45 protein-coding genes (1 of these 45 running past the window's edge) are annotated in these 57,671 nt (G+C 33.5%); 27 read left to right on the top strand and 18 right to left on the bottom strand.

The features are described from left to right. From EV145_RS18430 to EV145_RS18400, 7 genes are all read right to left on the bottom strand, one after another. Positions 1-923: the 5' end (the start) of a TonB-dependent receptor gene (locus EV145_RS18430; RefSeq protein WP_133526666.1), read on the bottom strand. 1,624 nt of this gene lie to the left of the window's left edge; the window shows 923 of its 2,547 coding nt (coding positions 1-923); it begins with the start codon at positions 921-923; its stop codon lies beyond the left edge, outside the window. 250 nt (positions 924-1,173) lie between these two features. After that, complete coding sequence (locus EV145_RS18425; protein WP_026730483.1) at positions 1,174-1,587, bottom strand: RrF2 family transcriptional regulator; 414 nt, start codon at positions 1,585-1,587, stop codon at positions 1,174-1,176. Positions 1,588-1,696: 109 nt separating this feature from the next. Continuing rightward, positions 1,697-2,527: a TPM domain-containing protein gene (locus EV145_RS18420; protein ID WP_133526665.1), complete on the bottom strand. Its 831-nt coding sequence runs from the start codon at positions 2,525-2,527 to the stop codon at positions 1,697-1,699. Positions 2,528-2,530: 3 nt separating this feature from the next. Beyond that, a complete protein-coding gene (locus tag EV145_RS18415) occupies positions 2,531-2,968 on the bottom strand; it encodes a TPM domain-containing protein (RefSeq protein ID WP_133526664.1) in 438 nt (145 codons plus the stop codon). Positions 2,969-3,025: 57 nt separating this feature from the next. Next, positions 3,026-3,610, bottom strand: a complete 585-nt coding sequence (locus tag EV145_RS18410; RefSeq protein ID WP_133526663.1) for a LemA family protein — start codon at positions 3,608-3,610, stop codon at positions 3,026-3,028. 34 nt (positions 3,611-3,644) lie between these two features. Beyond that, positions 3,645-3,977, bottom strand: a complete 333-nt coding sequence (locus EV145_RS18405; RefSeq protein WP_053470537.1) for a MerR family transcriptional regulator — start codon at positions 3,975-3,977, stop codon at positions 3,645-3,647. 46 nt (positions 3,978-4,023) lie between these two features. Beyond that, entirely contained in the window at positions 4,024-5,001 is a 978-nt protein-coding gene (locus tag EV145_RS18400; protein WP_133526662.1) for a peptidoglycan DD-metalloendopeptidase family protein, read from the bottom strand. A 258-nt stretch (positions 5,002-5,259) separates the two neighbouring features. Between EV145_RS18400 and alaS the strand changes: the two genes are divergently transcribed. Together alaS and EV145_RS18390 are read left to right on the top strand one after the other, a co-directional pair. Beyond that, entirely contained in the window at positions 5,260-7,890 is a 2,631-nt protein-coding gene (gene alaS, locus EV145_RS18395; protein WP_133526661.1) for an alanine--tRNA ligase, read from the top strand. A gap of 191 nt (positions 7,891-8,081) precedes the next feature. Next, positions 8,082-8,459 carry a GxxExxY protein gene (locus EV145_RS18390; protein WP_133526660.1) on the top strand — a complete coding sequence of 126 codons (378 nt, stop codon included), beginning with the start codon at positions 8,082-8,084 and terminating at the stop codon, positions 8,457-8,459. An 85-nt stretch (positions 8,460-8,544) separates the two neighbouring features. On the opposite strand, the gene EV145_RS18385 is transcribed toward EV145_RS18390, so the two are convergent. Further along, a complete protein-coding gene (locus EV145_RS18385) occupies positions 8,545-10,290 on the bottom strand; it encodes an ABC transporter ATP-binding protein (protein ID WP_133526659.1) in 1,746 nt (581 codons plus the stop codon). A gap of 352 nt (positions 10,291-10,642) precedes the next feature. Between EV145_RS18385 and EV145_RS18380 the strand changes: the two genes are divergently transcribed. From EV145_RS18380 to EV145_RS18365, 4 genes are all read left to right on the top strand, one after another. Further along, positions 10,643-11,593, top strand: a complete 951-nt coding sequence (locus EV145_RS18380; protein ID WP_133526658.1) for a GSCFA domain-containing protein — start codon at positions 10,643-10,645, stop codon at positions 11,591-11,593. 276 nt (positions 11,594-11,869) lie between these two features. Further along, complete coding sequence (locus tag EV145_RS18375; RefSeq protein WP_133526657.1) at positions 11,870-16,963, top strand: translocation/assembly module TamB; 5,094 nt, start codon at positions 11,870-11,872, stop codon at positions 16,961-16,963. Beyond that, entirely contained in the window at positions 16,947-19,265 is a 2,319-nt protein-coding gene (locus tag EV145_RS18370; RefSeq protein ID WP_133526656.1) for a BamA/TamA family outer membrane protein, read from the top strand. The genes EV145_RS18375 and EV145_RS18370 overlap by 17 nt, the downstream gene beginning before the upstream one ends. Before the next feature lie 182 nt (positions 19,266-19,447). Next, the gene (locus tag EV145_RS18365; RefSeq protein ID WP_133526655.1) at positions 19,448-20,083 is read left to right on the top strand and encodes a DUF4230 domain-containing protein; all 636 of its coding nucleotides are present in this window, start codon (positions 19,448-19,450) and stop codon (positions 20,081-20,083) included. A 140-nt stretch (positions 20,084-20,223) separates the two neighbouring features. On the opposite strand, the gene EV145_RS18360 is transcribed toward EV145_RS18365, so the two are convergent. The 6 genes from EV145_RS18360 to EV145_RS18335 form a co-directional block, all read right to left on the bottom strand. Beyond that, positions 20,224-21,981, bottom strand: coding sequence for an aromatic amino acid hydroxylase (locus tag EV145_RS18360; protein WP_133526654.1), 1,758 nt, complete (start codon positions 21,979-21,981; stop codon positions 20,224-20,226). A 136-nt stretch (positions 21,982-22,117) separates the two neighbouring features. Beyond that, positions 22,118-22,528, bottom strand: coding sequence for a group III truncated hemoglobin (locus tag EV145_RS18355; protein ID WP_133526653.1), 411 nt, complete (start codon positions 22,526-22,528; stop codon positions 22,118-22,120). Between the two features lie 79 nt (positions 22,529-22,607). Beyond that, positions 22,608-23,852 carry a threonine ammonia-lyase IlvA gene (ilvA, locus tag EV145_RS18350; RefSeq protein ID WP_133526652.1) on the bottom strand — a complete coding sequence of 415 codons (1,245 nt, stop codon included), beginning with the start codon at positions 23,850-23,852 and terminating at the stop codon, positions 22,608-22,610. Between the two features lie 347 nt (positions 23,853-24,199). Next, positions 24,200-24,742 carry a DUF4136 domain-containing protein gene (locus EV145_RS18345; RefSeq protein ID WP_133526651.1) on the bottom strand — a complete coding sequence of 181 codons (543 nt, stop codon included), beginning with the start codon at positions 24,740-24,742 and terminating at the stop codon, positions 24,200-24,202. Between the two features lie 47 nt (positions 24,743-24,789). Next, positions 24,790-26,766 (bottom strand): urocanate hydratase, encoded by a 1,977-nt coding sequence (locus tag EV145_RS18340; RefSeq protein WP_133526650.1) that lies wholly within the window; start codon positions 26,764-26,766, stop codon positions 24,790-24,792. A gap of 496 nt (positions 26,767-27,262) precedes the next feature. Next, positions 27,263-27,445 carry a DUF5522 domain-containing protein gene (locus EV145_RS18335; RefSeq protein ID WP_074659918.1) on the bottom strand — a complete coding sequence of 61 codons (183 nt, stop codon included), beginning with the start codon at positions 27,443-27,445 and terminating at the stop codon, positions 27,263-27,265. A gap of 116 nt (positions 27,446-27,561) precedes the next feature. Here EV145_RS18335 and EV145_RS18330 point away from each other — a divergent pair, with 116 nt between their 5' ends. The 6 genes from EV145_RS18330 (at position 27,562) to EV145_RS18305 (ending at position 33,957) form a co-directional block, all read left to right on the top strand. After that, positions 27,562-27,897: a hypothetical protein gene (locus EV145_RS18330; protein WP_133526649.1), complete on the top strand. Its 336-nt coding sequence runs from the start codon at positions 27,562-27,564 to the stop codon at positions 27,895-27,897. Next, positions 27,894-28,799, top strand: a complete 906-nt coding sequence (locus EV145_RS18325; protein ID WP_133526648.1) for a 1-aminocyclopropane-1-carboxylate deaminase/D-cysteine desulfhydrase — start codon at positions 27,894-27,896, stop codon at positions 28,797-28,799. Before EV145_RS18330 ends, EV145_RS18325 begins: the two co-directional genes overlap by 4 nt. Beyond that, a complete protein-coding gene (locus EV145_RS18320) occupies positions 28,796-29,701 on the top strand; it encodes a glucosaminidase domain-containing protein (protein WP_133526647.1) in 906 nt (301 codons plus the stop codon). The genes EV145_RS18325 and EV145_RS18320 overlap by 4 nt, the downstream gene beginning before the upstream one ends. Positions 29,702-29,732: 31 nt before the next feature. Further along, positions 29,733-29,987 (top strand): hypothetical protein, encoded by a 255-nt coding sequence (locus EV145_RS18315; RefSeq protein WP_133526646.1) that lies wholly within the window; start codon positions 29,733-29,735, stop codon positions 29,985-29,987. A 45-nt stretch (positions 29,988-30,032) separates the two neighbouring features. Further along, positions 30,033-31,319 (top strand): glutamate-1-semialdehyde 2,1-aminomutase, encoded by a 1,287-nt coding sequence (hemL, locus tag EV145_RS18310; RefSeq protein ID WP_133526645.1) that lies wholly within the window; start codon positions 30,033-30,035, stop codon positions 31,317-31,319. Positions 31,320-31,485: 166 nt separating this feature from the next. Beyond that, entirely contained in the window at positions 31,486-33,957 is a 2,472-nt protein-coding gene (locus tag EV145_RS18305; protein WP_133526644.1) for a zinc-dependent metalloprotease, read from the top strand. Positions 33,958-34,012: 55 nt separating this feature from the next. Here the strand turns inward: EV145_RS18305 and EV145_RS18300 are convergent, their stop codons facing one another. Further along, positions 34,013-34,453, bottom strand: coding sequence for a hypothetical protein (locus EV145_RS18300; protein ID WP_133526643.1), 441 nt, complete (start codon positions 34,451-34,453; stop codon positions 34,013-34,015). A 196-nt stretch (positions 34,454-34,649) separates the two neighbouring features. Between EV145_RS18300 and EV145_RS18295 the strand changes: the two genes are divergently transcribed. Further along, positions 34,650-35,672 carry a 2-hydroxyacid dehydrogenase gene (locus EV145_RS18295; RefSeq protein WP_133526642.1) on the top strand — a complete coding sequence of 341 codons (1,023 nt, stop codon included), beginning with the start codon at positions 34,650-34,652 and terminating at the stop codon, positions 35,670-35,672. A 67-nt stretch (positions 35,673-35,739) separates the two neighbouring features. Further along, a complete protein-coding gene (locus EV145_RS18290) occupies positions 35,740-36,336 on the top strand; it encodes a hypothetical protein (RefSeq protein ID WP_133526641.1) in 597 nt (198 codons plus the stop codon). A 90-nt stretch (positions 36,337-36,426) separates the two neighbouring features. Here the strand turns inward: EV145_RS18290 and lysS are convergent, their stop codons facing one another. Then, entirely contained in the window at positions 36,427-38,130 is a 1,704-nt protein-coding gene (gene lysS / locus EV145_RS18285; protein ID WP_133526640.1) for a lysine--tRNA ligase, read from the bottom strand. Positions 38,131-38,501: 371 nt separating this feature from the next. Between lysS and EV145_RS18280 the strand changes: the two genes are divergently transcribed. The 4 genes from EV145_RS18280 to EV145_RS18265 all read left to right on the top strand — a co-directional run bounded on the left by EV145_RS18280 (position 38,502) and on the right by EV145_RS18265 (position 41,980). Next, a complete protein-coding gene (locus EV145_RS18280) occupies positions 38,502-39,230 on the top strand; it encodes a hypothetical protein (RefSeq protein ID WP_133526639.1) in 729 nt (242 codons plus the stop codon). 97 nt (positions 39,231-39,327) lie between these two features. Then, on the top strand, positions 39,328-40,083 hold the full coding sequence (locus EV145_RS18275; protein WP_133526638.1) for a hypothetical protein: 756 nt from the start codon (positions 39,328-39,330) through the stop codon (positions 40,081-40,083). Between the two features lie 5 nt (positions 40,084-40,088). After that, positions 40,089-40,787: a lipoyl(octanoyl) transferase LipB gene (gene lipB, locus EV145_RS18270; protein WP_133526637.1), complete on the top strand. Its 699-nt coding sequence runs from the start codon at positions 40,089-40,091 to the stop codon at positions 40,785-40,787. 341 nt (positions 40,788-41,128) lie between these two features. Beyond that, positions 41,129-41,980 carry a nuclear transport factor 2 family protein gene (locus EV145_RS18265; RefSeq protein WP_133526636.1) on the top strand — a complete coding sequence of 284 codons (852 nt, stop codon included), beginning with the start codon at positions 41,129-41,131 and terminating at the stop codon, positions 41,978-41,980. Between the two features lie 63 nt (positions 41,981-42,043). Here EV145_RS18265 and EV145_RS18260 read toward each other — a convergent pair whose 3' ends face one another. Beyond that, complete coding sequence (locus EV145_RS18260; protein ID WP_133526635.1) at positions 42,044-42,706, bottom strand: ribonuclease HII; 663 nt, start codon at positions 42,704-42,706, stop codon at positions 42,044-42,046. Between the two features lie 556 nt (positions 42,707-43,262). Here EV145_RS18260 and EV145_RS18255 point away from each other — a divergent pair. The 7 genes from EV145_RS18255 to EV145_RS18225 all read left to right on the top strand — a co-directional run bounded on the left by EV145_RS18255 (position 43,263) and on the right by EV145_RS18225 (position 53,761). Further along, on the top strand, positions 43,263-46,385 hold the full coding sequence (locus EV145_RS18255) for a SusC/RagA family TonB-linked outer membrane protein (protein WP_133526634.1): 3,123 nt from the start codon (positions 43,263-43,265) through the stop codon (positions 46,383-46,385). Positions 46,386-46,396: 11 nt separating this feature from the next. Further along, entirely contained in the window at positions 46,397-47,968 is a 1,572-nt protein-coding gene (locus EV145_RS18250) for a RagB/SusD family nutrient uptake outer membrane protein (protein ID WP_133526633.1), read from the top strand. A gap of 180 nt (positions 47,969-48,148) precedes the next feature. Further along, a complete protein-coding gene (locus tag EV145_RS18245) occupies positions 48,149-50,116 on the top strand; it encodes a putative porin (RefSeq protein WP_133526632.1) in 1,968 nt (655 codons plus the stop codon). 47 nt (positions 50,117-50,163) lie between these two features. Continuing rightward, the gene (locus tag EV145_RS18240; protein ID WP_133526631.1) at positions 50,164-51,525 is read left to right on the top strand and encodes a pyridoxal-phosphate dependent enzyme; all 1,362 of its coding nucleotides are present in this window, start codon (positions 50,164-50,166) and stop codon (positions 51,523-51,525) included. 84 nt (positions 51,526-51,609) lie between these two features. Next, positions 51,610-52,092 carry a 3'-5' exonuclease gene (locus tag EV145_RS18235; RefSeq protein ID WP_133526630.1) on the top strand — a complete coding sequence of 161 codons (483 nt, stop codon included), beginning with the start codon at positions 51,610-51,612 and terminating at the stop codon, positions 52,090-52,092. 74 nt (positions 52,093-52,166) lie between these two features. Then, positions 52,167-53,438 (top strand): DUF2851 family protein, encoded by a 1,272-nt coding sequence (locus tag EV145_RS18230; RefSeq protein ID WP_133526629.1) that lies wholly within the window; start codon positions 52,167-52,169, stop codon positions 53,436-53,438. A 95-nt stretch (positions 53,439-53,533) separates the two neighbouring features. Then, positions 53,534-53,761 carry a PspC family transcriptional regulator gene (locus EV145_RS18225; RefSeq protein WP_007810860.1) on the top strand — a complete coding sequence of 76 codons (228 nt, stop codon included), beginning with the start codon at positions 53,534-53,536 and terminating at the stop codon, positions 53,759-53,761. 51 nt (positions 53,762-53,812) lie between these two features. Here EV145_RS18225 and EV145_RS18220 read toward each other — a convergent pair whose 3' ends face one another. Next, the gene (locus tag EV145_RS18220; RefSeq protein ID WP_133526628.1) at positions 53,813-55,282 is read right to left on the bottom strand and encodes an APC family permease; all 1,470 of its coding nucleotides are present in this window, start codon (positions 55,280-55,282) and stop codon (positions 53,813-53,815) included. A gap of 259 nt (positions 55,283-55,541) precedes the next feature. On the opposite strand from EV145_RS18220, the gene EV145_RS18215 reads away from it, so the two are divergent. Both EV145_RS18215 and EV145_RS18210 read left to right on the top strand, forming a co-directional pair. Then, a complete protein-coding gene (locus tag EV145_RS18215; protein WP_133526627.1) occupies positions 55,542-56,432 on the top strand; it encodes a ComEA family DNA-binding protein in 891 nt (296 codons plus the stop codon). Positions 56,433-56,443: 11 nt separating this feature from the next. Next, positions 56,444-57,586, top strand: a complete 1,143-nt coding sequence (locus EV145_RS18210; RefSeq protein ID WP_133526626.1) for an acyl-CoA dehydrogenase family protein — start codon at positions 56,444-56,446, stop codon at positions 57,584-57,586. The last annotated feature ends 85 nt before the right edge of the window (positions 57,587-57,671 follow it).

Raw genomic sequence — 57,671 nt, 5'->3', positions numbered from 1 at the left:
ACAGATGGAGTCCAAAGCAACTGTCCTCTAATACCTTGATTGTTCAAAGTATTTGTAGGTCTTCCAGTAACGATATTGTCAATTAAACCATCTCTTTGTGTTCCTGAGAAAGAGATTCTTCCTGCCACTTTTTTGCCTAAAGCTCCCGTAACCGATGCTTTAGCTTGTAAAAAAGCGTAATTTCCATAACTTACTTCGAAGTCAGCTCCTGTAGTAAAACTTGGTTTTCTGGTAGTAATATTGAAAGCACCAGAAGTAGTGTTTTTTCCAAATAATGAACCTTGTGGTCCGCGCAATACCTCGATTTGTTCTACATCAATGAAATCTAAAGTTGTTGCAGCAGGACGAGCGTAATAAACACCGTCAACATAGAAACCAACACCTGGATCGATTCCGTCATTTGTTAATCCAAAAGGAGAACCTAGACTACGAATGTTGATTCCGGTATTTCTTGGGTTTGAAGAATAAAGCTGTACTGAAGGAACAAGTTCTTTGATACGGTTAACATTAAAAGCTCCTGTTTGTTCTGCCTGCTTTCCTGTAATTACAGAAATTGCAATTGGCACATCCTGAACTTTTTCAATTCTGCGTCGTGAAGAAACAACAACTTCAACAAGCGCATTTTCTTCATTTAGAACAATTTGTAATGGTGTTGCAGGCAAATCGGAAATTTCTAATTCAGTAGTTTTATAACCAACGTATTGAATTAAAAGTGTAACAGGAAGTTTTCCTTTAGTATCAATACTAAATTTTCCTGAAGCGTCTGTAATAGTGTTTGAGGTAGTTCCTTTAACTACAACATTTGCTGCTTCTAATGGGGTATTTTCAGTTGTTTTAACTACACCTTCTATGTTTTGTGCAAATGAGATTGAAAAAGTTAAAACTGATATAATTGTAAGTATATTTTTAATCGAATTTTTCATTTTTATATTAAGTATATATGATTAGTAGAGTTTAAAATAAAATTTTTTTTATCAACACATACACATCATACAGGAAATGCTTTTTGCAGTTCTGAACTGACTATTAAAATTTGCTTGCAAAAGACTTTTGGTTACGCCTAATAAACTGAAATGCTCTTTCATGAGTTAAAAATTTGTAAATGGTTTGTTAATTATTTTTGGCAAATATATACAAATTCTATTAAATCGATAGGGTTTAGGGAATATTTTTTTATTTCTTTACCAATGAGGCGATTGTAATGCCTTCCATAGCCTTTAAAGTTTTGTCTCTAATGAGCATTAAACCGTGACGCAGACTGCATTCAGACTCGGTTTTACAATCAGAGCAAGGCTCGTAAAAATTTAAAGAAGCACATGGCAAAAGAGCAATTGCACCGTCAAATAATCGGTGAATTTCTGCCAAAGTGATGTCATTTTTTGATTTTATCAGATAATATCCGCCAAATTTTCCTTGCTTGCTGCTCACAAAACGGCCTCGTTTTAGATCTAATAAAATTTGTTCTAAAAACTTTTTTGGTATGTTGGCGCCATCAGCTATTTCTATAGTTCTAGAAATGTGATTTTCGTCTTGTTCAGCTAAATAAAGTAAGGCCTTAAGGGCATATTTTGCTTTATGTGATAACATCTATATTGAATTATGAATTGTAAATTGTGAGTTATAAATTTAACTAAAATATTTTAATAAAACTTGAAACTTGAAACCTGAAACAAAAGAAACCTGAAATTTAAAATTTTTACCAGCTTCCGCCAGAACCTCCACCAGAGAAACCTCCTCCGCCAAAGCCTCCACCGAAACCTCCTCCGCCGCCAAAACCGCCTCCTGATGATCCGCCACCGAAGCCTCCAAAACCGCCTCCGCCGCTTCTTCCAAGATTGCTTAAAATAATAACATCAAGTAGGCTAGGGCCTCCACCGCTGTTGCCAGAATTTCCTCCGCCACCTCTTTTATTTCTTGAAATCAGAATTAAAATAATAACAACTATAACTATGAATGGTAATATTGGAAAGCCTTTTCCTTTAGTTTGTTTTCGTTCGCCTTTGTATTTTCCTTTAAAAACATCAAAAAGAGCATCAGCGCCCTTGTCAAGTCCACGATAATAACTTCCGGCTTTAAATTCTGGAATAATAATATTTCTTGTGATTTCTCCGCCAATTCCAGCAGTTAAGCGATCTTCTAATCCGTAACCAGGCGAAATCCAGATTTTTCTTTCGGCTTTAGCCAATAAAATTAAAACACCATTATCTTCTTTTGCCTGTCCAATTCCCCATTCTTGTGCCCATTTTGGCGTTAGAATCCCAATATCTTCACCTTTTAAGCTTTCGATCGTGATAACAACAATTTGGGTTGAGGTTGAATCTGAATAACGAACTAATTTTTCTTCTAATTGGCTTTTTTCAGAAGAACTTAAAACATTCGCATAATCATAAACAGAAGTTTGAAAATCTGGTTTTTTAGGAATATCAAATTGAGCAAAAATAGTATTGCAGATAAAAAACGTGAAAGACAAAAGAGTAAACTGAAAAATTCTACTGGAATTTGAGATTTTATTTTTGGAATTTTTCATTATTTATCCTTTTGATATTTCGTTAGATAATTCGTTTGTATCGTCTTCTTGAGATGGAAAATACTTTTTCAACTGTTCGCCGGCATTCAAAATACCATCAACAATACCTTGTTTGAAATTGCCAGCTTTAAAGTGATTGGTCATAATGTCTTTAGTACAGTCCCAAAAATCATTGGCAACTAAATCATTAATTCCTTTATCACCGCAAATCACGAAGTTTTTATCTTCAACTGCAAAATAAAGCAATACGCCATTCTGTAGTCTGGTTTCATCCATTCGCAATTCATGAAAAACTTCTAAAGCTCGGTCAAAATGAGCTTTAGAAGTTGTTTTTTCTATATGTACTCTAATTTCGCCAGAAGTATTATTTTCGGCCATACGAATAGCTTCAACAATGGCTTGTTCATCTTCTTTGGATAAAAAATCTTCTACTTGTGACATGACTAATTTTAGAGTTTAGATTGTTGATTTTAGATTTTAAACTGTTGTCTAAAATTTTTAGAATTTTACTTCAACAGGTTTATCTGCTCCAGTAGAAGCTTCAAAGTATGGTTTTTCTTTGTATTCGCTCAAGAACCAGTTGTTTGGAATCTTTAAAACATATCCGTTGTACACTTGTACAGCTTCGTTAAAACGAGTTCTAGCAGTTAAAATCTGGTTTTCAGTACTTGCTAATTCGTCTTGTAATTTTAAGAAATTTTCATTCGCCTTTAGTGTTGGATATTGTTCAACAGAAACCAATAATCTTGATAATGATGAAGTTACGCCACTTTGAGCCTGATTAAATTCTTTTAATTGCTCAGGAGTTACATTACTTGGATCAATTGTTACCGAAGTAGCTTTTGCACGAGCTTCGATTACAGCTGTTAGAGTTCCTTTTTCAAAATCAGCTGCACCTTTTACAGTGTTTACTAAATTCCCGATAAGATCATTACGTCTTTGGTAAGCCGTTTGAACATTTCCCCATTCTTTATTTACAGCTTGGCTATGTTGCAAAGCAGTATTTTTAATACCAATCGACCAAAATGCGATAATAGCAATAAGTGCTACAATAATTCCTACAGGGATTAACCACTTTTTCATATTTGTTTTGATTTAAGTTTATTTCTATTTTTAATTACAATTCGTTTTTAATGTCGTTTAATTGTGTTTTGATGGTCTCTAATTTACGTATTATTTCGAATTTATCTAATGTTTTCTTTTGGCCTTCCTTTAAATGCGTTTTTGCACCTTCGAGCGTAAAACCTCTTTCTTTTACTAAATGATAAATCAGTTGTAAATTCGTAACATCTTCTGGCGTAAACATTCTGTTGCCTTTGGCGTTCTTTTTTGGTTTCAGAATATCAAATTCACTATCCCAAAATCGTATCAAGGATGCATTGACATTAAAAGCTTTGGCAACTTCGCCAATACTGTAATATCTTTTATCTTTTGAAAGCTCAATATGCATGTTTTTGTATTTCTAATTTATTTCAAAAATAGTACTTTTTATAGTATTAATCTAATGACTGATTTTCTTGGTTTGCCATTTGCGAAATTGCCACATATTCGACAGCCGAAATATTTCCGTAATAAAAATTTAGGGGATTTACAACTTTTCCGTCTTTATGAACTTCATAATGGCAATGCGGGCCTTCAGATCTTCCTGTACTTCCCACATAACCAATTACGTCGCCTCTTTTTACTTTTTGTCCGGGTCTGCAATTGTATTTGCTTAAATGTGCATATAAACTTTCGTATCCAAAACCATGCCTTATAACCACATGATTTCCAAATCCCGAAGCAGAGTTGTCGGCTCTTGCTACTACGCCATCGCCGGTTGCGTATACGGGAGAACCTGTGTTTGCAGTAAAATCCATTCCGTTGTGCATTTTTCTCACTTTGGTGAAAGGATCAATTCTGTATCCAAAGCCCGAAGCTATTCGTTTTAAATTTTCATTTTGAACAGGCTGAATCGCCGGAATAGCAAGTAATAAATTTCCTTTTGTACTTGCCAATTTTAAAATTTCATCTAACGATTTGGATTGAATTGCCAATTCTTTTGAAAGTTTATCAATACGTTTTGTGGCACTTAGAACCAATTGTGAATTGTTATAACCTTCTAACTTTTTATACTTAGTCGGATCTCTGAATCCTGCTTTTCGAATCGAGTCCGGAATTTCGCTTTTATTAAAATAAACACGATAAATATTATTGTCTCTGTCTTCTAATGCTTCTGCAACATCATCAAGTTCGTCCATTTTTTTATTTAAAATGGCATATTGCAGTTTCAAATTCTCAATTTCGCGTGCCTGCAGACGATCTTTTGGAGTTTCAAAATAAGGAGTGTTGATTAAAAGTACAAATACTAAAAAACCAAATAACGCCGAAGCCAGCAAAAACAGCAATGCATAACCGATTTTGATTCTTTTTCTGGTTTTTATTTTTGTATAAGCCAGATTTTCTGAGTCGTAATAATATTTTACTTTCGCCATATTTTAAAATACGCTATTTTTGCAGCTTGTAAAATAAGTTAGTCGAACAAATTTACTAAATGTTTCAGTTGTGCGGCCCTTTTTTTCAAGAATTAAAGCAATTAGATAATTGAGTCGATTAGATAATTAGATAATGTATTAATTGGGTAATTTATTGTTTTGAACTATAAGTTTTAGGTTTAAAATTATCTAATTGTCACATTATCAAATTGACACATTTATTTATTGACACATTATCACATTATCTCATTATAAAACATGAAATCACAAGACGTACGTAAACAATTTTTAGATTTTTTTGAGAGTAAAGGGCATACAATTGTTCCTTCGGCTCCTATTGTGCTTAAAGACGATCCAACCTTAATGTTCAATAACTCGGGAATGGCCCAGTTTAAAGAATTTTTCTTAGGAAACGGAACGCCAAAAAGCCCAAGAATAGCCGATACGCAAAAATGTCTTCGTGTTTCAGGAAAACATAACGATCTTGAAGAAGTGGGTATTGATACGTATCACCACACGATGTTTGAGATGTTAGGAAACTGGTCTTTTGGAGATTATTTCAAAAAAGAAGCAATCAACTGGGCTTGGGAATTATTGACAGAAGTTTATAAAATTCCAAAAGAGAATCTTTATGTTTCTGTTTTTGAAGGAAGCAAAGAAGACAACGTTCCTTTTGATCAGGAAGCTTGGGATATCTGGAAAACTTTAATCGACGAAGACAGAATTATTCTTGGGAACAAAAAAGATAATTTCTGGGAAATGGGAGATCAAGGACCATGTGGACCATGTTCTGAAATTCACGTTGATTTGCGTACTCCAGAAGAAAAAGCTGCAGTTTCAGGAAAAAGTTTGGTAAATAACGATCACCCGCAAGTAGTTGAAATCTGGAATAATGTATTCATGGAATTCAATCGTAAAGCGGATGGTTCTCTTGAAAAACTTCCTGCGCAACACGTTGACACCGGAATGGGATTTGAGCGTTTGTGTATGGCATTACAAGGAAAAACATCAAACTATGATACTGATGTTTTTATGCCTTTAATTAGAGAAATCGAAACAATTACAGGAGCAAAATATACTGTTAAAGCTTCAAACGAAGCAGAAGATAAAGTAAATATCGCAATCCGCGTTGTGGCAGATCACGTTCGTGCCGTAGCTTTTGCTATCGCTGATGGACAATTACCATCTAACACAGGAGCTGGTTATGTAATTCGTAGAATTTTGCGTCGTGCTATCCGTTACGGATTTACTTTCTTAAATACTAAAGAGCCGTTTATTTATAAATTGGTTGAAACTTTGAGCGAGCAAATGGGTGATTCTTTCCCGGAAATCAGAACTCAAAAAGCACTTTGTTCGAACGTGATTCGCGAAGAAGAAAACTCGTTCTTACGTACACTTGATCAGGGATTAATTCTTTTGGATGCTGTAATTTTAAATAATCAAGGAGATACAATCGATGGTAAAAAAGCATTTGAATTGTATGATACTTACGGTTTTCCAATCGATTTAACCGCTTTGATTCTTTCGGAAAAAGGATTAAAATTAGACGAAGAAGGATTCCAAGAGCAATTACAATTACAAAAAGAAAGATCTCGAGCTGCATCAAAAGTTACGGCAGGAGATTGGAATGTGATTGTTGAAGATGATATTCAGGAATTTGTTGGATATGACAGGTTATCACAACAAGTAAAAATTACTAAATACCGTAGAGTTGATAGTGTAAAAGATGGTGAGATTTATCAATTGGTTTTCAATGCAACTCCATTTTACGGAGAAAGCGGCGGACAAACAGGTGATAAAGGATATTTAGAATCTCAAAACGGAGATATTATTTATATCATCGATACTAAAAAAGAGAATAACCAAACGATACATTTAACACAATCGTTACCAGAAAATATTACGGCAACTTTTAATGCAGTTGTTGATGCAAATCAAAGAGCTAAAACTTCATCAAACCACTCGGCTACGCATTTATTGCACCAAGGTTTGCGCAAGATTTTAGGAACTCACATTGAGCAAAAAGGTTCGATGGTTCGTAATGCTTCATTGCGTTTTGACTTCTCTCACTTTTCTAAAGTTTCTGATGAAGAATTGGCAGAAGTAGAAAACTTCGTAAATGCAAGAATCCGTGAAAGTTTACCATTAATCGAAAAAAGAGCAATTCCGAAAGAGCAGGCACTTGAAGATGGAGCAATTGCTTTGTTTGGAGAGAAGTATGGTGATTTAGTTCGTACAATTAAATTTGGAGATTCTGTTGAGTTATGCGGAGGAACACACGTTGCAAATACATCAGATATCTGGCATTTCAAAATTGTTTCTGAAGGCGCTGTTGCAGCTGGAATCAGAAGAATTGAAGCGATTACAAGTGAAGCTGCAAAAGAATATTTTGAGTCACAAGCTGTTTCTTTAAACGAAATTAAGGAAGCGCTTAAAAATGCTCAAGATCCTGTAAAGTCAATCTTGGCGTTACAAGATGAAAATGCGCAGTTGAAAAAACAATTGGAAGTTTTATTGAAAGATAAAGCGAAAAACATGAAAGCTGATTTAGCTAAAGAATTACAAGAAATCAACGGAGTTCAATTCTTAGCAAAGCAAGTAGATTTAAACCCAGAAGGTGCAAAAGATTTAGCTTACGAATTGGGCAATTCTTATAATAACCTATTTGTAGTTTTCGCTACAGCTAATGAAGGCAAACCAATGTTGACTTGTTACATTTCTAAAGAAATTGTAGCTGAGAAAAACTTAAACGCTGGACAGGTTGTTCGCGAATTAGGAAAATATATCCAAGGTGGTGGAGGAGGTCAACCTTTCTTCGCAACTGCAGGAGGTAAAAATGTTGACGGAATTGCTGAGGCTTTGGCTAAGGCTGTTGAGTTTGTGAAGTAAGTTTTTTTTTAATCTCGCAAAGACGCAGAGTCGCAAAGTATTTTATGCTTTGCGACTTTTTTTTTTGCGTTAATTTAATTACTAAGGATTATGTTTTGGAGGCAGAATACTTTTTTAATCTTGCAAAGACGCAGAGTCGAAAAGTTTTTTTAAATTTTATTTTTGTAAGTTTATACTTTAAATTTTTAAAAATGACTGAGAATGAAATTTCAGCTGTTGTGGTTGATGTTTGTTACAAAATACATGTAAAATTAGGACCGGGTTTGTTAGAATCTGTTTATGAAGCAATTCTACATCATGAATTAACTAAAAGAGGATTAAGTGTGGAAAGACAGAAAACTTTACCCGTGATTTGGGATCAAATAAATCTAGATATTGGATTTAGAGCGGATTTGATAGTTGAAAATAAAGTAATTCTAGAGATTAAATCAATTGAACAACTGACTGATATTCACGCGAAACAAGTATTAACGTATCTTAAAATCACAAAAATGAAGTTAGGCTTACTAATTAACTTTAACGTACCAATTATCAAATTCGGTATAAAAAGAGTAGTTTCAAATCTTTAATAAAAAACTTAAATAAAAAAGAAGAGTCGTAAAGCTTATAAAAAAACTATGCGACTCTGCGTCTTTGCGAGATTAAAAAAGGCTCCTATTTACGTTCACCAATCTGTTGGCGCCACATAGCATAATACAATCCTTTCTCGACAATTAAATCTTCGTGTTTTCCTTGCTCAATGATTTTACCTTGTTCCAAGACAAAAATTCTATCAGCGTGCATTACAGTTGATAAACGGTGTGCAATTAAAACCGTAATTCTGTTTTTATCTGAAATATTTCGGATTGTAGCATTAATTTCTTCTTCCGTAATAGAATCTAAAGCAGAAGTTGCTTCATCAAAAATCAATAAATTTGGGTTTCTAAGAATCGCTCTGGCAATAGATAAACGTTGTTTTTCTCCGCCCGAAACTTTGATTCCGCCTTCGCCAATTGTAGTGTTTAAACCATCTTCGGCGCGTCTTAATAATTTTTCACAGCTTGCTCTTTTCAGGGCATTGTATAAATCTTCATCGGTTGCATTTGGTTTTACAAACAAAAGATTTTCGCGGATAGTTCCAGAGAATAATTGTGCATCTTGTGTTACAAAACCTAATTGTTTTCTTAAATCTAATAAATCAATTTCTGTCGAATCAATATCGTTATATAGAACTTGACCTTCAGCTGGCGTATATAATCCAACTAATAATTTGACCAAAGTCGTTTTTCCGGAACCCGACGGGCCAACAAAGGCAACAGTTTGGCCTTGTTTAATTTCAAAATTAATATTTTCAACCGCTTTAAATTTTGCGGTCTTATGTTTGAAGCTTACGTTAGAAAATAGCAAAGACTGAATCGCTCCAACATGTTTTGGATCTTTCGGACGGTATTCTTTCGGAGCGCTTAATAAGGTTTTGAAATTTTCCATCGAAACTTTGGTTTCATTAACTGCAATAATAAAATTTCCAAGTTCCTGCAGTGGACCAAAAATGAAAAAAGTAAAGAAAACCATCGTCAATAAGTCGCCTACAATAATTTTTCCTCCAAAAAGGAAATAATATAAAGTGAAAACGACACAAGTTCTTAAAAAGTGAACTGTTGTTCCTTGAATAAAACTTAAACTTCTGATATAACGGACTTTCTCTAATTCAAGATGTAAAATTTTGAAAGTATTTAAGTTCAGACGCTTTTCTTCTTGATACGTTAAACCAAGACTTTTTACCAATTCAATATTTCGCAAACTCTCTGTTGTTGAACCGGCCAAAGCATTCGTCTGATTTACAATTTTTTTCGATACCACTTTGATTTTTTTGCCCAGATAAGAACTTACTAAAGCAATAATTGGTGCTGTTACCAAAAAGATAAGTGAAATCCGAAAATCAATTCGGGCAACGTACACAATTACGAATATGAAACCAATGATCGTTTGAAAAATTAAAGAAATCGAAAGCGTAATTAATTTCTCAGAGTCGGAACGTACTTTAGTCAATTTGCTCAAAGTTTCACCGCTTCGCTGATCTTCAAATTCGGCATAAGGCAAGTCTAGTGATTTTTTAATTCCGTCGGTATACATTTGAGCACCAGTTCGCTGAATCACCACATTAGTGAAATAATCCTGAAAGTTTTTGGTGATTCTGGAAATCATCGCGGCACCAAGCGAAAGGCCAAGCCAGAATGATAAAGATTTGATAAAACCAGCTGCGTTTCCTTCATATTTGTGCAAACCAACACCGCAATCCTGCATTAATTTACCGGTAATAATAGAATCTGATAAACTGAAACAAATGTTTATTGAGGCCATAATCAAAGCAAAAAAGAGAAGCATTTTGTGTTTGATTATATAAGAATATAATAATTTCATATGATTTTTTAGAAAAGTGGAAGATGCAAAAGTAAGGAATTGTTTGGGTTTGTGAAGTTGATTTTTGTTATTAAAAACCTAATTTTTTTTTAAGGAGTTTGTTTATGGTGAAAGTTTTTTTAAGCTTTTATTGCTTTAATCAATTTCACGCAAAGTCGCAGAGTCGCAAAGTTTTTAACTGTGTGGTTTTTATTATACAAGCAAATTAAAATAAGCCATTGTTTCAAATTTAAATTTAAATTTAACACAATACACAATACACTTTGCGACTCTGCGACTTTGCGCGATTTTTTCTTCGCAATTTTAAAAGAGAGTCGTGAGTAATCTTTAACTTTGTTTAAAATTCATAAATATGCAATTCAGAACCCAAATTCCGCTATCAAAATCCAATAATCCAATCGATTATAATTCGAAAGTGCTTTCGTTTGGTTCTTGTTTTGCAGAAAATATGGCGGAGAAATTCGATTACTTTAAATTTCAGAATGAAACAAATCCGTTTGGAATTATTTTTAATCCGGTTTCAATTGAGAAAGTAATGGAGAGAACAGTTAATGAAAACTGGTTTACAGAAAAAGATGTTTTCTTTCACAACGAACGCTGGCATTCTTTTGAAGTACATTCAGATCTAAGCAATTCTGACAGGCAAGAATTACTAGAAACTTTAAATAAAGCAATTTCAGAAACTAACAAGCAATTAAAAGAAGCAACACACATTATTATCACGTACGGAACGTCTTGGGTTTACAGAAATCTGGAAAGTGATGAGATTGTTGCCAATTGCCATAAAGTCCCTCAAAAACAATTCGAAAAAGAATTATTGCCAGTTAATACAATTCAGAAAAGCATCCAAAATACTATCGGTTTAATTCAGACTTTAAATCCAAATATAAACTTCATTTTTACTGTTTCGCCAGTGCGTCACATAAAAGACGGATTTATTGAAAACCAATTAAGTAAATCACATTTATTTACGGCGCTTCATCAGACTTTTGGCTTTCGACTTTCGACTTTCAACTATTTCCCTTCCTACGAAATCATGATGGATGAACTTCGCGATTATCGTTTTTATACTGAAGATATGCTACATCCCAACCAAATAGCGATTGATTATATCTGGAAACTTTTCAGCGAAAATTATGTTACTGAGGAAAGCATTTCGATAATGCAGGAAGTTGATGAAATTCAAAAAAGTCTGCGTCACAGAAGCTTCAATCCAGAATCTGAACAGTATCAAAAATTCTTAGCGAAACTTCAACAAAAAATAAACCTTTTAGGAGATAAACTTCCACAAATCAAATTCTAAGTTAAAGTGATTTTTCTTTGCGCCTTTGCGTCTTTGCGAGATTATTTTAAGCTATTAAAACAGACCTTTTTTAATCTCGCAAAGACGCAAAGGCGCAAAGTTTTATTTATGCTTTGGCTAAAGTAAGAACCAAAAAAATAGCCATTTCACAGTAAAATTTTAGAATAATTGCAGATAATTGTGTAAATTGTTATAATTTAAAATCTACAATTTTGTAAACTGTAGAAATACAGCCTTATAATAACGCAATTTTAATCTAACGTGTTTTATTGACGTATGAATATCAAAACAATTCATTTTCTTAAAAAAACACTACGTATACTGCTTTGGTGCGTGGGCTCGATAATTGCATTATTACTTCTTCTTATTATTTTAATTCAGGTTCCGTCCGTTCAGAATTTCGTTAAGGACAAAGCGGTTTCTTATCTTCATAAAAAGATTAAAACCAAAGTTGCTTTAGATCATATTTCGATTAAATTTCCAAAAGATGTAGTCTTGGAAGGTTTCTATTTTGAAGATCAAAAGAAAGATACTTTATTGGCTGGTAAACGCTTAGTGGTTGATGTCGATTTGTTTAAATTGGTAAGTAGTGAATTGGAGATCAATTCGGTTTCTTTAGAAAATACTACGGCTAATATTTCCAGAAATAAAGATGGCGTTTTCAATTTCGATTATATCATAAAAGCTTTCGAATCAAAAGAACCTGAAAAACCAAAAGATCCGGATAGTAAACCATTTACAATTTCTGTCGTAAAAGTAAATCTCGACAATATCAAATTCAATTTTAAAGATGATTATTCTAAAAATGATGTTCGCGTAAAACTGACACATTTTGATACCAAATTCAAAGAATTTGATTTGGATAAAATGAATTTCGATATTCCGAATATTGCTTTAAACGGATTAAGGGTTGTTTTGAATCAGGATGTTGTAGAGAAAATTGCTGAAGTTTCAGTAAAAACGGTTGATACGATTTCGAAACGAAAAGATTTCAGTTTGAAATTGGGGAAAATCAGTTTATCTCAAATTGATCTTTTATATGATAATAAAGATTCCAAATTAGATTCCGGAATCAAGCTAGGCAATTTAGATTTGTCAGTCAATAAAATTGATATGAACAATCAGTTTTTAGATTTTAATACTTTCGAAGTGAAAAATCTAAAAGGTAATTTGCGTTTAGGGGCAAAAGACAAACAAATTCAGGCGCCAAGTTTGGATACAACTTCAATCAAACAATCGGGCTGGAAAGTAAAACTGGCTGATGTTAATTTAGAAAATATCGCTTTCAAATTTGATGATATGCAATCGAAACCGCTTTCAAAAGGAATCGATTACAGCCATATGGATTTGGATAAATTCAATTTTAAAGCCGAGAAATTGTATTATGGAAACGATACGATTTTGGGAAATATAAAAGCACTTGCCGTAAATGATAAAAGCGGTTTGCAAATTCAGGCTTTAAAAACCGTTTTTTTCTATGGGCCTAAAAATGCTTCTTTAGAGAATTTGTATTTAAGAACACCACAAACCCTTCTTCAGAATAAAATTAAAGTGGCGTATCCTTCGCTTGACGCTTTAAAAAAGGATATTGCTAATCTGAGTCTGGATGCCAATTTAAATCAATCGAAAATCGGATTTAAAGACATTTTATTATTTGTTCCGGATTTACAGAAAACAAATCCGTTTAAAAGTAATCCAAACGCAATTTTATATTTGAATACACGCTTGAGCGGAAAAGTAAAAGATTTGACTATTCCGCAATTCGAAATGAGCGGAATCGGGACGACAAAAGTTTCCCTTTCGGGGAAAATAAAAGGTTTGCCTAATGCTCAAAAAGCGTATTACGATTTAGATATTAAGAAACTTTCAAGTACTTTTAAAGATATTTATGGATTTGTGCCAGCGGGAACAATTCCGAAAAATATTCAATTACCTTCTCAATTGAGTTTGCAGGGAAAATTCAAAGGTTCAGTGCAGAATTTCAAAACGAATCTGGCTTTAAACAGTAGTTTTGGAAATGCAAAAATTGATGCTTTATTTGACCAACGCGTTAAGAAAAGAGAGAAATACGATGCAACCGTTTATTTATTGAATTTCGATTTAGGTAGATTAATCAAAAACGATTCGATTGGAAAAATTACGCTTAAAGCGAAAGTAAAAGGCAAAGGTTTAGATCCGAAAACAGCTCAGGCCAATTTTGACGGTTTGGTTCAGAAAGCAGTTTTCAATAAATATACCTACAGAGATTTAGCTTTAAAAGGAAATATCGAAAACGGTTCATTCGCAGTTAAATCAGGAATGAAAGATCCGAATTTGAATTTTGATTTAGTTGCTAGTGGAAATACAAAAGATAAATATCCGGCCATTCAATTAAAATTAAACCTGGATATAGCCGATTTAGAAAAACTGCATCTGCATGCGGGGCCAATTAAACTGCGTGGAAATATCGATGCGGATATCGCCAATAGTAATCCTGATTTTTTAAACGGAAAAGTATTCCTTTCTAACATTCAGGTTTTACAGGATCAGGAACCAATTGTTTTAGATTCAATTCGGGTTATTGCTTTTTCAGATGAAAATCGAAATAACATTAAAATTTCATCTCAATTTTTGAAAGCTGAAGTTGACGGAAAATACAAATTAACCACTTTGGTTTCGGCTGTAAAAAAATCACTTTCAAAATACATCGATTTAAAAAATCCAAAAGTTAATGGAGAATCTGATGAACAACGTTTGGCTTTTACTTTGACGGTTGATAACGATCCGGTTCTTTTTAAATTGGTTCCAAAATTAACCGGTTTAGAACCTCTTAAAATTGAGGGAAAATACAATAATGTAACTGATTCTTTAGAAATTAAAGGAACGATTCCGAGAATTGTTTATGCTGATAATACTATTGCTGATGGAAAAATAAATATTGAAGCCAAAGAAAATGCGTTAGAATATCAAATTTCTGTAGCGACGATTGAAAGCGGATCTTTGAAAATTCCGTTCACAAGTTTATCCGGAAAAGTCGAAAATAATATTTTGAATTATGCACTTGAAGTGAAAGATGCAAAAGACAAACAACAGTATTTTATTGCAGGAAATTTCAAAGCGGAAGATTCTAAAAACATCTTCAAAATTGATGCAGAAAATTTTGTACTGAATTATGATAAATGGAGTATTGATCCTGAAAATGTTGTTGAATTTGGAGGAAAAAGACTTTACGTTAATAAATTCTTTTTAGCGAATTCCGGAAACGAACTTAAAATTCAATCTCAGGGAACTCAGGATAATGCAACACTGCAACTCGATTTTGTAAACTTCAAAATTGAGACGATTATGAACATCGTCAAAAAAGATAAATTATTGATGCAAGGTTTGATCAATGGAAATGCTGTTGCCGAAAATGTAATGACAAAACCAACTTTTACATCAGACATAAAAATTGATGATTTTGCTTTTAAAGGCGAACCAGTTGGCGATATTGCTGTTAAAGTAGACAATAAAACCAATAATGTATTGAATGCTAATGTTGCATTGACTGGAGAAGATAATGACGTAAATCTAACAGGAACGTATAGCATTGCCGATGGAAATCTTGATTTTAATTTAGATTTGAATAAACTGAATATTAAAAGTATTCAGGGTTTTAGCATGGACAATATTAAAGACGGAACAGGTTATTTGTCAGGCAATTTCAAAATTACAGGAAACGCCAGCGCACCAAAAGTGAATGGAGAGTTGAATTTTAATGATACTGGTTTCAGAGTAACGAAATTCGATTCGTTTTTTAAGACAAAACAAGAGAAAATCACGCTTCAAAATGATGTAATTACGTTTGATAGTTTCACCTTCCATGATGAAAATGATAATGAATTAACGATAAACGGAACCATTAAATCGGCAGATTATACCAATTTTGATTTCGGCCTGACCGTTGTTGCAGACGATTTTAGAGCCATTCATTCTAAAGAAAAAGACAACGATTTATTTTACGGCGATTTAATTTTAGATACCAAACTGAACATTAAAGGAACACTTGAAAATCCTGTTGTTGGCGGTAGTATCAAAATCAAGGATGAAACTAAATTTTCAGTTGTTTTGCCACAGTCAGATCCATCAATAGCGGATCGAGAAGGGATTGTCGAGTTTGTAGACGAAGATAATGTGTACCTCAGACAAACAGCTGAAATGAAAGCAAAACTGGACCAGTCTCAATTGCTTGGTATGGATGTGAATGTAGCGATTTCAATAGATAAAGAAGCCGATCTTACCTTGGTAATTGACAAAGGAAACGGAGACTATCTGAATCTGAAAGGCGAAGCGGAATTGACAGGTGGAATTGATCCGTCAGGAAAAACAACTTTAACGGGAAAATATGAATTTTCAGATGGTGCGTATGAAATGAATTTCAATATGATCCGCAGAAAATTCAATATTCAGAAAGGAAGTTATATTATCTGGAACGGCGAGCCGACTGCGGCAAATGTCAATATTACAGCGATTTATAAAGTGGATGCGGCTCCAATTGATTTACTTGGAAATCAGTTAGGAAGCGAATCTCAAACTACTAAAAACACGTATAAACAAAAAATACCATTTCAAACTTTATTGAAAATGAATGGTGAATTAATGAAGCCTGAAATCACTTTTGATATTGTTTTGCCGGATGGAAATTATGATGTGTCGTCAACGATCGTAGAAACCACACAACAAAAATTGGAACAATTGCGACAAGAGCCAGCCGAATTAAACAAACAGGTTTTTGCCCTTTTATTATTGAACAGATTTATTGGCGAAAATCCGTTTGCAAGTGAAGCTGGAGGAACAAGCGCAGAATCATTGGCAAGACAAAGTGTGAGTAAAATTCTGTCTCAGCAATTAAATGATTTAGCCGGAGAATTAATAACGGGAGTTCAGTTGGAATTTGATCTGGAATCTACAGATGATTATACTTCAGGAACCAGAGAAGACAGAACGGATTTAAATGTCGGAATTTCTAAAAAATTGTTGGATGACAGATTAAAAGTTACAGTTGGAAGCAGTTTTGCAGTTGAAGGTCAGGAACGCGCGAATGAAGAAAGTACTAATATTGCAGGTGACGTTGCATTGGATTATCAATTGACTAAAGACGGTCGTTATATGCTTCGCGCTTATCGTAAAAATGAATATCAGGTTGCTGTTGAAGGGCAGGTTATTGAAACCGGAGTTGCTTTTATTATTACGATGAGTTACAATAAATTCAGAGAATTGTTTCATCGCACTTTAGCAGAAAAAGAAATGATTCGAGAAGAGAAATTGCGTAAAGAAAAGAAAAAGCAAAAAGAGAAAGAGGATAAAGAAAAAGACGAAAATCAATTGGAAGGAAATGAGCAAAAAACATAGCAATAGGAGAACCGAATATATCAGATATTTTATTGCGCTGTCCTTATTTTTTGTTTTTGGATGCAGTAATACAAAATATCTTCCGGAAGGCGAATTATTGTACACAGGCGGTTCTGTGACGGTAAAAGATTCTGTTATTAAAAAGAAAGAAAGAAAAGAACTGGAGAAAGAGCTGGAAGGTTTATTACGTCCAAAACCTAACAAAGGTTTTTTAGGATTACGTCCTAAATTGTGGTTTTATAATATTGCCGGCGAACCTAAAAAGCAAAAAGGATTTCGCTATTGGTTGCGAACAAAAGTGGGAGAACCTCCTGTGCTTTTTAGTAAAGTTGATTTAGATTATAATGCATCCGTTTTGCGAAATTTTACCGAAAATAGAGGGTACTTTAAAACACGTGTCAGCGCCGATTCAACAGCTAAAAATAAAAGAGCTACAGCAGAATATACGGTAATACCTAAAGAACAATATATCATTAAAAGTGTCACTTTTCCTGATGACTCTTTAGCCATGTCGAGAATAATTGGAAGATCAAGCCGAAGAAGTTTATTAAAAGTAGGTAAACCGTATGATTTGGATGTTATTAAAGCGGAAAGAGAAAGAATAGATGCCAGACTTAAGGAAAAGGGATATTATTACTTTAATCCGGATTATATTTTAGCTCAGGTGGACAGTACAAAAGGCGATCATGAAGTAAAAGTCAGACTGGTTATAAAACCTGATACACCGCCGAAAGCGCTTACGGCATATAAGATTAATAAAATTATTGTGTATCCGAATTTTTCGATTTCGAAAGACAGTTTAAAATATGCAAAAGAAGATGTAGTTCAGTACAAAGATTTTACGATTATTGATACGGCCGATACTTTTAAACCCAGAGTTTTTGATCGCGCGATTTATTTCAAAAAGGGGGATTTATATAACAGAAAAGACCACAATTTGACGTTGAATCGTTTTGTGAATTTGGGAACTTTTAGTTTTGTAAAAAATGAATTCAAACCTTCTGACAGTTTGCCGAAGACTTTAGATTCGTATTATTATTTAACGCTATTACCGAAGAAATTTATTCGTGTTGAGGTTTTGGGAAAAACCAATTCAGCCAGTTATACAGGAACAGAAGTTAATGTCAATTGGAACAACAGAAACTTATTTCGCGGTGCCGAATTGCTGACCGTTTCTGTTTTTGGCGGAGCAGATTTTCAGCTTTCAGGAGCCAATAATGGTAAAAATATTTACAAAATAGGAACAGAAACCAGTTTAACCTGGCCGAGATTTATTGTTCCGTTTTTTCATGTAGAAGGTTCGAGCGAATATGTGCCGAGAACCAAAGCAACAGTGAGATACGAATATCAGAATAGAACGCAATTGTATGCTTTAAATTCCTTTAAAGCATCATACGGTTATTTATGGAAAGAGAATGTTCGAAAAGAACATCAATTGAATTTGATGGATATTACCTATGTAAGTCCGAATCATGTTACGGCAGAATATTTAGCCGATGCTGAAAAGGATGAATCATTGAAAAAAGTGATCGAAAAACAATTGATTTTTGGACCAACGTATACCTACACCTATACGAATACAATGCAAAAGCGTAAAAAGAATACGTTTTATTTTAGTGGAGAGGCCGATTTGGCAGGAAATGTTACGGGGCTAATTACCGGAGCAAATGTCAAAAAGAATGATACAATTAAAATATTTGATGTTCCTTTTAGCCAATATGCAAAATTCCGAGGCGACTTCAGGCATTATTTAAAACTGGGAAAAGAAAGCCAATTAGCTAGCAGAGTTATTCTTGGTGTGGGAATTCCGTACGGAAACTCAGGAGCATTGCCTACATCGAAGCAATTTGTAGTTGGAGGAACCAATAGTATTCGAGCCTTTAGAGCAAGATCAATTGGGCCTGGAAGTTATCTTAATACAGAGACAGAAAACAATTATTTGCCAGATCAATCAGGAGATTTGAAGTTGGAATTCAGTACCGAATATAGAGCGAAGCTTTTTAGTATTGTAAAAGGCGCTGCATTTATTGATGCCGGAAATATTTGGTTGATGAATAAAGATCCGGATAAACCAGGAGCCGAAATATCTAAAGATTTTATGAAAGAAATCGCAGTAGGGGCAGGTGTAGGTTTACGATTTGATGTATCTTTCTTTATTCTAAGAACCGATTTGGCTTTTCCGCTCCGAAAACCTTATTTGCCTGATGGTCAAAGATGGGTAATTAAAGACATCGATTTTGGAAGCGGACTGTGGAGAAAAGAAAACCTGATTTTGAATATTGCTATTGGATATCCGTTTTAAAGGTTTTTTGCCACGAATTACACGAATTGCACGAATTTTTTGGAGCGCGTAAATTTTAATTTTTCGAATTTTTAATTTGAAATTGATTCATTATACACAAAGCTGAGATTAGTGGAAATTCGTGTAATTCGTGGTGAAAAAAACTAAAAAAAGAAGTAAATTCGTCCAAACATTTTATTAGAATGCAAAACTTAGTCAAAAGAATTATCGGTATCAGTGTTATAGTTTTAGTCATTATTTTGGCCTTTAAATATTGTCAATTCAAAAAAGACGATGATAAGGATATTGAATACAATACCAATTTAATTCAACAGCAAATTCTAAATGTCGGTAAATTGGTTGTTACCGAAGGGCATTTCTCTGAAGTGGTTACTTATAAAAATCAGCAGAAATATTTTCTGGATATGGTTTCTTTTGAGAAGAAAGCATTAGTGGTCGTAAATGCAAATGTTACCGTTGCCTACGATTTGCACAAAATGAAATACGACATCGACGAAAAAAACAAAACCATCACGATTTTAAATATCCCAAAAGAAGAAATTACCATCAATCCGGATATTAAGTTTTATGACATTGAACAGAGTCAAATGAATCAGTTCACCGGAGATGATTACAATAAAATCAATAAATCGGTAAAAGCGAATCTGGCAAAGAAAATCGAGAGTTCTTCCCTAAAAACAAACGCTCAAAACCGATTAATAAGTGAATTGTCTAAGATTTTGATTTTGACAAATTCCATGGGTTGGAAATTGCAATATGATGGCAAAACGATTGAATCTGATAAAGATTTTAATCAGGATTTGAATTCAAAGTTGTAAAGAAAAAAGAATCTCGCAAAGTCGCGAAGTCGCAAAGTTTTTTACTTAAAATAATTTACTTTGCGACTTCCCGACTTTGCGAGATTAAATCACAAGCCAGCTAAAAAAACTTTGTGCCTTAATGCCTTCGTGGCAAAATTCTAAACCGCTTCTTTATCGAAAATCAAATCCAGTCCGCCAGAAATTAAATGCGCCACTTCAGGGCGTTTTTCTTTCAATTGATCCAAATAAACCAATACTTCTTGTAAAAGTTGTTTTTCAGCAGAATCTTTCAAAAGTTCTGCAATTTCAACAGAAAGCAACCAGTCATTAGAATGATCATTTTTCAGCTTTTCAAAAACAGATTTTAGTTCTGACTTCGAATCTTTATTTTCTCTTATAGAACGAACCGTTTGATAAAGAACCTCTAAATCATCGCGTTCGTCTGTATGTTTTGCTTTAATAGTTTGAGAAGTAGGAACAATATTAATCAAGTCAAAACTATTCACATCCGCTGGACCGGAAAAAGCAGAAACTACTTTTTTACCAATCGCCATATCGTAATTTCCCCAGTCTGGCTGAAACAAAATCGTTTCGCAATGTGTTACGGTACAATTTCTAAAACTAATTAAAATGATTTCTCCATGTAAGTTTCGGGATCCTGTAATAATTTCTCCTTCCACAATAATATTGCCTTCAAATTCTAATTTTACGGTTTCATTTTCAACAATACTATAAGCCTGTAAATCCTTCGGACTCATATCTTCAATCGCTAAATTGAAACCTTTTAGTTTTCCAATCGGACTACCAAATCCGTGTGGATGTGTCAAAGTTCCGTGACCAACCAATTCTTTTTCACGATATGATAAAGCTGTTTTTCCAGTAGTCTGAATGTAAACTGGTTTTCCTTCTTCTTCCAAAACATTTGTAAAAACGCCAGAAATCTGTAAACCTGTACTTAATTCAATTGTTCCTAAAGCATTGGAATGAATTAGTTTTTGAATTCCGGAAAGTCCTCCGGTTCTCAATGCCATTTTATTAGCAAATTCTTCTAAAATCAAACTTAAATAAGAAAAATTAGGTGTTACATAAAGTTGAGGTTGCAACTGCGTAATATCAAAATTTTGATTTGCCGCTGAGATATCATAAGGGATTTTTTTTACATTATCGGTCATGCACCAAGCACTTTCTCCGATAGAAGAAAGTAATCCGGCACCGTAAATTTTTGGGTCTTCAACAGTTCCAATTAAACCGTATTCCACTGTCCACCAATGCAGGTTACGAATTTGAGCCATTTCAGACAATTCGCCCATATTGTTTTGCAAATCGGCAACGGCTTTTTCAGCTTCGTCAATTTTTTCCTGAGGTGTATCTTCCGCTTCTTTCAAAATCGAAAGCAAACGAATCGCTTCGTACATCTGATAATCTTTGTGAGATGAAATCGCTTTACAGCCAATTTCTCCAAAACGTCTCAAATATTCTGCATATTCAGGATTGGCAATAATAGGAGCGTGGCCAGCACCTTCGTGAATAATGTCTGGGGCTGGGGTATATTCAATATGCTCAAGCTGACGAATATCTGAAGCAATAACTAAAACATTGTAAGCTTGAAATTCCATAAAAGCATTTGGCGGAATAAAGCCGTCAACGGCAACGGCAGCCCAGCCAATTTCAGTCAGGATACGGTTCATTCCATACATACTCGGAATAGAATCAATCTCGATTCCGGTTTTTTTCAAGCCATCTAAATACGAATGATGTGCAACTTTAGAAAGATAATCTACATTTTTACGCATTACATATCGCCAAACCGCTTGATTGATAGGGGTATAATCGCTATAATCTTGAGGTTTAATAAATTGCTTTAAATGTTTAGGCAATCGCTCTAATAATGGATTTGTTTCTATAGATGCATTCATTTCGAAAACGTTGTAGATTTGAATGTAAAATTACGAATTTAGACGGCTAATTTTTGCTATTTATCACAAAATTTTTATTCGAAAGTATGTTTTATTGCGTTTTTATAGGTTTTTAAGTTTTGAGTAATTTGCTTTTTTACGGCGTATTGATTGAATTTCTTAATTCATTTTCGGCATTTCTAAAATATTCAATTTTATGATTGAACATATAAGCCATATTAGTAGCACGCATTTTAGCCTCTTCGGTCAAAGGACCTGCAAATTGTTTGTCAATAGTAGTGTTGAAAATTTCAATCCAACGGTCAAAGTGAGTTTTGTCAACCGGTAATTGTTTATGCGGAGGGAAAGGAGTTCCTGAATAAGCACGAACATCGAACAAAATGGTTTGCCAGAAACCGTACATTTTTTGTAAATGTGGCTCCCATCGATCTTGCAGTTTGTCATTAAATATGGGGCCAATCAGGTCATCTTTTCTAACATTATCATAAAAACTGTTTACCATTTGTTTGATGTCTTCTACAGTCGAAATATCTTTAAGAGTTGTCATGTTTTTTAGATCTAAAATAAAATACAAAATTACACTATAAGTTTTTCTATTCCCTGATATTTGTCATCGAATCAGGATTTTATCCAATTAATTGTGTAAACAAATCTTGATTATCATTTAAATATTGAAATTCAAAGCCATTTTTAGTCATATTTAGCTTGATATTCATAATATCTTTTTTGTTTTTTAATTCCAGTCCAACTACAACCGAACCTACTTCGCGGTTGTTTTTTTTGTGAAACTGAAAATAAGTGATGTCGTCATCAGGCCCTAAAATGTTATTTACAAATTCTTTTAAAGCTCCTGGTCGTTGGGGAAACTGAATCATAAAATAATGCATCAAACCTTCATACAGCAATGAACGCTCTTTTATTTCGGCCGTTCTTTCAATGTCATTATTGCTTCCGCTTACAATGCAAACGACATTTTTGCCTTTTATTTTATCCTTATAAAAATCCAAAGCAGCAATAGTTAAAGCACCTGCAGGTTCGACAACCATGGCTTCTTCATTATATAGTCGTAAAATAGTCGTGCAGACTTTTCCTTCGGGAACCAAAATAATATCTTCCAAATTATAGCGACAGATTTCAAAAGTCATGTCGCCAACTTGTTTTACCGCTGCTCCATCAACAAATTTGTCAATCGTCTTTAAGGCTGTATTTTTATTTTCTTCAATTGAAGTTTTCATTGAAGGAGCGCCTTTTGGTTCAACACCAATGATCTTAGTATTCGGACTTAAATGCTTAAAAACTTCAGATAAACCGGAAGCCAATCCGCCACCGCCAATTGGAACAAAAACATAATCTATTGGTTCTTTAAAACTTTCCAGAATTTCTAATCCAACAGTTCCTTGTCCTGCAATTACTTTTTGATCATCAAAAGGATGAATAAAAGTTTTGTGATTTTTGATAGCATCTGCAGTTGCTGAAGCGTATGCATCATCAAAAGTATCACCGGTCAAAACAATTTCAACAAACGATTTTCCAAACAATTGTACTTGTTTTACTTTTTGTTTCGGAGTTGTTTTTGGCATATATATTTTGCCATTTATTTTTAGAAGATTACAAGAATAAGCAACACCTTGCGCATGATTTCCTGCACTTGCACAAACAATTCCGTTTGCCTTTTCTTTTTCGCTCAACGACGAAATCTTATTGTAAGCACCTCTAATTTTATAGGAACGAACAATTTGTAAATCTTCTCTTTTTAGTAAAATAGTCGATTTAAATTCGTCTGAAAGATTTAAATTTTGGGTAAGAGGCGTTGCAGCAACTACATTTTCAAGTTGCTTTTTTGCATTAAGTACTTCGTTGAATAAACTCATGATCTGTATTTTTTTGCCACAAATTACACGAATTAGCATTAATTTTTATTTTTAAAGCTTAAAAAGTAATTCGTGTTAATTCGTGTAATTTTTGGCGACTTTTAATTGTTTTTTAAAATAAAAAACCTCCCGTTTTGGGAGGTTTTTATAAATTATATTTTACTTATTTATATAACACCTCGCCATTACTGCTGAATTGCAATAATGCTGATAATAGCGATAATAATGTTATTAAAATTTGTCATTTTTTAACTGATTGAATAGCAAATGTATTAATTATTTCTGGAAATAGTTCACAACTATTTTAAGTTTTATAAAAAAGCTGAACTGACAACCCAGACTGATAATTATTTTTTAACCGGCGGATACTGTGCTAAAATTTTGGTTACAAATTCAGTAATTCGGGCATCTTTTTTATCGATGCTTTTATATATGGTACCAATACCTTGACCTTGCCAGATCAATTCTTTCTTTTTAGCATCAATTAAATCAATGAACAAAGTTCCTTCAGTATATCTTGAAACTGATGTTCCACCCATATAAGGACTGTAGCCCCATCCCCAACCGTAGCCCCATCCATAACCGTACCCAGCGTAAAATTGATTCACATCAACTTGTTCTTTGGCTTTGGTAAAAATGTTTATTAATACATCAGGATTTTCGCTTTTAGTAAAACCTTTAGCCAGCATTTGATCGTCTATCGCTTTCAGAATTCGTTTTTTATCCAAATCAGAAATCTCGACCTTGTCAATTCCCGGCTTAAAATAGGCATAAGTTTTATAAGGCGCAAAATCTACGGTTTTATCGTAGTCAGAGTAAGCACTAACCGTGTCGCACGACGCAGCAAGTATCAAAAGCAGAAAAATCGGAACTAATTTGAATGTTTTCATAATTATTTAGAAATTTAATGTTCTCTATTTTATGAGTAACTTTTGGTTTAAAGCAGACTTTCGTCAACTATATTAGGCAAAGTTACTTTTAGTAAAGGCTCAACTTGCATGGCTCTTTTTATCGCAAAAATGGCCTCGTCATTTCGAGCCCAGCTTCGTCTTGAAATTCCGTTATTAACATCCCAAAAAAGCATTGATGCTAAACGTTTTGAAGCTTCTTTAGAACCATCAAGAACCATACCAAATCCGCCGTTTATAACCTCTCCCCAGCCAACGCCACCACCGTTATGAATCGATACCCAGGTTGCTCCTCTAAAGCTGTCGCCAATGACGTTTTGAATTGCCATATCGGCTGTAAAACGAGATCCGTCGTAGATGTTTGAAGTTTCTCTGTAAGGCGAGTCAGTTCCAGAAACGTCATGATGATCGCGTCCTAAAACAACCGCGCCAATTTCGCCTCTTGCAATCGCTTGGTTAAAAGCTTCAGCAATTTTAATTCTGCCCTCTGCATCGGCATATAATATACGAGCTTGAGAACCTACAACCAGTTTATTTTCTTGTGCGCCTTTAATCCATTTGATATTATCCTGCATTTGCTGCTGAATTTCACTTGGAGAAGTTTTTGCTAACTCTTCTAAAACCTGACTTGCGATAGTATCAGTTTTTTGTAAATCTTCTGGTTTTCCCGAAGTGCAAACCCAACGGAAAGGACCAAATCCGTAATCAAAACACATTGGCCCCATAATATCCTGAACATAACTTGGATATTTAAAATCGATATTATTTTCGGCCATAACATCGGCTCCAGCACGCGAAGCTTCAAGTAAAAAGGCATTTCCATAATCAAAAAAATACGTTCCTTTTGCAGTATGTTTGTTAATCGCTGCTGCATGACGACGTAGTGTTTCCTGAACTTTTTCTTTGAATAATTCGGGATAATTAGCCATCAAATCATTTGCTTCTTCAAAAGATATTCCAACTGGATAATAACCTCCAGCCCACGGATTATGAAGCGAAGTTTGATCTGAACCTAAATCAATTTTGATGTTTTCCTGATCAAATCGTTCCCAAACATCCACCACATTTCCTAAATAAGCAATTGAAACGGTTTCTTTATTGGCTTTTGCCAAAGCTACTCTCGTTACCAATTCATCTGTAGAAGTTACAACTTCATTAATCCATCCTTGCTCATGACGAATTTTAGTGATTTTCGGATTTACTTCGGCACAAACGGTAATACATCCGGCAATATTTCCGGCTTTTGGCTGTGCACCAGACATACCGCCAAGACCAGAGGTTACGAATAGACTTCCTTCTGGATTTTGTTTTATTTTTCTGAAACCATTCAAAACCGTAATTGTAGTTCCGTGTACAATTCCTTGTGGGCCAATATACATATAACTTCCCGCGGTCATTTGTCCGTATTGCGAAACGCCTAAAGCATTCATTTTTTCCCAATCGTCCGGTTTAGAGTAATTTGGAATTACCATTCCGTTTGTTACTACAACTCTTGGTGCCTCTGAATGTGAAGGAAATAATCCCATCGGATGACCTGAATACATCGTTAAAGTTTGCTCATCTGTCATTTCAGACAAATATTGCATAGTCAATAAGTATTGTGCCCAGTTTTGGAACACAGCTCCATTTCCACCATAGGTAATCAATTCGTGCGGATGTTGCGCCACGGCATAATCCAGATTGTTCTGAATCATGTGCATGATTGCTTTTGCCTGCAATGATTTCCCAGGATATTCATCAATTGGTCGCGCGTACATTCTGTAATCCGGACGAAGACGGTACATGTAAATACGCCCGTATTTTTGTAATTCTTCTGAAAATTCAGGAATTAATTCGGCATGATGTTTTGGTTCAAAGTAGCGTAAAGCATTTTTTAAAGCCAGTTTTTTTTCTTCAGCCGAAAGAATTTCTTTTCGTTTTGGCGCATGATTAATCGCCAAATCGTATTCTTTTTTTGGAGGTAATATATTTGGAATTCCTTGTTGTATTTCTTCTTTGAAAGTCATTTTTTTAGATTTTTAGATATTAGATTTTTAGACTTCTTAGATTTTTTTGAAGTCAGATAATCAATTGTCTATTTTAAATTATTGTGTTGGAATTATATCGTTCCGCTGGAGCTATATATCCAGGCGTTAATTTTTTCTATAAATATTGCACTCCTACGGAGTTATTTCTAGCCTTGGAAAGGCGTCATGTTTATAGAAAAATAAAATCGATCCATTACAAAAGCTCCATAGGAGCGAAATGTATTATCAATGAAAATTCGACCTGAAATAATTGCCTCATTTTCTACTTGACAAATTATCTAATTAAAAGCTAGGGATAACGAATATCCGACCTGTGATAGGATTTGTGGATTTTAATCCTAAATTTTCGAGAGCGAATATCCATTTATAATTTTAGATTTTAGACTTAAGATTTTAGATTTTTGAATTATCTAATTGGCATATTTTCAAATTGACATATTAAAAGAATTATCTAATTTTCTAATTGGCACATTATCTAATTAGATTTCCTAATTCGACCGGTATTTTTATCAAACCCATACGGGCAGTGACGACAGCCGCTTTTGCAACAATAACCCCTTTTTAAATGATGTTTTTCAGTGAAGCACTTATAACCTTCGGGCGTATAGTAAAAATCTTCGCCTTCGATTAATTTATTTTCATTACTTTGCTCTTTCATAAATCTGCTTCGCGTTCGTGTTTTGATAATTTTGAAATCAAAAATAAAAATATTTGATTATGATTTTAATGATATCGAATAATTTTATAGCTACAAATTTATAAATTTTACAGCCAATGTTTCTGATTGTTGCCAAATATTTAATTCCGAAAGGATATCGCGGTATGGCTGTATTTCCGTTTGTGATTGTAAAATATGGTTTTGATAAAACAAATGAGGTTTTTGTAAATCATGAAAAAATTCATTTAAAACAGCAATTGGAACTTTTAGTAATTCCGTTTTTTATCTGGTATTTTTTAGAATATCTAATTCGTCTCATTCAATATAAAAATGGGGCTTTGGCTTATCGAAATATCAGTTTTGAAAGAGAAGCTTACACCAAAGAAACCGATATGAATTATTTGAAAAACCGATCATTTTTTCAGTTTTTAAATTACATCAAATTAAAATGAATCCAGTTTTCAATCAACATATAAATATTAATTTCCCTAATGATATTTCTCTGACAATAAAACGGGAAGATCTAATTCATCCCTTTGTTTCGGGGAATAAGTTCAGAAAATTAAAATACAATTTGCTTCAGGCGAAAGCCGAAAATAAAAAGACTTTATTGACTTTTGGCGGTGCTTTTTCCAATCATATTGCAGCGGTTGCATTTGCAGGAAAAGAACAAGGTTTTAAAACAATCGGAATTATTCGTGGTGATGAACTTTTTGATAAAATTGAAGCAAATCCGACTTTAAAATTTGCTCAAGAAAACGGAATGGAATTTGAGTTTGTTTCGAGAGAAGATTACCGTTTAAAAAGCAAAACTTCATTTTTAGAAAAATTAAAAAGTAAGTTTGGTGATTTTTATTTGGTTCCCGAAGGCGGTACAAATGAACTTGCTGTAAAAGGTTGCGAAGAGATTTTGACTGACGAAGATGCAAGTTTTAATTACGTTTGCTGTGCTGTTGGAACTGGCGGAACAATTTCCGGATTAATAAATAGTGCGTTGCCAAATCAGAAAATTTTAGGGTTTCCGGCATTAAAAGGTGACTTTTTAAACGATGAAATTCGTATTTTTGCAGAAAAAGATAACTGGAATTTAATTTCTGACTATCATTTTGGAGGTTATGGGAAGATAAATTTAGAGTTAATCGAATTTATAAATGCTTTTTTTGAAGAAACAAAAGTGCCCTTAGATCCAATTTATACAGGAAAGATGGTTTTTGGCGTTATAGATTTAATCAGCAAAAATTATTTTCCTGCCAATTCAAAAATTTTACTCATTCACACCGGCGGATTACAGGGAATTGATGGAATGAATATTAAACTGAAGCAGAAAAAATTACCAATACTCAAAAAACAATGATTAAAAAAATAGTATTGCTCTTTACAGTTATAGTTTTGGCAAGCTGTTCGTCAAGCAAGCCTGCTATTGCAACTACAAAAAAGCAGGCAGCGGCAGTGTCGAGGCCTAGGGCAGTGGCAACTAAAAAACAAACTCCAGTTAAACCAATTGGTAAAAATTACCCTTCTACAAATAATACAACTGAGGTTATTCAATCTACTTCAAAAACAGTTGTTACCAGCGATTTAGTTAATATGTATATCTTGCAATTTAAAGATATTGCAATAGGGAACATGCAGAAATACGGAATTCCTGCGAGTATTATTTTGGCTCAGGGAATTTTAGAATCGGGTGCAGGAAAAGGTGATTTGGCAGTTGAAGCTAATAATCACTTCGGAATAAAATGCCATAAAGATTGGCTTGGAGAAAGTGTTCGTCATGACGATGATGCAGAGCAAGAATGTTTTAGAAAATATACAGAAGCTGCAGAATCATATAGAGATCATGCTTTATTCTTGGTCGGAAAAAATAGATATGCGACTTTATTTACTTACGAAAAAGATGATTATAAAGCTTGGGCAAAAGGTTTGAGAGCGGCTGGTTATGCAACAGATCCAAATTATCCAGATAAATTAATCAGTTATATTGAGCGTTATAATCTGCATCAATATGATTGTCAGGTTACAGGAAAAACGTATGTTGCAATTAATAAATCGGCTCCAACAAGAAAATCATCGTATGATGCGGCTTCGGATCCAAAGATAAATATGAACTCCAATGATCCGAATTTATATGAAGTTCAAAAAGGAGATACTTTGTATTCAATTTCAAAAAAATTCAATTTATTAGTTGATGATTTAAAACTAAAAAATAATTTAACTGATAATGCGCTTTCAATAGGGCAAAGATTGAAAGTGAAGTAAGTTTTCAGTCGCAGTGGTAGTTTTCAGAATAATGATGAAGAAAAAAGGCTTTGCTATAATTTTTATTTGTTTAATAATCATAAGTATTAGACTTTTTTGTGGCGTTTATATTCATGACGAATTTGGAGAAAAACATTTTTTTATAAAATCCCGACCAATCTGGAAATGGACATTTTATTCACCAATTGGAATGTCGGATAAGAAAATAGAAGCGCTTTCGAAAGCAGAGCAAACAGAACAAAAATATTTCAATGAGTTTGTGAGAGATCAAGGCTTAAGTAGATAATCAAAGAAGTCTAAAATCTAACAATCTAACAATCTAAAATAAAAAATGTTATATAAAAGAAGTAGTCAGCTTTTTGCTGCAGCAGAAAAAGTAATTCCGGGAGGAGTAAATTCACCAGTTAGAGCATTTAAAGCAGTTGGCGGAACTCCAATTTTTGTAAAAAGTGCCAAAGGTGCTTATTTGTATGATGAAGATGGAAACAAATTAATAGATTACATCAACTCTTGGGGACCAATGGTTTTAGGTCACGCTTATCAGCCGGTAGTTGATGCAGTAATCGAAAAAGCAAAACTGGGAACTTCATTTGGAATGCCAACAGAATTGGAAACTGAAATTGCAGCTTTGGCTGTTTCTATGGTTCCAAATATTGATAAAATTAGATTTGTAAATTCTGGTACAGAAGCTTGTATGAGCGCGATTCGTCTTGCAAGAGGATTTACAAAAAGAGATAAAATCATCAAATTTGCAGGTTGTTACCACGGACATTCTGATTCCTTTTTGATTCAGGCAGGAAGTGGCGCTGTAACTTTCGGATCTCCAAACAGTCCAGGTGTTACTGAAGGAACTGCAAAAGATACTTTGTTAGCAAAATACAATGATTTAGAGAATGTAAAAACACTAATCGAAGCTAATAAAGGTGAAATTGCTGCTATTATTATCGAAGCAGTTGCTGGAAATATGGGTTGTATTCCGCCAGCAAAAGGTTTCTTAGAAGGTTTAAGAGAATTGTGTACCGCAAACGGAATTTTATTAATTTTTGATGAGGTAATGACAGGTTTCCGTTTGGCTCGTGGAGGAGTTCAGGAATTGTATAATATCAATGCTGATATTGTAACTTTCGGAAAAGTAATAGGCGGTGGTTTGCCAGTTGGTGCTTTTGCGGCACGCGAAGAAATTATGAATTATTTAGCGCCTCTAGGACCAGTTTATCAGGCAGGAACATTATCAGGAAATCCGTTAGCAATGGCTGCTGGCTTAGCAATGCTGAAAGCTTTAGATAGCGACCGCGAAATCTTTACTCGTTTAGAAGAAAAAACAGCTTATTTAGAAGCAGGAATTGATAAAGTTTTAAAAGCAAATAATGTTGTTTTTACCATCAATAGAGTAGGTTCTATGATTTCTGTTCACTTCGATGAAAATCCGGTTACTGATTTTCAGACGGCTGCAAAAGGAGATAACGAAACATTTAAAAAATTCTTCCACGGATTATTGCAGGAAGGGGTTTATATCGCGCCATCAGCATACGAAACGTGGTTTATTACCGATGCTTTAACATATGAAGATTTAGACTTTACAATTAATGCGATCGATAAAGTTTCGAAAACATTTTAAATCAAATAAAATATATTTATAAAGGTTCAGTTTAACAGCTGAACCTTTTTTTATTATTATAAACCTTATTTTCTAGTTAATAAAAAGTTAATGAAGACGTAATGCCTTGTGTTATTGTAATCAAAAATTATTTTTGTTTATCAAATAACCATTAAACCTGCAATAAATGAAGAAATTTTTCATTTTATCTACAATAGCGGCTTTTACGCTATTTCCAACTCACCAATTTGCCCAGTCGAAAAAGAAAAAAGACGAAACTCAAACTGCTCCTCCAGCAGAAAAGAAACCAGAATCAACAATTAAAGAGTACAGCAAGGTAATTACAAAAGATGCTGTCTCGGATGAAGGACTTTTTACGGTTCACAAAGTGGATAAAAAATACTACTTTGAAATTCCGAACAAATATTTAAATAAAGATATGCTACTGGTAAGCAGACTTGCAAAACTGCCTTCAAACTTAGGAGGAGGTTATGTAAACGCTGGTTCTGAAACTAACGAGCAATTGATTGTATGGCAGCGTTTTCAAGATAAAATTTTGATTAAATCAAAATCGTATAATTCGGTTGCTAATGACACTTTGCCAATCAGTATTTCTGTTAAATCAAATAATTATGAGCCAACATTATTTGCTTTTGATATTGTAGCTTTCAGTAAAGATTCGGCTAATACTGTAATCGACGTAACTAAATTTTACAGTACAGATGTAAAGGCAATCAGCGGAATTTCCGGAGAAATGCGTGAAACTTATAAAGTAAAGGGTCTTGATGATTCAAGAAGTTTTATCAATAAGATAAAAAGTTTCCCGATGAATATTGAAGTTATTCAGGACATGACTTATAACGCTTCAAAACCATCAATGCTAGAAGATACAGAGTCAATCAGTATTCAAATGAATCAGTCGATGATTTTATTGCCAGAAATTCCTATGAAACCTCGACTAGCAGATCCGCGTGTGGGCTGGTTTACAGTGAGTCAATACGATTATGGAAGCAATGAATTAAAATCAGATTTGAAAACGTATATCAGACGCTGGAGATTAGAGCCTAAAGATCCTGAAGCATATGCAAGAGGAGAATTGGTCGAACCAATTAAGCCAATTGTGTATTATTTAGATCCTGCAACTCCTGAAAAATTGAAAAAATACATCAAACAGGGAATTGAAGAATGGCAAAAACCTTTTGAAACTGCCGGATTTAAAAATGCAATTATAGCAAAAGATGCGCCAACAAAAGAAGAAGATCCAGATTTTAGCCCAGAAGATGTTCGTTATTCTGTGATTCGTTATGTTGCAAGCACAACAAGAAACGCCGTTGGACCAAGTGTTTCTGATCCAAGAACGGGAGAAATTATCGAAAGTGATGTTATTTGGTATCACAATCATTTGCGTTCGTACAGAAATAGATATTTGTTAGAAACTGGAGCAGCGAATCCGTCTGCGAGAACACTTCAGACAAGTGACGAGGAAATGGGCGAAATGATGCGAATGGTAATTGCACATGAAGTGGGTCATGCATTAGGTTTTCCGCACAATATGGGAGCAAGCTGTTCGTATGATGTTGAAAGTTATAGAAACGGACCTTTTACGCAAGAAAACGGTATTTCAGCCAGTATAATGGATTATGCGAGATATAATTATATTGCGCAGCCTGGTGATCAAAATATTCGTTTTATCCGTAAAATGGGAGCTTATGATCATTATGCATTGAATTGGGGATACAGAGTAATTCCGAATGCAAAGTCACCGCAGGACGAAAAAGCAACATTAGATAAATGGATTTTAGACAAAGCTGGAAATCCAATTTATAAATTCGGAAAACAGAGCAGTACTTTTGATCCTTCTTCTCAAACGGAAGATATTGGGAATAATTCTATGAATGCCAGTACATACGGAATGAAAAATCTGGAATATGTGGCGAATCATTTAAGCGAGTGGACCAGCAAGGTTACTAATGATTATGATGATTTAGGTGAATTGTATAAAGAATTATTAGATGTTTGGGGAAGATATGTTGGGCACGTTGTCACGAATGTTGGAGGTGTCTATGAAAACACAAAAAATCCAAATCAGCAAGGAAATGTTTACGAAGCTGTTCCAAAGGCAAGACAAATTGAAGCGATGAACTGGCTTCAGGCAAATGCTTTTGCATCGCCAACTTGGATTGTCAATATCAATACATTAAAAAATACAGAATACGCAGGTTATACTGAAACTTTTAGAAATATTCAGGTTAGGCATCTGAACAATTTATTAAGCGTAAGCCGAATTGGAAGATTAATGGATAATGAAATTCTTGGCGCTGACACTTACAAAGCTTTAGATTTCTTTAAAGATCTTCGCAAAGGAATTTGGAAAGAAACTGCAGCAGCATCAAATGTTACTATTTATCGCAGAAATCTACAAAGAGCTTACATCGACCGAATGGGCGCTTTAATGACCGAAGAACTTAAACCTACTGACCGATTTGCAACGTATTACAATGTAGCACAATCAGATCTTAGAGCCTTGGTTCGTGGCGAATTAAGCACTTTGAAAAAATTGCTTGCAGCTGCGAAAGCGGCAGCGGTAAATACAGAAACAAAATACCATTATGAGGATTGCATCAAACGAATTGATTTGATTTTAAATCCAATTAAATAAAGGATTTATAAAAACAAAAAAGAGGCTTTAAAGCCTCTTTTTTTATGAAATCAACTTAGTTGCTTTCATTTTTGTATTCTCTCATTTTTTCTCTAGCCTTGTCTTTGTTTTCTTCTTGAATTTTTTTCCATTTCGTATATTGGTCAGCATTCAGGATCGATTTCATTTTAGCGTCGTTTGCGTCTCTTTCGGCAATCATTTCGTTTTTAAAGGCTTCTCTTTCAGCAGCAGTTGGTTTAGTTCCGCTGTCTTTACTTGCTTGACGAGCTTCTCTCAATTTCTCTGCTTTAGCGCTTCGATCAGCTAAAAGTTGTTTTACCTGAGTTTGCTGATTAGCATCTAAATTTAATTCAGAAGTTAGTTTTTTCAGCTGTTTTTCATTACGCTGTTCAGGCGTCATTTTTTCTCTTTGATCACGCGCTGGTTTTTGGTCCATGTCTTGTGCAAAAGATGCCATTCCAACGAATAACAAAGCTGCGATAAATAGTTTTTTCATGATTAAGTTTTTTTAATTGTTATACCAATAAGACTTTGATAAATTCATTAGGTTTAATAGTAAGTCATAGATTTGTATTTTATTTAACATATTGATTCGTAATTCATTAAAACGTTAACAAGAAGAGCAATAGTATAGAAATAATTGCTTATTTTTAAAGTATCAACACATTTTCAGAATTTAGAACAAAATTATTATGAGCTCAAATACTATATTAAATAACAAAATAGCTTTTTTTTCAACGCAGCCTTATGACAAAGCTTTTTTCAATAAATACAACAGTGATTTTGGTTTTGAATTGGATTTTTATGAAACATCGCTGAATCTTCAAACTGTTGTTTTAATCGAAAACGCCAGTATTGTATGCGTTTTTGTAAATGATATTGTAAACGAAGCGGTAATTAAGCAATTGGCAGAAAAAAATGTGAAAATTATTGCTTTGAGATGCGCTGGTTTTAATAATGTTGATTTAGAAGCAGCAAAAAAATACAATATAAAAGTTTGCCGGGTTCCAGCTTATTCACCGCAGGCAGTCGCAGAGCACGCAATGGCAATGATTTTGACTTTAAATAGAAAAACACATAAAGCTTATAATAGAGTCCGCGAGCAGAATTTCTCTTTAAACGGATTATTAGGTTTTGATTTATTCGGAAAAACAATTGGGATTATTGGAACAGGAAATATAGGGAAAGCTTTTGCCAAAATTGCCTTAGGATTTGGCTGTAAAGTATTGGCTTATGATATTGTCCAAAATGATGAAATGATCAAAGACGGTGTTTCTTTTGTTGGTTTAGAGGAGATATTTAAATTGAGTGATATTATTTCGCTTCATTGCCCGTTAAATGATCAAACGAAACATGTAATCAACGATGGTTCTATTGCTTTGATGAAAGACAGTGTTATGATCATTAATACAAGCCGTGGCGGTTTAATTGAAACTTCATCCGTTATTGAAGGTTTGAAAGAAGGTAAAATTGGCTATTTGGGAATTGATGTTTACGAACAGGAAGAAAAACTTTTTTTCAGAGATTTATCTGCAGATATTATTCAGGATGACGCCATTCAGCGTTTAATGAGTTTTCCGAATGTTTTGGTAACCGCACATCAGGCATTTTTTACCAACGAAGCCTTAACGCAGATTGCCTTAGTGACTTTTACTAATATAAAGTCATTATTGGCACAGAATGATATTGAAAACAAAGCGGCATTGCTGGTTTAAATTGTCGAATATTTTTCGTAATTTAATTACTTGTAAAGGAAATTGTGGATTTTAAAAATAGCAGATTATGAAAAGTAAAATTCTAATTTTAATCGGGATTCTGGCATTTTATTCCTGCCAAAACAAAAAAGAATCAAGCAATATTGTTAAAACTATTGTTCAGGATACTTTATCAAAAACGGTTGGCGGGACAGCAAATTTAAGTGACGCGCCACCAAGAGACGACAAAGCGGTTGAATTGATAAGAAAACAGTTGAATATTTTGTTGGAGAAAGATCTACCGGCTATGACAAAAGCAGACCGTTATTTTTATTACCAAGCTTTTGATTTAAATAACGACAGTAAAAACGAATATTTTGTTGGTTTTTCAAATTCGTATTTCTGTGGAAGCGGAGGCTGTTCGGGTTATATTCTAAATAATGACGGAAGCGTAATAAACCGTTTTTCCGTAACCGAATTTCCAATTCTTATAGCGACTTCATCAACAGAAAATTTCTCGGATTTAATCATAGAAAGTGGCAATGAATTTCATCTTATAAAAATGAAAAACGGTAAATATCCGTCAAATCCTTCTGTTCAGGAAATTTGGAAAGGTGTAACGCCAAAAGAAAGCGCAAAGGTTCTAGATATTACAGATAAAAAATTTGAGAAGTATTCGTTTTAAAAACAAAACCCGACAGATTTTAAAATCTGTCGGGTTCGAATATTAGTTAATTTAAGAATTTGTAATTTCTAAAATTGGAATTTTAAAAAACTACCCCACCAATTCAACCATCTTAAACTCTCCATCAACAGCAACTTTAGTCAAACCATGTTTAGATAAGTTTTTCATAGACGCATCCCATTTTTTACCGCTTAAAGCAGCAGTAACTTTTAGTTGCGCTAATTCCATTTTATTCTCGTTTGCTTTCAGTAAAGTAATAATTACTTTTTCTTCATCAGACAATTCAATCTGAGCTAGTTTTTTCTCAGGACGCATTTGAGGGAACAATAAAACTTCCTGAATAGAGGCGTTATTCGTCAAATACATAATCAAACGATCCATCCCAATTCCCATTCCAGAAGTTGGAGGCATACCGTACTCAAGCGCTCTTAAGAAATCTTCATCGATAATTCCGTTTGCTTCATCATCACCTTTTGCAGCCAAACGCATTTGATCTTCAAAACGCTCACGCTGATCAATTGGATCATTTAATTCAGAATAAGCATTTGCAATTTCTTTACCGCAAACCATCAATTCAAAACGCTCAGTCAAGTCTGGATTATCGCGGTGTTCTTTACATAGAGGCGACATTTCTTTAGGGTAATCAGTAATGAAAGTTGGCTGAATATAATTTCCTTCACATTTTGCTCCAAAAATTTCATCAATCAGTTTTCCTTTACCCATTGTTTTGTCAACCTCAATTCCCATTCCTCTTGCTGCTTCAAACAATTCTTCTTCAGTTTTTCCAGAAATGTCAAAACCAGTAAAATGTTTGATAGAATCCGTCATCGTAACGCGTGCATAAGGCGCTTTAAAGTTAATTTGGTGTTCACCAAAAGTAACTTCGCTAGTGCCGTTTACAGCAATTGCACAATGCTCAAGCAAACCTTCAGCAAATTCCATCATCCAGTTGTAGTCTTTGTAGGCTACGTATATTTCCATTGCAGTAAATTCAGGATTATGCGTTCTGTCCATACCTTCGTTACGAAAGTTTCTAGAGAATTCATAAACACCTTCAAATCCGCCAACAATTAATCTTTTTAAGTATAATTCATTCGCAATACGCATGTAAAGCGGAATGTCAAGCGAGTTATGGTGCGTAATAAAAGGTCTTGCCGAAGCACCACCAGGAATTGACTGCAAAACCGGAGTATCAACTTCAAGATATCCAGCGTCGTTAAAATAACCACGCATCGCAGTAAACAACTTAGTACGCTTAATGAAAGTTTCTTTTACTTGCGGATTTACAGTTAAATCTACATAACGCATTCTATAACGTAATTCAGCATCATTAAATGCATCGTGTACATTTCCTTCTTCATCAACTTTTGGCAATGGAAGCGGACGTAATGTTTTACTCAAAAAAGTAAAGCCACTTACACGAATACATTTTGCTCCAACTTGTGTTGTAAACAATTCACCTTCAATACCAATAAAATCTCCTAAATCGGTTAATTTTTTAAATACTTGGTTGTATAAAGTTTTATCATCACCTTCACACAAAACATCGCGATTCACGTACAATTGAATACGTCCTTCGCTATCCTGCAATTCAGCAAAACAAGCTTTTCCCTGATCTCTCACACTCATCAAACGACCCGCAACGATAACCTTCTTACCTTCTTCAAACGACTCCTTAATTTGCTTAGAAGTATGATTTACAGGAAAAAGATTAGCTGGATAAGGATTGATTCCCAGACTGCGTAAGTTTTGAAGTTTTTCTCTTCTGATGATTTCTTGTTCTGATAATGCCATTTTGTGCTCTTTTTTTAAGTGTGCAAAGATAGTTTTTAAGTCGCAAAGTTGCAAAGTCATAAAGTCTAAAGTTTTAGAAAAGAGTAATGTTTTTTATTAGGAGCAGAAAAAGTGGTTTTTTAATTGCGTTTTGTCCCGCTATTCATTCCAATCTTTTATGCCGAACACCGGCATAAAAGGATTTCATTACTATCGGGGCTAGGCCAAATGTTTTTATTTTCAAAAGAAGTATGAGTTGGAATGTTTATTGGTCTTTTTGTCATTCAGAACAAAGAGGAATGACAAACAATTGGGTGAAATAGTATTTCTGTAAGAAATTATTTTAAAATATTTTTATCTTAGCAACTTAGTACCTCAGAATCTTTCAAAAAATGAAAAAACTATCAGCCTTTCTTTTTTTAATTTTCCTTTCAAGTTGTCAAGTAACAGAAACAATAAATATAAATTCTGACGGAAGCGGAAATATTGAATTGTATAGTCTTCGCGATGAGAATAGCATGGTGCAGATAGGAAGGCATTTTACCGCCGATAAATTTATTGATACAGCATTTGTATTTCGGGATTATATAAAAAAATACCAGGAAACTTTTGTGCGATTTAACAAAGCTGATCAAGACTTGTTTACAGAACATTCAAATGTGAAAATGCAAATCAAAGTAGATCCAATTCAAGTGGAAAATTTTAATAGAGTAGCTGTTGATTTTAAAAAAATTGAGCAAGTGCCAAATGTGTATGAAAGTCTTGGTTTGGCCAATTCTTTAAAAGAAAATTATCCAATATCTAAAAAATCGTATAAAATAAATTACACTTTTGATGGGACTACTTTTAAAAGGAACTTAGTAATTACGGACTTAGATAAATTAAATCAGGATGTAAAAATGGTGGAGGAAAGAAAAAAAATGTATGCTAAATATAAGTTGGTACAATCTTATACATTGCACTATAATTTCCCTAGAAAAATAAAATCAGTTTCAAACGAAAAAGCGATTCTCAGTGCAGACAAAAAAACATTAAGTATCGAATTTCAGCTTTCAGACTGCTATCAAAATCCTGAAATAACAAATTTAGAAGTGGTTTTAGAACAAAAAGACTTTCAATAAACGGCCTTAATATTTTAGCACCGTAGGCTATCGCGATAGTTTCTTAGAATCTTAAAAAATAAATATAGAGTTCGTATCTTTGATAAAAAATTAGACTATGACAAAATTATATAAACTGCTGAGTTTTTCTTTTCTGTTAGTGGCATTAACAAGTTGTACTTTTACAGAAAATATTACAATTAACGATAACGGATCAGGAAAGTTTTCTGTAGACATGGACGGCTCTTCTTTAATGCAAATGGCTGGTGATCAAATTGGGAATCAAGTTGGAGCTGATGCAAAAAAAGATATTGATTCAACTTTTACTTTCAAGCAGTTGCTTGCTGAGAAAAAAGACAGCATCGCAAAATTATCGCCAGAAACACAGAAAGAACTCAAAAAGCTTGAAAACTTTGTAGTTACAACAAAAATGAGTGCCGAGAAAAAACAGTTTTTAATGACCTTGGCAACAGATTTTAAAAGTGTAAATGAACTTCAGGATATTTTGCAGACAGCCAGTACGCTTCAAAAGTTAGAAGGCGGAGCAACCGCAAGTCCTCTTGGAAACGGTTTTGGAAACAACAACAGTAAGTTGAACTACACTTATGACGGAAAGAAATTCACAAGAAAAGCAACTATAGATCAGCAAAAATTGACAGAAAAACTCAATGATACATCTGCTGATATGTCTAAAATGATTTTTGCATCGTCAAATTATATTGTCAAATATCATTTTCCGAAAAAAATCAAAAAAGTTTCTAACCCGAGCGCTTTATTTAGCGACGATAGAAAATCAATTACAATTCAATATTCTTTCACGGATTATATGGAGAATCCGGACAAACTAAACTTTGATGTTGAGTTTGAAAAATAATTAAAATGAATAAAAAAATTCAACTTCAGGATCTGGGAAACAGAGATTACAAATCAACTTGGGAATATCAGGAAGAACTGTTTAAGGATATTGTCGATCTAAAAATCAAAAACAGAAGAGAAGAACTAGAGTTGCCAACTCCAAATTATTTATTATTTGTTGAGCACCCACACGTGTATACTTTAGGCAAAAGCGGTGATTTGGAAAACTTGTTGCTCAACGAAAGACAGCTTGAAGCCAAAGGAGCTACTTTTTATAAAATCAACCGTGGCGGTGACATTACTTATCACGGACCGGGGCAAATTGTAGGTTATCCTATTCTGGATTTAGAAAATTTCTTTACAGATATTCATAAATATTTGCGTTTTCTGGAAGAAGCGATCATTCTGACATTAGCAGAATACGGTTTAGAATCGGGAAGAAGCGAAGGTGAAACAGGTGTTTGGCTGGGTGTCGGCACTCCGTTTGCACGAAAAATTTGTGCAATGGGCGTTCGTGCTTCTCGTTGGGTAACCATGCACGGATTCGCTTTAAATGCAAATGTCGATTTAGGTTATTTTGATAATATAATTCCGTGTGGAATAAGAGGTAAAGGCGTTACTTCTTTGCAAGTCGAACTTGGAGTAGAAAAGGTCGATGAAGAAGAGGTAAAAGCTAAAATTCTTAAACATTTAATGCAATTGTTTGAAGCAGAATTCGTTTAGAATTAACTTCTCAAAAAAAAATAAGATTTAATAATGCTGAAGAAAACAACTATTTTAAAATTGTTTTCTTCAGCATTTATATTTTATTTTCCCTTTGTTTTCGCGATAATCAGATTGATTTCCTTGTCTAATACTACATTTAAATTTTATTCAATAAGCTTCAGTTTTAAACAGAATTTTATTTTTCGAAGTAATTTTATTCAAAAATGAAAAAATACTTTCTTAATAGGCAAGATTTTGAATGGATGGCAAATTACTGCTCAAATGTAAATTTCTGCCGTATTTGTGCTAAATTTGGGTTTATACTTTTAAGATTCAATATCATCTAACCTAAATAATTTATGAGAAAACTTTACTTCCTTTGCTTCCTTTTCATGCTTAATGGCCTCTTTGCTCAAAAGAAAGATAAATTATATCCCGTTACGATTTACGAAAAAGCCTGGCAAGAAAAAAACAGTGACGTGCGACTGAAATTGATTAAATCAATTTGGTTGGACGACAGTACTTTTGAAGATCCTTCAGCATCTATAAAAGGCGCTGTGGCTTTGAATAATGTGATCAATGAGTTTTATAAAAAAGTTCCCGATGCGGTTTTGACTTCTGGTACAAAAATCGTGAAAGACAACTATGTTACGTGGGAGTGGAAAATACTGGATTCTAAAAATAAATTGGTGATGGCTGGCCGTGATTTTGCCCGATTAAATGGAAAAGGGCAAGTAAGCAAAGTCATTGGTTTTTGGGATACTGAAGTTACCTTGTCTGAAGCAGATGTTTTAAAAAACCTTGAAGCTGATAATTTTAAAGTGGTTGCAAAGTATTATGAATGCCTTTTTAAAACAAGAGATTTTGATACTATGGCAACATTAATTGAAGATGGAGCAGTTTATACTCAAGCCACAGGATTGCCATACGGAGGAAATTTTGTGGGTTATGTAGAATGGAAAAAAATGTTTGAAAAATCAGCTGAATTTTTTGAATTACAGATAGAGAAAGAACCAGTTTATTTTAGCGATGCTTCAAAAAATGAAGTGATTATTTATTTCACGATAAATTGCAAATCAAAGAAATCAGGCAAGACACTTTCTATGCCAATTTCAGAACATTTCGATTTGAAAAATGGAAAAATTACTGCAGTAAGACCATTCTATTATGATACAAAACAATTTGCTGAATTCTTGAAAAGCAAGAAGTAGTAAGTTTAGCTATTCAATACTTAAAAGTGACTTACATATATACCTATATGTAGGTCACTTTTTTTAATTAAAATCTAGAGTGAGCTGTTCCGGCAAAAGCCTAAAACTCATACGGTGATATTTTGTAGTTCCGTATTTTTTTATTGCTTCCCGATGTTCTTTAGTTGGATAGCCTTTGTTTTGTTTCCAATTGTACATTGGAAATTCTTCATGAATTTGATCCATATATTCATCTCGATAAGTTTTTGCCAAAATAGAGGCTGCAGCAATGCTTAAATATTTAGCATCACCTTTAATAATACTTTGATTTGGAATTGATTTTAAGATTTCAATTTCAGATGCAGAAAATTGTTTTCCAAAAGTATTTTTAAGTCCAAGTTTTGCATTTAGCGAACGGTTGCCATCTACAATAATATATTCAGGAACATGCTTTAATTTTAAAATGCATTCCTGCATTCCTTTCATTGATGCATTTAAAATATTTATTTCGTCAATCTCGTCAGGAAACAAATGTGTAACTGCAAAGCAAACTGCTTGCTGTTCAATAATTGGTTTTAAAAGCGCTCTTGTTTTTTCGGACAATTGCTTACTGTCATTTAAAATTTGATTTTCAAAATCTTGAGGCAGAATTATCGCCGCTGCAGTTACTGGTCCGGCAAGGCATCCTCGTCCTGCCTCGTCAGTTCCGGTTTCTAAAATAAATCCTGAGAAATTCTTTTCGAGCATTTTTTAAGCTTTTTACATGGCAAAGATTATAAAATTTCTGCAAATTGATAAAATGTCGATTGATATTCGCTGCTATTACTTCAAAATTGCTTTTGTTTTTAATGGTTTAGCCTTAATTTTCACGGTTATAATTCTGATTTTTTACACTTTCTCTTAATAATTTTAGGTATTAAGCGTTTTTTTTTGAATTTTTTGGTAGCAATTATTCAAAAAACTTGAAAAAAATCGATGTTTTTCGCTATTTAGTGCTTGTTTTTATCAAAAGTTCAAAAAAAACAAGCAATTTAACGAACTTAATAAAAGATATTAGGGTTTTTTATGAGTTTAACTATTTGATTTTCTTAAATGTTAAAATTTACTAAAGTTTTGATGTTTAAAATACTGCATTTTTTGCTTTTTTTGAAAGAAAAATAGTATTTAAAGTTTGAAATAGTTATATTTTAGGGGAATGTATTAAGCTTTTGTTAATAATCTTAACGAAATTTAAGTTGAAATAGTTTGTTATTTTAAGAAATAATTAAGATGTTTGTCGCATACTAATTCAAAATAAATTAAAATGAAATTAAAATTTAAATGGATTTTTACGCTCCTTGTAGCGTTATCTATGCAGTTTTCTTTCGCTCAAGAGAAAACTGTTACTGGAAAGGTATCTGATAAAACAGGTGTTATTCCAGGAGTAAATGTTCTTGTTAAAGGAACAAAAGTTAGTACTCAGACAGATTTTGACGGAAGTTATTCTGTAAAAGCGAAAACAGGAGATGTTTTAGTTTTTTCATATGTAGGTATGAATAACAAAACTGTAACTGTTGGAACTTCAAACACAGTTAATGTGGAGTTGGAGTCTGAGGCACAATTAATGAATGAAGTAGTAGTAGTAGGTTACGGTGTTCAGAAAAGAAAAGAAGTTACAGGTTCTATTTCTAAAATTTCTGGAAAAGACATCGCTAACTTAGTAACTCCATCTTTTGAAGGTGTTTTAGCAGGTAGAGCAACTGGAGTTCAGGTTTTAACTAACACAGGTCTTATTGGAGCTGCTCCAAAAATTAGAATTAGAGGTATTTCTACTATTTCTGGTGTTAATGATCCATTAATTGTTGTTGATGGTGTTCCAATTTATTCAGGTGATATTGGAGGTGCTACATCTACAAATGGTCTTGCAGATATTAACCCAGAAGATATCGAGTCTTTCGACGTATTGAAGGATGGTGCTGCTACAGCGATTTATGGTTCTAGAGCTGCTAACGGTGTAATTTTGATTACAACTAAAACAGGAAAAAAAGGGACTTTAAAGGTAAACTACTCAAGTGTTTTAGGTGTTGCTAGTGCTGCTAAAACATACAATGTGTTAGAAACTCCAGATTTCTTGGTAATCTCTAACGAGAAAAGAACAAATGCAGGACAAACTCCTTGGGCTGTTGGAAGTACATTCAATACAGATTGGCAATCAGCAGTTTTAAGAAATGCTCCTCAAATGACGCACAATCTTAACTTCAGCGGAGGTTCTGATAAAACAAAATACTATTTATCTTTAGGATATTCAGAGTTAGAAGGTATCAACTTGTCTAACAGCATGAAAAAGTACAGCATAAGAGCTAATATTGATCAAGAAATCAATAAATGGTTAAGTATGGGTACAAACATAAATGTGAACAGAACTGAAATCAATGGTTTGAATAGTAATGCAAGTGGATTGTCTGGAAATATCTTTAATACAATCAGACAATTGCCTAATACTCCAATTTATGATCCGTTAGATCCAACAGGATATAACCTTTCATCAAATAATGCAACTGTAGGTCAATGGGATAACTTAGCTCCTGTAGGAGATAATATCACTAACATTATGTATGTTCTTGATCACAACAAATATCAGTCAAATACAACGAGAATTTTATTCAACACGTATGCTAACGCAAAAATTACTTCTGATTTAAGTTTTAAATTACAAGTAGGTGCTGATAATGCTTCAACAGATGGTATGTACTATTGGAATCCAGTTCATGGTGATGGACGTGGAGTAAACGGAACATTATATCAAGATAACACAGATCTTATGAGATGGAACTGGCAAAATATCTTGAATTACAAGCATACTTTTGCTGAAGATCACAACTTAGGTGTAACTGGAGTTGCTGAATACCAAAAATCTAGAAGCCAAGTTTTATGGGGTCAAGGAAGTGATTTATTAAGTGATTATTTTGATAAGAATTTAGTATCTAATACTTTCAACACTAAAGATGCTGGTGGAGGTGTTACTGAAAAAGGAATTATTTCTTACTTAGGTCGTGTTACTTATAACTATAAAGAAAAATACTTTATTCAAGGATCGATCAGACGTGACGGAATTTCTCAATATGAGAAAGATGTTAGATGGCATAACTTCCCTGGAGTTTCTGCAGGTTGGACAGTTTCTAAAGAAAACTTTATGCAAGGAATTAGTAAAGTAGTTTCTGATTTCAAATTAAGAGGATCTTACTCTGAAGTTGGTAACGTTGATGTATTAGGTGGAATTGCTTATCCAGCTAAAGGTCTTACTGTTGGTTCTCCTTATGGTGGTGCAAACGGTATTGGATATTCTCAATTTGGTAACAACGTATTACAATGGGAAACTAGTAACAAAGTTGACTTTGGTGCTGATTTCGGTTTCTTAGATAATCGTTTGACTTTACAGTTTGATTACTACAAAAATGATATTGATGGAATCGTTTTAGCGGCTCCAGTAGATCCTTCTCTAGGTGTTCCTGGTGTTAATGGTGGTGTTGTTAATACTAACATTGGTAAAATGTACAATCAAGGATATGAGTTTGCTGTATCGTTCAAAGCGATTAACAATGAAAACTTTACTTGGGATGTTTCTTCTAACTTAACATTATCTAAAAACGAAGTTACTGGTTTAGTTGATGGACAAGATATCGTAGGAGGTTCTTCTACAGATACAAACATTGCTCCAAATATTATTATCAGACAAGGTGAGTCAATCAACTCTTTATACGGGTTTAAATACTGGGGTGTTAACAAAGCAAATGGTAACCCAGTTTACTATAAAGCAAATGGTACATTAGTACAAGGAAATCTTAATAATTCATTATATTACACATTTGATCCTGCTAACCCAGGTGCTGCTATGAATGCTGCTAGCCAGTCTTCTTTAGTAACTGCTGATAAATCTATCTTAGGTAATACATTGCCAACATATTTTGGATCAGTTTCATCTACTATGAAATACAAAAATCTTGATTTTGGTTTCATGTTTAGATTCAGTGGAGGAAATAAAATCTTTAACTCTACAAGAAGAGAGTTAATGAACCAAAACTTCAACAACAATGGAACTGAAATTTTAGGAAGATGGCAAAGTGTTGATAATCCTGGAGACGGATGGACACCAAGATTATACGCAAGTTCAAATACATTTACTAACCTTTCAGGAAGTGCTTCAACTCGTTTCGTTGAAAAAGGTGATTTTATCTCACTTGACAACATTAGTTTAGGTTACACATTACCTAAATCTGTAATGGAGAAAATTGGAGTTGATAACTTTAGAGTTTTTCTTCAAGGACAAAACATCTGGTTAATTTCAGATTACAAAGGTATCAATCCTGAAATGGAAACGTCTGGAGTTGATGTTAACGGAACTCCACGTTCTAAAGTTATCTCAATGGGTATAAATGTAAGTTTATAATAAAAACACATATGAAAAATATATTTAAAACAATTCTACTTTCTGTAGTTGTACTCGGGATGAGCTCATGTACAGAAGAAAAACTATTGGATTTAGAACCAGTAAACAATATTTCGGACGCAAAAGCTTTTTCAACACCTTCATTAATTCAATCTTATATGTCGGGTGTTTACAATGCGGCGGCTATTGGTATGTACAACTCAACATCAACAAATGGTGGTAGAGGGTATGTATGGGGTGCTGCGTTTGTTGAGCAAGGAGAGGCAAGAGGAGAAGATGTTGTTAACATGGCAACTTTTTACCAATTGACTTATACTGCAACTTATGATGCAACAACTGCTAACAACGTTTTCTACTGGGTTGATGGTTACAAATTAATCAACAGATGTAACCTTATGATCGAAGGAACAACAGATGCTGTAGCAAAAGGTGTTATTACACAGGCTGTTGCAGATGATTATATTGGACAGGCTAAATTTTTAAGAGCAATCACTCATTTTGAATTGCTTACTTATTTTGCAAGACCATATAACTTTACAGCTGGTGCTACTCACCCTGGAGTTATCTATAGAGAAGTAGGTGTTAATACAGCTGCAGAATTAATTTCTGAAGATAATAAACCAAGAAATACTGTTGCTGAATGTTATACTAAAGTTTTAGCAGATTTAAATGATGCTGAAAAATTAATTGCTGCTACTGGTGCTGGTGCTGGTGCTTCTATTAATAGTATTGGTAGAGCTACAAAATCTGCAGCAATCGCTTTCAAAACTAGAGTTTATCTTCAAAAAAGAGACTGGGCAAACGTTATTGCTGAAGGAACAAAATTGAATGGACGTTACGCATTGACTGCAGATCCATATACTCCTTTTGCTGCTAATGTTGGTAATACTGAATCTATTTTCTCTATTGTACATACATCTACAATGAACCCTCAGGTTAATGCTGCTTTAGCAAGTGTATTAAAAAACAGAGCTTTAGTTTGTATTAGTCCAATTCTTTGGAGAGATTCTCAATGGTTGTCTGATGACAAACGTAGAGAGAACGGAAAATTCATTTATACAGCATCTGGAATTAAATATACTAACAAGTATTATGATGTTACTAACATGACAGATCCAGCTCCAGTTATCAGATATGCTGAGGTTGTTTTAAACATGGCTGAAGCTCAAGCTCGTTTATCTTCAGCTAACTTGCCAGCTGCTTTAACTTTGTTGAACTCTATTAGAAATAGATCGTTAGCAAATCCTGCAACTCAGGCTTATACTGCAGCATCATATGCTACTCAAGCGGATTTGGTAAGCTTAATTCTTAAAGAAAGAAGAATTGAGTTCTTACAAGAAGGACGTAGATGGTCAGATATCCACAGATTACAAGGTGATCCAATTGCATCTGTTGCAATCGACGGTATTCCTTCAAAAGTTGCTAATGCTGTACCTGCTGTAGCTGCATTTGATTTAACTGCTGCTTATACAATTACACGTCCTGTAGCTGCTGTTCCAGGAACTGATTTCAAATTCTTGTGGCCAATACCACAATTAGAAATGAATACTAACCTAGGTATCGAACAAAATACTGGATGGTAAGAAAATAAATATTTTGATTTTTTTAAAACCCTCAATCATTTTTTGATTGGGGGTTTTTCTATTTTGATTTTATTGTGATAAAAACTTCTCAATCATACTGATTTGTTTTTTTATACGTTTTTATCTTTTACCTTTGCTTGACTAATTCTGTCGAATATAATTTCAATATAAAGCTATCAAATGAGAATACTCTTTTTTCTATATCTAATAATAATGCCCGCCTTATTGTTTTCTCAAGAAAAAAACACTTCTAAAAGTAATTTGGATATGAACACTCAATATTCAAGTATTACAGATACTCTAAAAAAGAAAAAAGCTAAAATTGCAAAAATCGAGCAATATCAGATTATCACTTTAGAACATGATACTACTTATGCTGATACTTCTTTAACATTAAAAAGTGCTTACAGACAAAATTACCTTCGCAAAGATAATTTTGGACTTTTAGAATTTTCTAACATAGGACAAACTTATAATACGTTGAATTATAGTTTGACAAGTTTTTCGCCTTATCCTGAAATTGGTTTTTCGGGAAAACATTTTGATTATATGCAGCCTTCGGATATTAAATATTACTCGGCAGCAACTCCATTTACAGAATTGTTCTTTAACACTACTATAAATAAAGGTCAAAATGTAGATTCGTTTATTACGCTGAATACCTCTAAAAATCTGAATTTTTCAGCTGCTTACAGAGGCCTTCGTTCAGAAGGGAATTATATTAATCAATTAGTGAGTGTAGGTAATTTTAGATTTACGACAAGCTATGCTACAACAAACAAAAGGTATATTTTAAATGCTCATGTCACTTATCAAGATGTTACGAATGAAGAAAATGGAGGTATTACCACTCCTTCGGATTTTGAAAGTGAGGATCCCGATTTTAAAAACCGCCAGCGTCTGCAGGTATATCTAACAGATGCAGAATCTTTGCTAAAAGGACATCGTTTCTTTTTTGATCACGCATTTAGAATAAACCCTAAAAATGGTGATAATAATTTATTTGTAACGCATCAGTTTAATTATGAATATAAGTTTTTCGAGTACAAACAGCCAACAGTGCTTTCGTATGTAAATACGACACCTGTTGAACGTTTTGGTGAATCGTATGTTACCAGTAATATAAGTGATCGAACTCGTTATGAAAAATTATACAACAAAGCAGGACTTGCATATGAGAATTCGCTCTTAGGGAAATTCTATTTTTTTATTGATGATTACAGATCAAACTATGAGTATAATAGAATTATTGTAAAAAAGGATGGGCATATTATTCCAGATAATTTATTTCTTCAAATTAATAATGTTGGAGGACAATATGAATATCAGAAGAATAAATGGAACGGACGTTTCTTGTATACTAGATCAATTACAAATCAGTCGCTTTCTGATTTAGATGCTAAACTAAGATACAATTTAAACAAAGATATTCAGTTCGATTTCAGATATAGAAACATAAATAAGCTTCCAAACAATAATTATAATTTGTACCAAAGCAGTTATGTAGAGTACAATTGGTCGAATAATTTTAAAAATGAAAAAATAAACCAGCTTGGTGCTAATATTTTTACGCCTTGGTTAAACGCAGAAGTTCAGTATTCTGTTTTAAAAGATCATTTATATTTTGCAGATGTTTCGAAACCGGCTGAGAAATTAGTTTACACACAAATAATTAAACCTGCACAGTACGGCAATGTTATTAATTATTTCTCTGTAAAGGCGAGTAAAGAGTTTAAATTTGGAAGATTCGGTTTTGATAATACACTATTGTATCAAAAGGTTGATCAGTCTGAGTTAATCTTAAATGTGCCAGATTTTGTGACTAGAAATACGCTTTATTATTCTAGTTATTTTTTCAAGAAAGCTTTGTTTATGCAAACCGGGCTAGTTTTTAATTATTTCACGAAATACTACGGAAATGATTACAATCCGGTGGTGGGAGAATTTTTTGTTCAAAACACTAAAGAAATTGGTAATTATGCGACTTTCGATTTTTTTGTAAATGCAAGAATTCGTCAAACTCGTTTTTATTTAAAAGCAGAGCATTTTAATTCTTCTTTTTCTAAAAATGATTATTACGCAGCGCCTAATAATCCATATCGTGACTTCGTGATCCGATTTGGTTTAGTTTGGAATTTCTTCCAATAAAATTAGGCTTTGATTTATTTTAAAACCAAATATTAAATTAATACAAAATGGACTTTTCAAATAATATTTTAGAAACAATTGGTAATACACCATTGGTAAAACTCAACAAAATTGTTGCTGAAATTGATGCGTTAGTATTGGCAAAAGTCGAAACTTTTAATCCGGGAAATTCTGTTAAAGACAGAATGGCCGTAAAAATGATTGAAGACGCAGAAGCTGACGGCAGATTGAAACCCGGAGGAACTATTATTGAAGGAACTTCAGGAAATACCGGAATGGGACTGGCACTTGTTGCTATTGTAAAAGGTTATAAACTGATTTGCGTAATATCAGACAAGCAGTCTAAAGAAAAAATGGATATACTTCGTGCTGTTGGTGCAAAAGTAGTGGTTTGTCCTACTGATGTTGAGCCTACAGATCCTCGCTCGTATTATTCAGTTTCAAAGCGTTTAGCTGACGAAACTCCAAATTCTTGGTATGTAAATCAGTACGATAATATGTCAAATTCTTTGGCACATTACGAACAGACAGGACCGGAAATCTGGAAACAGACCGATGGTAAGATTACTCATTTTGTCGTTGGTGTTGGAACTGGAGGAACAATTTCGGGAGTTGGAAAATACTTAAAAGAGAAGAACCCGAATATTAAAATCTGGGGAATTGATACATACGGTTCAGTTTTCAAGAAATATCATGAAACGGGAATTTTTGATGAAAACGAAATTTATTCCTATATAACAGAAGGAATTGGAGAAGATATTTTGCCAAAAAATGTTGATTTTTCTTTAATTGATGGCTTTACAAAAGTGACCGATAAAGACGCTGCTGTTTACACCAGAAAAATTGCACTTGAAGAAGGAATTTTTGTTGGAAATTCGGCTGGAGCTTGTATTAAAGGTTTGCTTCAATTAAAAGAGCATTTTAAACCGGATGATGTGGTAGTGGTTCTATTTCACGATTCTGGAAGCCGATATGTTGGAAAAATGTTTAACGATGACTGGATGCGTGAACGCGGATTTTTAGAAGAAAACGTTACGAAAGCTGAAGATGTTATTAAAGATCATATTGACAAAGAATTAATTGTTGTTCGTACTGAAGAATTAGTTTCGCACGCAATCGAGCGTATGCGTAAGTACAAAATTTCACAAATTCCGGTGGTAGATATTAATGGTTTTGTTGGCTCTGTTGATGAGACAGATTTATTTAGAAGTTATGTTGCCGACAAAAATGTTGCCGAAAAACCAATTAAAGAAGTAATGGGCAAACCTTTCCCTATTGTTAAATTGGGAACTCCTATTGAAGAAGTATCAAAACTTTTTACAAAAGAAAATGATGCAGTTTTAGTAGAATTAGGAAACGGCAGTCATCATATTATCACAAAATATGATATTATTGGCTCAATAAAATAAGACACATAAAATAAAATTTATCCATAAATCTGATTGTTGTTTAATAATTAGATTTATGGATTTTCTTTTTTTAAATTTATAAAAATGAATTTTACTGCAATAGATTTTGAAACCGCAACGGGACATCATCCGTGCTCAGTTGGAATTGTTACTGTACAAAATGGTATAATAGTCGATGAATTTGTCACTTTAATAAAACCGCCAAATAATATTTATAATCCATTTACAATTCAAGTGCATGGTATTTATCCTCGCGATACTGTCAACGCAAAATCGTTTGTACAGGTTTATCCTGAAATAGAAAAAAGATTAAAAAATAGGGTTGTTGTTGCGCATAATGAAAGTTTTGACCGAAATGTTTTAGCTAAATCAATGTTGGCCAATAACTTGAGTTATGAAGATTTGAATATTGCTTCAAAATGGGAGTGTACTGTAAAAATTTACAAAGCGAAAGGTATAAAACCTACAAAATTAAGTGATTGCTGTCGCGAAATGAATATTAAACTAAATCACCACGAAGCACTTTCAGATGCTCGAGCTTGTGCAAAATTATATATGATGCGTTAAAATATAAATTTATAAGATTATTTTTAATAATTTTGTGTATTTTTAGGTTTTGTAATTTGTTATAAAACGTAAAAATGAAAGAAGATTTTCTTCATTATATCTGGAAATTTAAGAAGTTTGATCTCTTGAATTTGAAAACTGCTCAAAATGAGCAAATTATTATTTATAAAATTGGTGATTATTTAGAACTTTCAGGACCAGATTTTTTTAATGCTCAAATTAAAATTGGAGAACAAAAATGGGCTGGTAATGTTGAAATCCACTTAAAATCATCAGATTGGTATTTGCATCAGCACGAAAAAGATACTGCTTACGAGAATGTAATTTTGCATGTAGTTTGGGAACATGATACCGAAATATTCAGGGAAAATAACGCTGAAATTCCGGTATTGATTTTAAAAGATTATGTCTCTAAAGATTTAGTAGCAAATTATAATGCGTTAACTGCAGCTAAAACATGGATTTCGTGCGAAAAAGATCTTAAAGAGATTGATGATTTTACTTTAAAAAATTGGCAGGAGCGATTGTTTTTTGAAAAATTGGAGCGAAAATCACAATTCATCTATCAATTACTTGACGAAACAAATCAGGATTGGGAAGCAGTTTTGTTTTGTATGCTGGCAAAAAATTTTGGACTAAATACGAATGGAAATTCTTTTGTTCAAATGGCAAAGTCGATACCTTTTTCAATTTTTAGAAAAGAAAGTTTTGAAGTAGAAAATTTAGAAGCATTGTTTTTTGGGATTTGCGGTTTGCTAGACATGGAGAAAGAAGATGTTTATTTTAAAGACTTAAAATTCAGGTATTTTTTTCTGCTTCATAAATACAATTTAGAAAGAACTTATGTCGATCCGGTTCAATTTTTTAAGCATCGGCCAGATAACTTTCCTACAATTAGACTCTCACAATTAGCAAGTTTGTATCATAATTACCAAAATTTATTTTCGAAAATTATCGAACTGAGATCTGCAGAAAGTGTTTATAGTTTACTTTCTGTTTCGGCAAGTTTTTATTGGCAGAACCACTATCAGTTTGATAAAGAAAGTCCGAAAAAAACGAAGAAACTTTCAAATTCATTTCTAGATTTGTTGATTATAAATACAATAATTCCACTCCAATTTGCTTATTCAAACATAATGGGTGAGACAATTGCTGAAAATTTAATTGACTTTATGATTGGCGTTTCTTCTGAGAAAAATTCCATTATTGAAAAGTTTGCTTCTTTCGGAATAAAATCAAATAATGCATTTGAAAGCCAGACTTTATTAGAGCTCAAAAAGGAATATTGTGATCGGAAAGCTTGCTTGAAATGCGTAATAGGAATGGAGTTACTCAAAAATAATTAGATAATTAGAAAATGTGATAATGAGATAATTTGTACTTTTGTCATCCTGAGCGAGTCGATGGGAATCTTTATCCACAGTCTAAAATTTAAAATAATATGTCAGCGATTTTAAAACTTAAGTTTTTCTTTGAAAAATACGGCTTTCACGTTTCGTCTCGTCTTGCAGACAAATTAGGAATGCGCGTAACGAGTGTGCGATTATTTTTTATTTATATATCATTTGTTACTGCAGGTTTAGGCTTTGGAGTTTACCTGACTCTTGCTTTCTGGATCAGATTAAAAGATTTAATTAGAGCAAAACGAACTTCGGTTTTTGATCTATAAAAAAAGCTCCAAATATTATTTGGAGCTTTTTTTATGAAACGAAATTGGTATTTATTCAATTTCTGTATTGTTGTTAAGTCTTGATCTTTTTTTGCTATATGCAAAGTAAACTAAAATACCAATCGCTAACCATCCTAATGAAAGTAATTGAGCGTCTAAACTCAAATTAATCATTAAATAAGTATTAATTGAAATACCGCAAACAGCAATTATTGGAAGTGCAGGTACTTTAAATGTTCTTGTTAATTGAGGTTGTTTTACTCTTAAAATCCAAACAGCAATACAAACCATAGTAAAGGCAAATAAAGTTCCAAAACTAGTCATGTCTGCTAATTTATTGATTGGAGTAAAAGCAGCAACAGTTGCAATAATACCTCCTAAAATAATTAAATTGGTTTTTGGAGTACCTGAAATTGGGTTGACTTTTGAAAAAACAGAAGGAATTAATCCATCTTTAGACATTCCCAAGAAAATTCTTGATTGTCCCATAATCATTACCATCAATACTGAAATTAGACCTATAGTAGCTGCAACAGTGATGATAAAACCAGCCCATCCTTGTCCTGCAATATCAAATGCGTATGCAACAGGAGCTTTTATTGCTTCAGGGTATTTTCCTAGTGGATTAAAATCTTGATAATTCATCATACCTGTTAATACTAGAGAAACAAGGATGTATAAAGTAGTACAAATTAATAAAGAAGCAATAATTGCAAAAGGAACATCTTTTTTAGGATTAATAGCTTCTCCTGCTTGAGTAGAAACAGCATCGAAGCCTACATAAGCAAAGAAAATTGCAGCGGCTCCAGATACAATTCCGCTAATTCCGTAAGCATTATGAGTTGTTTCTTTTTCAATAATTTGAGTAGCTTCTGGAATAAATGGATGCCAGTTTGCTGTATTAATGAAGAAAAGTCCCGCTATGATTACAAAAATTACCGCAGAAACTTTAAGAATTACAATAGCATTATTTGCTTTAGCAGCACTTTTTGTTCCTTTAATAAGTAATGAAATAACCAATATCACAATTAAAAAAGCAGGAAGATTCATAGAGAAACCTTCGCCAGTATAACTCGCAGGATCAGTTGTAAGCCATTCAGGGAGTTTTATATGAAACATTTTGAGTAATTTATTGAAATATCCGGACCAGGATACTGCGACGGTCATTGACCCCATTGCATATTCAAGGACAAGTCCCCAGCCAATTATCCAAGCGAAAATTTCTCCAATTGTCCCGTATGCGTAGGCATAAGCTGAACCTTCAACGGGTAAAATTGATGCAAACTCAGAATAACAAAGAGCAGCAAAAACACAGGCAATACCTGCGATGATGAATGAAATAGCTAAGGCTGGACCTGCATGATAATAAGCTCCAGTACCAGTAAGAACGAAAATTCCTCCTCCGATAATAGCACCAACTCCAATAGCAGTAAGGCTCCATTTTCCAAGAACTCTTTTTAAATCACTTTTTTTCATATCGGCTTCAAAAGCAGATATAGGTTTGACTCTCCAAATTGACATATAATTATATTGGTTTATTGTTATTAAGCTCCAAATGTATTGTTTTTTGTAAAAAATAAAAACAATTATAGCGTTTTAAGTTATAAAATGTTTAAAATATTCACAAAAGTGCCGGAAAACAATCTTTAAGCCCTTGAATTCCTCAATCTAATTAGCATTTGTTTCTACTTAATATAATTTCTTCTTAGAATTTAAATTAGTAAATTTCTTACTAATTCAATACTTTTGACGTTGGGTTAAAAATAAAGAATGACCGCAAATGAAAAATTATAGACCATTAAAATCATATTTTCAATTTACTAGACAACAGCGTACAGGCATAATTGGGCTTTTTATTATTATAATTGTGTTAGAGGTTTTGTATTTCTCGATAGATTTTAACTTGGCTGAGAAATCTTTTCCCGAAAAAGAGGAATGGATGCCATTGCAATCTGAAATTGATTCACTTAAAGAAATAAAAAATGAAAAGAAACCAATGCAGTATCATTTCAATCCAAACTTTATTACAGATTATAAAGGTTATAAATTAGGAATGTCAGTTTTGGAAATCGACAGATTGCTAGCTTTCCGAAAAGAAAACAAGTATGTAAACTCGGCTGAAGAGTTTCAAGCCGTGACAAAAATTTCCGATTCTTTGCTAGAAAAGATTTCTCCATTATTTAAATTTCCAGATTGGACCCGGAACAAATCAAGTTTTAAAGTGGAGAAAAACAATTATGTTCAAAAAGCGGACTTTAAAAAAGAAAAGATCATTACAATGGATATTAATCAGGCTTCTCAGGAGGATCTAATTAAAATTTATGGAATAGGCGAGGCCTTGTCATTGCGAATTTTAAAACAAAAAGAAATATTGGGAGGTTTTGTTTCGATGGAACAAATGAATGATATATGGGGATTGTCGCCAGAAGTTATTGCAGAATTGAATTCGCATTTTAAGATTACAATACCGAGAGATTTAAAAAAGATTGCAATAAACGATGCGTCGTTAAAAGAGTTGTCACAGTTCCCATATTTTAAATATGCATTGGCAAAACAAATTATAACGTATAGGAGTATGAATGGAAATTTCAATAATATTGAGGATTTGATAAAAATTAAAGATTTTCCTGTTGAAAAAGCAAAAATAATTAGTTTATATTTGGAGTTCTAAAAAAAGCCAACATGAATTTTGATTATAACGAAACGCAGTCAATGATTGCTCAGTCAATTAAAGAATTTGCAGAAAAAAACATTAGACCTAATATTATGGAGTGGGATGAAGCTCAAATTTTTCCTGTCGCTCTATTTAAGAAATTAGGGGAAATGGGTTTTATGGGAGTTTTAGTGCCAGAAGAATTTGGTGGATCTGGGTTAGGGTATCATGAATATATTACGGTAGTTGAAGAAATATCAAAGGTTGATCCTTCTATAGGTTTGTCTGTTGCGGCTCATAATTCGCTATGCACCAATCATATTTTGACTTTTGGAAACGAAGAGCAAAAGAAAAAATATTTGCCAAAACTGGCAAATGCTGAATATATTGGAGCTTGGGGATTAACAGAACATAATACAGGATCTGATGCAGGTGGAATGAATACAACTGCAGTTAGAGATGGAGATTTTTGGGTTATAAATGGTGCTAAAAACTTTATTACCCATGCTATATCGGGCGATGTTGCTGTTGTAATTGTGCGAACAGGTGAAAAAGGAGATTCTAAAGGAATGACTGCTTTTGTGTTAGAAAAAGGTATGGCTGGTTTTTCTTCGGGTAAAAAAGAGAATAAATTAGGAATGCGCGCAAGCGAGACAGCCGAGTTGGTTTTTGATAATTGCCGAGTACCAGATGCCAATAGATTAGGTGAAATAGGACAAGGATTTGTTCAGGCAATGAAAATTTTAGATGGTGGTCGAATTTCTATTGGAGCTTTATCTTTAGGAATTGCAAAAGGAGCTTATGAGGCAGCGTTGAAATATTCAAAAGAAAGACATCAATTTGGTCAGCCAATAAGCAGTTTTCAAGGTATTTCGTTTAAATTAGCAGATATGGCAACCGAAATTGAAGCTTCAGAATTACTGCTTCACAAAGCGGCTTATCTAAAACAGCGCCATCAGCCAGTTACAACATTAGGAGCAATGGCGAAAATGTATGCATCTGAAGCTTGTGTGAAAATTGCAAATGAAGCAGTTCAGATACATGGAGGTTACGGTTATACCAAAGATTTTCCGGTAGAGAAATTTTATAGAGATTCCAAATTATGTACTATAGGTGAAGGTACTACGGAAATTCAAAAATTAGTTATCTCAAGAAATTTGCTTAAAGAGTAAAGAGTAAAGAGTAAAGAGTAAAGAGTAAAGAGTAAAGAGTAAAGAGTAAAGAGTAAAGAGTAAAGAGTAAAGAGTAAAGAGTAAA

Origin of the sequence: Flavobacterium sp. 245 (assembly GCF_004362055.1) — a bacterium.
Classification (GTDB): Bacteria; Bacteroidota; Bacteroidia; order Flavobacteriales; family Flavobacteriaceae; genus Flavobacterium.
Note: the sequence above shows the minus strand (reverse complement) of the source record. Positions and strands in the feature narration are given on the sequence as shown.

What these genes read in the sequence shown, in the direction of transcription:
- EV145_RS18425 (WP_026730483.1), bottom strand. Translation starts at nt 1,587, where the DNA reads ATGTTATCACATAAAGCAAAATATGCCCTTAAGGCCTTACTTTATTTA.
- EV145_RS18420 (WP_133526665.1), bottom strand. Translation starts at nt 2,527, where the DNA reads ATGAAAAATTCCAAAAATAAAATCTCAAATTCCAGTAGAATTTTTCAG.
- EV145_RS18415 (WP_133526664.1), bottom strand. Translation starts at nt 2,968, where the DNA reads ATGTCACAAGTAGAAGATTTTTTATCCAAAGAAGATGAACAAGCCATT.
- EV145_RS18410 (WP_133526663.1), bottom strand. Translation starts at nt 3,610, where the DNA reads ATGAAAAAGTGGTTAATCCCTGTAGGAATTATTGTAGCACTTATTGCT.
- EV145_RS18405 (WP_053470537.1), bottom strand. Translation starts at nt 3,977, where the DNA reads ATGCATATTGAGCTTTCAAAAGATAAAAGATATTACAGTATTGGCGAA.
- EV145_RS18400 (WP_133526662.1), bottom strand. Translation starts at nt 5,001, where the DNA reads ATGGCGAAAGTAAAATATTATTACGACTCAGAAAATCTGGCTTATACA.
- alaS (WP_133526661.1), top strand. Translation starts at nt 5,260, where the DNA reads ATGAAATCACAAGACGTACGTAAACAATTTTTAGATTTTTTTGAGAGT.
- EV145_RS18390 (WP_133526660.1), top strand. Translation starts at nt 8,082, where the DNA reads ATGACTGAGAATGAAATTTCAGCTGTTGTGGTTGATGTTTGTTACAAA.
- EV145_RS18385 (WP_133526659.1), bottom strand. Translation starts at nt 10,290, where the DNA reads ATGAAATTATTATATTCTTATATAATCAAACACAAAATGCTTCTCTTT.
- EV145_RS18380 (WP_133526658.1), top strand. Translation starts at nt 10,643, where the DNA reads ATGCAATTCAGAACCCAAATTCCGCTATCAAAATCCAATAATCCAATC.
- EV145_RS18375 (WP_133526657.1), top strand. Translation starts at nt 11,870, where the DNA reads ATGAATATCAAAACAATTCATTTTCTTAAAAAAACACTACGTATACTG.
- EV145_RS18370 (WP_133526656.1), top strand. Translation starts at nt 16,947, where the DNA reads ATGAGCAAAAAACATAGCAATAGGAGAACCGAATATATCAGATATTTT.
- EV145_RS18365 (WP_133526655.1), top strand. Translation starts at nt 19,448, where the DNA reads ATGCAAAACTTAGTCAAAAGAATTATCGGTATCAGTGTTATAGTTTTA.
- EV145_RS18360 (WP_133526654.1), bottom strand. Translation starts at nt 21,981, where the DNA reads ATGAATGCATCTATAGAAACAAATCCATTATTAGAGCGATTGCCTAAA.
- EV145_RS18355 (WP_133526653.1), bottom strand. Translation starts at nt 22,528, where the DNA reads ATGACAACTCTTAAAGATATTTCGACTGTAGAAGACATCAAACAAATG.
- ilvA (WP_133526652.1), bottom strand. Translation starts at nt 23,852, where the DNA reads ATGAGTTTATTCAACGAAGTACTTAATGCAAAAAAGCAACTTGAAAAT.
- EV145_RS18345 (WP_133526651.1), bottom strand. Translation starts at nt 24,742, where the DNA reads ATGAAAACATTCAAATTAGTTCCGATTTTTCTGCTTTTGATACTTGCT.
- EV145_RS18340 (WP_133526650.1), bottom strand. Translation starts at nt 26,766, where the DNA reads ATGACTTTCAAAGAAGAAATACAACAAGGAATTCCAAATATATTACCT.
- EV145_RS18335 (WP_074659918.1), bottom strand. Translation starts at nt 27,445, where the DNA reads ATGAAAGAGCAAAGTAATGAAAATAAATTAATCGAAGGCGAAGATTTT.
- EV145_RS18330 (WP_133526649.1), top strand. Translation starts at nt 27,562, where the DNA reads ATGTTTCTGATTGTTGCCAAATATTTAATTCCGAAAGGATATCGCGGT.
- EV145_RS18325 (WP_133526648.1), top strand. Translation starts at nt 27,894, where the DNA reads ATGAATCCAGTTTTCAATCAACATATAAATATTAATTTCCCTAATGAT.
- EV145_RS18320 (WP_133526647.1), top strand. Translation starts at nt 28,796, where the DNA reads ATGATTAAAAAAATAGTATTGCTCTTTACAGTTATAGTTTTGGCAAGC.
- EV145_RS18315 (WP_133526646.1), top strand. Translation starts at nt 29,733, where the DNA reads ATGATGAAGAAAAAAGGCTTTGCTATAATTTTTATTTGTTTAATAATC.
- hemL (WP_133526645.1), top strand. Translation starts at nt 30,033, where the DNA reads ATGTTATATAAAAGAAGTAGTCAGCTTTTTGCTGCAGCAGAAAAAGTA.
- EV145_RS18305 (WP_133526644.1), top strand. Translation starts at nt 31,486, where the DNA reads ATGAAGAAATTTTTCATTTTATCTACAATAGCGGCTTTTACGCTATTT.
- EV145_RS18300 (WP_133526643.1), bottom strand. Translation starts at nt 34,453, where the DNA reads ATGAAAAAACTATTTATCGCAGCTTTGTTATTCGTTGGAATGGCATCT.
- EV145_RS18295 (WP_133526642.1), top strand. Translation starts at nt 34,650, where the DNA reads ATGAGCTCAAATACTATATTAAATAACAAAATAGCTTTTTTTTCAACG.
- EV145_RS18290 (WP_133526641.1), top strand. Translation starts at nt 35,740, where the DNA reads ATGAAAAGTAAAATTCTAATTTTAATCGGGATTCTGGCATTTTATTCC.
- lysS (WP_133526640.1), bottom strand. Translation starts at nt 38,130, where the DNA reads ATGGCATTATCAGAACAAGAAATCATCAGAAGAGAAAAACTTCAAAAC.
- EV145_RS18280 (WP_133526639.1), top strand. Translation starts at nt 38,502, where the DNA reads ATGAAAAAACTATCAGCCTTTCTTTTTTTAATTTTCCTTTCAAGTTGT.
- EV145_RS18275 (WP_133526638.1), top strand. Translation starts at nt 39,328, where the DNA reads ATGACAAAATTATATAAACTGCTGAGTTTTTCTTTTCTGTTAGTGGCA.
- lipB (WP_133526637.1), top strand. Translation starts at nt 40,089, where the DNA reads ATGAATAAAAAAATTCAACTTCAGGATCTGGGAAACAGAGATTACAAA.
- EV145_RS18265 (WP_133526636.1), top strand. Translation starts at nt 41,129, where the DNA reads ATGAGAAAACTTTACTTCCTTTGCTTCCTTTTCATGCTTAATGGCCTC.
- EV145_RS18260 (WP_133526635.1), bottom strand. Translation starts at nt 42,706, where the DNA reads ATGCTCGAAAAGAATTTCTCAGGATTTATTTTAGAAACCGGAACTGAC.
- EV145_RS18255 (WP_133526634.1), top strand. Translation starts at nt 43,263, where the DNA reads ATGAAATTAAAATTTAAATGGATTTTTACGCTCCTTGTAGCGTTATCT.
- EV145_RS18250 (WP_133526633.1), top strand. Translation starts at nt 46,397, where the DNA reads ATGAAAAATATATTTAAAACAATTCTACTTTCTGTAGTTGTACTCGGG.
- EV145_RS18245 (WP_133526632.1), top strand. Translation starts at nt 48,149, where the DNA reads ATGAGAATACTCTTTTTTCTATATCTAATAATAATGCCCGCCTTATTG.
- EV145_RS18240 (WP_133526631.1), top strand. Translation starts at nt 50,164, where the DNA reads ATGGACTTTTCAAATAATATTTTAGAAACAATTGGTAATACACCATTG.
- EV145_RS18235 (WP_133526630.1), top strand. Translation starts at nt 51,610, where the DNA reads ATGAATTTTACTGCAATAGATTTTGAAACCGCAACGGGACATCATCCG.
- EV145_RS18230 (WP_133526629.1), top strand. Translation starts at nt 52,167, where the DNA reads ATGAAAGAAGATTTTCTTCATTATATCTGGAAATTTAAGAAGTTTGAT.
- EV145_RS18225 (WP_007810860.1), top strand. Translation starts at nt 53,534, where the DNA reads ATGTCAGCGATTTTAAAACTTAAGTTTTTCTTTGAAAAATACGGCTTT.
- EV145_RS18220 (WP_133526628.1), bottom strand. Translation starts at nt 55,282, where the DNA reads ATGTCAATTTGGAGAGTCAAACCTATATCTGCTTTTGAAGCCGATATG.
- EV145_RS18215 (WP_133526627.1), top strand. Translation starts at nt 55,542, where the DNA reads ATGAAAAATTATAGACCATTAAAATCATATTTTCAATTTACTAGACAA.
- EV145_RS18210 (WP_133526626.1), top strand. Translation starts at nt 56,444, where the DNA reads ATGAATTTTGATTATAACGAAACGCAGTCAATGATTGCTCAGTCAATT.